The sequence below is a fragment of the Pontiella sulfatireligans genome, from assembly GCF_900890705.1.
Classification (GTDB): Bacteria; Verrucomicrobiota; Kiritimatiellia; order Kiritimatiellales; family Pontiellaceae; genus Pontiella; species Pontiella sulfatireligans.
In genome coordinates this window covers 2998914-3056584 of sequence record NZ_CAAHFH010000001.1, presented here as the reverse complement: position 1 = coordinate 3056584, position 57671 = coordinate 2998914, and the positions used below count along the sequence as shown (strand labels likewise).

The following is a 57671-nucleotide window of genomic DNA, read 5'->3' as shown; positions in this document are numbered from 1 at the left end:
GCCTCCAACATCCATGAAACGCTGGCGTTCGACGAGGCGGTGAAGACGGCGCTGGAGTTTTGTGAAAAGCACCCCAAGGAGTCGTTGCTTGTTGTGACGGCCGACCACGAAACGGGCGGGCTGCTGCTGAACGAAGGCCCGCCTCCGCAGGATATGGCTTCCGTCATCGATGTGCAAAAATTCCAGTCGGCGCATTATGCCAACGAAATCAAGAAATGGAAGAGGGGCGGGAGCGTGGCGACAGATGCCGCCTATAACCGGATGGTTGAGGTGTTTGGCTTTACTGCCCTGACGGAGGAAAGCGGCGCCCGCATTCGCGAGGCGGTTGAGGCGGTGTTTTCGGACGACGCCAAGGATCCTCGCAGTCTTGCGGTGCAGAAAATGTACGGGAAAAAGAATGCGGCGGTGGTGAGCTGCCTGCACGAGCTGGCCTCGCGCGCCGGAGCTCAATGGAGTAGTTTTGGGCATACGGATACCCGGGTCGCCACCACGTCCTATGGCGGTTGGGCGGAACGCTTTAGCGGTGATAACGACAATACCGACCTTGGAAGCACGCTGCGGCAGCTGCTCGGCTCTTTTTAATCGTTCAGGGCTAGAATTCTGCAGGGATGTAGATATTATTTTCCGAGTTTTTAAGCAGTAATCGAGGGTGAGGAGAGAATGATGAAAAAATTACACATGGCTGTTGCTGCCGGAATCGTACTGGTTGGGGCAGTTGTTTTGCTGCTCCGTTCAGGGGGGCCGGAACAGCCGGGACAACCGGAGCCGCAAAGCTTCGTTGCAAGCCAAGGCGTTGAATCGAGCGCGACGGAGGCGCCGTCGATTGCTCCCGGAACAAGCAGCTCCGAGGCGGAGGAAAAGGAATCGGATCTTAAAGAGGCTATTCTGTCTAGCGCGGGAATCGAGGAAATGACTCCGGAGGAGGTCGCGGATATTTCCGAGTCGTTTGAGGTTTCGGCTCCAATGACCGAGTTCCTCGATACTGGAGACGAGGCCAGCGCCTTAAAGGAAGCCCGCCGGTTGGCCTCGCATCCCAACCGCGAAGTGCGCATGGATGCGTTGGATGTCATGCGCTGGATCGGTGGGGCGGCGGCGATCGATATGGTCGCTTTTTTCGGCGACCAAGATCCGGAGATCAACGCATTGGCCGAAGAAGCCTTTTGGGAGGCGATTGATGAGATCGACGACCCGGTGCTGAGCATTCGGATGATGGAAACCGCACTCAACTCTCCCAGCGCCGCACTGCGGCTGGAGGCCGTCGACCGTTTGGTCTACTTGCCGGATCATCTATCCTTTCCCTCGATTGCGAGAATGATGAACGACGAGAACCAAGAGGTGCGGGATCTGGCGCAGGAAAACTTACGGTTTATTTCAGAAGAAGAGTTCAGCTCTGAAGCGGAAGCCCTTAGCTGGTTCAGTCAAAATGAAAAAGAGCTGATCGACCTCTTCTCCGAGTAGAGTCCGCCGGCTTTAAAGGAACACGTTATGAATGTGAAGCGGAATGTGTTGATGTTCATGGGCGTAATGCTCGGATCGGCGTGCTGGGCAATGGGGGCTGCACCCTCCCGCCCCAACATTGTTTTTATTTTTAGCGATGACCATGCAACGCAGGCGATCAGCGCTTATGGCGGCATGCTGGCCAATGTTGCGCCGACGCCGAACCTCGACCGCATCGCTGAAAAGGGCATGCTGTTCACGCGCTGTCTGGTGGGCAACTCGATTTGCGGCCCGAGCCGAGCCACCATCCTGACGGGTAAGCACAGCCATCTGAACGGCTTTATGGTCAACGAGGCAACGGTGTTCGACGGCTCGCAGCAAACGTTCCCGAAGCTGCTGCAGAAAGCGGGCTACCAAACGGCGATCATCGGCAAGTGGCATCTAGGAAGCGATCCGACCGGCTTCGACTATTGGGAAGTGCTTCCGGGCCAAGGATATTATTACAGTCCTGATTTTGACGCCCCGGAAGGGACGCATCGCGAAACGGGCTACGTTACGGACATTATCACCTGGAAAGCAAAGAAGTGGCTTGATGAGCAACGCGATCCCGCCAAGCCCTTCATTCTAATGGTGCAGCACAAGGCGCCGCATCGGGAGTGGTCGCCCGCGCCGAAATATCTGAACGCCTTTGACGGCACCACGATGCCTGAGCCCGATACGCTGTTCGACGACTATGCCGGTCGAGGCACTGCGGCGCGCGAGCAAGACATGAGCATTGAAAAAACCATGGAGCTGGGCAAGGACCTTAAAATTAAGGAAGACGATTTTAATGGCCAGTTGGCCGACCGCATCCAGAAGCGGATGACGCCGGAACAGCTCAAGGCTTGGAACGCGGCCTATCAGCCCAAAAACGAGGCGTTTCTGAAGGCCAACCTGAAGGGCAAGGATTTGGTGCGTTGGAAATACCAGCGCTACCTGAAGGATTATCTGCGCTGTATCAAGTCGGTCGACGACTCCGTCGGAGAAATATGGAACTATTTGGAGCAGAAGGGGATGCTGGAGAGCACGGTCTTTGTCTATTCGTCAGACCAGGGCTTCTACCTCGGCGAGCACGGTTGGTTCGATAAGCGCTTTATGTATGATGAATCCTACCGCACGCCGCTGCTCGTCAGTTGGCCGGGCGTCACCAAGCCGGGGGTGGTGAACTCCGATCTCGTCTCCAACCTCGACTTTGCCGAAACCTTTCTCGATATCGCCGGAGTTGAAGCCCCGGCCGATATGCAGGGTGCAAGCCTGGTTCCCATCCTGGGCGGCATGAAGCCGGACGATTGGCGCACGACGCACTATTACCACTATTATGAATATCCCGGCTGGCACATGGTTCAGCGCCACGAGGGCGTGTATGACGGCCGCTACAAGCTGATTAATTTCTACGATCTCGGCGAGTGGGAGCTCTACGACCTGCAGTCTGACCCGAAGGAAATGAAAAACCAGCACGGCAATCCCGAATATGCCGAAGTCGTCAAACGTATGCACAAGGAGCTGGATGCTTCACGCGCGCAGTACGAGGTTCCGGAAAATCAGAAGAAAGACCTCTCCAACGTGGATATGCACTATCACTCGGAGTTTGTCCGCAAGCAGGCGGAAAAGAAAAAGTGAGGATAAGGGGACGGGCGGGGCCCGTCCCTGGTCATTTCTACCTCGCGTAGAACTCTGAAACCTTGTCCCAGTTGACCACGTTGAAAAATGCGGCAATGTAGTCGGGGCGTCGGTTTTGGTAGTGCAGGTAATAGGCGTGCTCCCACACGTCCAGTCCGAGAATCGGGAGGCCGTCACAGGACACATCCTTCATCAGCGGATTGTCCTGGTTCGGGGTGGAGCAGACGCTCAACTTGCCGCCGTCGTGTTTGCAGAGCCAGGCCCAGCCCGAACCGAAGCGCGTGGCGGCCGCTTTGCTGAACTGATCCTTGAAGCCGGCCATGCCGCCGAACGAATCATTGATCGCGCCCGCAAGCTCCGCCGAAGGTTGGCTTCCGGCTGCTCCCATGATTTCCCAGAAGAAGGAATGGTTTGCATGTCCGCCGCCGTTGTTGCGCACCGCGGTGCGCTTGGCTTCGGGAACTTCGTCCAAGCGGGCGCACAGTTCGCAGGGCGACAATCCTTCGAGACCGGTGCCTTCCAGCGCGGCGTTCACGTTGTTGATGTAGGCTTGGTGGTGCTTCGTATGATGGATCTCCATCGTACGCGCATCGATGTAGGGCTCCAACGCATCGTAGGCGTAGGGCAGTGCCGGTAACTCATATGCCATGATAAACCTCCTGTGGAATTTTTATTTTAATTGGCGTCATATTGGAACGGCTCCGGGTGAAGTCAAATTATAATAGTACAAATATAGTATTATATAGAAGCCGTTTTGAACAGGGATGGGGGTTTTAGGTTGAATTAATTTCCAATCCTTGGAGAATGGCGCGACTTTTTCGACGATTGGAATGGATATGGATAAACCGCAGAACATAGCAATATTGGGATACGGCCTCATGGGGGCTTCGCTGGCGCTAGGTCTGAAAAAGCGGGGCTTTACCGGACGTATTCTCGGTTATGCCCGGCGCGAAGAAACCCGTCTCCAAGCGTTGGAATCCGGTGTGGCAGACGAGGTGTTCGCCGATCCGGCCGAGGCGGTGCGCGATGCGGACATTGTTGTGGTATGCGTACCGATCTGGACCATTGCCAAGCTGGCGGAGCAGATTGTCGGCGCTTTGAAACCCGGCGCGGTCGTCACCGACGTCGGCAGCACCAAGTCCGAGCTGCTCAAAACCATGGGGCCGCTCTTCGCCGCCTCCGAAGCTTGTTTTGTGGGCTCGCATCCCATTGCCGGTTCGGAAAAAACCGGCATCGAGGCGGGCGATCCTGATCTCTACGAAGGCCGCCTCACAGTGGTATGCCCATCGGCCGACACGCCGGCCGAGGCGGAGCAGGCGGTTTCCAGTCTTTGGAAAAGCGCCGGTTCCGAAGTGGTTGAAATGTCGCCCGAAGTGCACGACGCCATGCTGGCCTCGACCAGCCATCTGCCGCATATGGTGGCCGCCGCGCTGGCGCGTTCCGTCGCCGACGGCGATTCGGCGAACAAGGCCGACTTTTGCGGAACCGGCTTCAGGGATACCACCCGCGTCGCTTCCGGATCGGCCGACATGTGGGTCGACATCATCGACACCAATCGCGCGGCGCTCGAAGCCGAGCTGGACCGTTTTAACGAAGAGCTGCAGGGGCTCATTCAAATCCTGCGCAGCGGCAACGGCGACGATATCCGCAACTGGCTCGAAGGCGCCGCCGGCGACCGCAACGAAATCCTCAAACTGAACAGGTTCTTGAAAAAATAAATTCAACACGAAGGCACAAAGGACACGAAGCAGGGATTTCTTGGTGTTCTTAGAGTCTTCAGCGAAGCGAGTGTTTCAATAGATATGAGTAGCAAAAAAGTATTTCCAGCAGCATTCGGTGGCACCGTAAAGGTTCCGGGCGACAAGAGCATTTCGCAGCGTGTGGCCATGCTGGCCTCGCTGGCCGAGGGCACTTCGAAGGTGACCGGCTACCTCAACGGCGAGGATGCGCGCAGCACGCTAGCGGCGATGGAGCAAATGGGCGCCAAGGCGGAGTTCCGCGACGATGCGCTCTACATCACCGGCGTGGCCGGCGAGCTTCAGCAACCGGACGAGCCGCTCAGTATGGGCAACTCGGGAACCGGCACGCGCCTGCTGGCCGGTATTGTGGCCGGCGCGGGGATCGAAGCTTCAATGGTCGGCGACGACTCGCTGTCGTCGCGCCCGATGGGCCGGATTCGCCATCCGCTCGAACTGATGGGCGCACGCATTGGACTGACCGGCAAGCGGGGCACGCTGCCGATGATGATTTGCGGCGGCAACCTGAAGGGCACGGGCTATCTGCTGCCGATGGCCTCGGCGCAGGTCAAGTCGTGTGTTTTGCTGGCCGGTTTGTTTGCCGAGGGTAAAACGACGGTGGTGGAACCGCGGCCGACGCGCGACCATACTGAAAAACTTTTCCAGGCTTTGGATATTCCGATCGAAATCAACGGGCTTGAAATTTCCATCGAAGGCTATGGCCGGTCTGGGCCGCGCTTCAAGGCGCGCGACTTTGTGGTGCCGGGCGATTTTTCGTCGGCCGCCTTTTGGATCGTTGCCGCTGCCTGCCGTCCGGGGGCCGAACTGCTGATTGATAACGTCGGCCTCAATCCGCGGCGCACGGCGCTGCTGGATGTGATGAAGCGCATGGGCGCGGACATCGAAGTAACGGTGACGGAGGAGAAGGGCGACCCCTACGGCACCATCAAGGTCCGTGGCGCTAAACTGAAGGGCACGGTAATCGATGGCGACGAAATTCCGAACCTGATTGACGAGCTTCCGATTATTTCGGTGGCCGGGGCGCTGGCCGTAGGTCAAACAGAAATCCGCGATGCCGCCGAGCTGCGTGTAAAGGAGTCGGACCGCATTGCCGAGATGGTCAAGAACCTGCGCCTGTTCGGCGTCGAGGTGGAGGAAAAGGACGACGGCATGATTGTGACGGGCCCGGCAACGTTGAAAACGCCGAATGTCGTGATCGACAGCCACGGCGACCACCGCATTGCCATGTCGATGGCGGTGCTGAACAGCTTTAGCGACGGACCGCTCACCATCGACAATGTAGGGTGCGTGGACACCTCGTATCCCGAATTCTGGCAGCACATGGAGCAGCTCGGCGGACGGGTGGAATAATTTAAACACGAAGGCGCAAAGGACTCTAAGAAGGATTTCCTTTGTGGCCTTCGAGTCTTAAGCGAGCCCGCGAGCGGGTGTTTATAAATTTTTTGATTGGAGAGAGAGAATGGGAAAAGCAATTGCTATAGACGGGCCTTCGGCTTCGGGGAAGTCATCGGTGTCGAAGGGCGTGGCCGCTGAACTCGGATTCATGTATGTGGATTCCGGGGCGCTCTATCGCGGCGTGACTTGGCAGGCGATCCGCAAGGGCGTCGATGCAACGGATGCAGCGGCGGTGCTGGATGCGATGCACGCGGCCGATTGGGATTTTTTTGTGCAGGACGGCGCAGCAATCTTTTCGGTGGATGGCGACGTTCCTGTGCAAGAGCTCCGCGAAAAGGATGTGCGCGAATCGGTGGCCCATGTGGCGGCGATTCCCGAGGTCCGCAAGTTTGTGGTCGAAAGCCTCCAATCCTTGGAAAACTTTGGTTCGTTGGTGATGGAGGGGCGCGATATTGGAACTGTGGTGTTCCCGGACTCGCCTTATAAATTCTATCTCGACGCCGATCCGGAGGAGCGCGCGATGCGCCGCTATCGCGAGCTCGTTGCCGCTGGCGAAGACGAAAAGGCGCACGAAGTGATGGACAGCCTCAAGAAGCGCGATAAGATCGACTCAACCCGCAAGACCGATCCGCTGGTGGTTGCGCCGGGCGCACAGGTGATCGACAGCACGTTGATGACGCTTGAAGAAGTGATTCAAACCGTTGTGGATTCCGTTAGGGGAGAATAATGATCGATCCGATTAAACACGAAGTCATGGCCGATATGCGGGTGTACCAGGCGTCCACCCGCGTGTTTAAATTGTTTTTGCTGCTGTGGAACCGGCTCAGCATCCGGGGCGTGGAAAATATTCCCGCCAAGGGCGGCGTGCTGCTGGCCTCGAACCATGCGAGTTTTCTTGATCCGCCCGTGGCCGGCGTTGGATATCGCGGACGGCCGATTCATTTCATGGCACGCAACACGCTCTGGAATTCCAAGTTCGGCAAGTGGTGGATGGACAAGGTGGGCTGCATTCCCGTTTCGCGCGGCACCGGCGACATCAAGGCGCTGAAGTTGACCATCAAGGCGTTGAAGGAGGGGAAGGCGGTCTCCATGTTCCCAGAAGGAACGCGTACGGAGGACGGCGAGTTGCAGGAAGCCAAGGGCGGCATCGGATTCATTATTGAAAAATCCGGATGCGTCGTTGTTCCCGCATATATTGACGGCACCTACAAGGCGCATCCGAAGGGCACCAAATTCATCCGGCCGACCAAAGTGACCATTACTTACGGAAAGCCCATCACGCAGGAAGATTTTCAGGCGTTGGGTTCCGGACGCGAGGCCTACGATGCGCACGCCGCGCTGATCATGCAACGCATTGCGGATCTGAAGAACGGGAAGAAATAGTACTGCGTATTGCGTATTGCGTACTTCGTATTGACTCTCTGGAATGAGTCCCTGAAGATTGCACGCAATACGCAATACGCCATTGACTTGACCAACTTGACCAACCATTATGCTGTCGGAGGTTGGATATGAAGAAAAAAGTAAATATTTACGAAGCGAAGACGCATCTTTCAGAGCTGATCAAGCAGGTTCAGGAGACGGGCGAGCCCTACACCATTTGCAAAAACAACAAGCCGGTGGTCGACATTGTGGTGCACCGGAAGGCGGAGAAAAAAAAGAAGCTTCCAGATCCTTTGCCGGAATATGACGGCAAGGGTGGTTATCTGTGCGACCCGCTGGAGTCAACCGAAGATCTGTGGCCCGAGGAATACCGCTAATGCTCTTGCTGGATACGCACACTTTCATTTGGCTTTGCATGAGGCGCGATCTATTGCCGGTAAAACTTCTCCAATTGATGGACGACGAGTCTGACGGCTTGTTTATTTCGTCAATTACCGCCACTGAAATAGGGCTTCTTGTCAGCCGTGGAAAAGTTTCAATTCCGCGTTCGTGCAAAGAATTTCTGGATGAAAACCTAGCGTGTTTCGGGATCCACGAGGTTCCAATTGATGTCGAAATTGCCTTGGCCTCCACCCAGCTCCCGCCGATCCACCGCGACCCGTTCGACCGGATCATCATTGCCACCGCACAAAAGTTTGGCATGACCATTCTGACGAAGGACCGTACCATTCCAACCTATCCAAAAGTGAAGGCGGTGTGGGAATGAGCGAATCGATGCATGACGCGCTGCACCGGATATTCGGGTTCCGGGAATTCCGCCCGAACCAGGAGGAGATTGTTTCCGCGATTCTGCAGCAACGCGATGTCTTTGCGGTGATGCCGACGGGCGGGGGCAAGTCGCTTTGTTATCAGCTTCCGGCGTATATGCTCGACGGGCTGTGCGTGGTCATCAGTCCGCTCATTTCGCTGATGAAGGATCAGGTCGACGCCGCCAAGGCCAACGGTTTGGATGCGGAGTTTTTGAATAGCTCACTGGCGCCGAAAGACCGCTTCCGCGTTTTACAGGCCATGGAAAACCACCAGCTGGATCTGCTTTATGTCTCGCCCGAGCGCTTCGCCATGCCGGACTTTATCACCACGCTCAAGCGGGCGAAGGTGTCCTTTTTTGCGATCGACGAGGCGCACTGCATTTCGGAGTGGGGGCACGATTTCCGGCCGGACTATCTTTCGCTCGCCAACATTGTTAAGCATTTCCCGAAGTCGGCGGTGGCGGCGTTCACGGCCACGGCCACGCACCAGGTTTCGGACGACATCGTTAATAAGCTCGGCCTGCGCAACCCGCATTTGACTCGGGCTTCGTTCGACCGGCCCAACCTGTTTTATCAGGTGGTGCCCAAATCCGATCTCGACCTGCAGATCCTTCAGTTTTTGCGTGAGCATGAAGGCGAGTCGGGCATCATCTACCGCATCACGCGCAAGAGCGTCGAGTCCACCGCCGAGTTTTTGCAGGAGCAGGGCATTCAGGCGCTGGCCTACCACGCTGGGCTGACCCCGAAACAGCGCAAAGAAAACCAGGAATCCTTCAACCGCGATCAAGTCCAAGTGGTCGTCGCCACGATTGCGTTCGGCATGGGGATCGACAAGTCCAACGTGCGGTTTGTGCTGCACGGCGATCTTCCCAAAAACATGGAAGGCTATTATCAGGAAACCGGCCGGGCCGGGCGCGATGGCGAGCCGGCGCACTGCCGGCTTTACTTCAACCGCAGCGACATGGTCCGCATCCGCTATTTCATCGAGCAGACTGAAGACCCCAACGAGCGAAAGATTGCCGAGCAGCAGCTGTTTCAGATGGTTCGTTTCGCCGAGGCCAACGTTTGCCGGCGCAAAAGCATTCTCGGCTATTTCGGCGAGACCTACGAAAAAGAGAACTGCAAAACGTGCGACGTTTGCATGGGCGATGTGGAATGCGTCGATGCCACGGTGCCGGCGCAGAAAATCATGTCGGCCATCTACCGCTCGGGCCAAAAGTTCGGCGCGGTACACATTGCCGATATTGTGGTCGGCGCCAAAACACAGAAGATTCGCCAGCTAGGGCACGACCAGCTCAAGACCTACGGCGCCGGGAAGGATGAGGATAAAAAATACTGGAGGCGCGTGATCGACGATTTGCTGGCGCAGGACTGCATCGTCCAGAATGCGGAGCAGTATTCTGCGCTGGAGCTCACGCCTAAGGGGCAGCGGGTGCTGATGGGCAAAAAGAATTTTGAAGTGATCCGTCAGAAAGAAGGCAAGAAGAAGGCGATGGCCGGCATGTCTGGCGACTATTCGCAGAAGCTCTTTGAGCAGCTGCGCGCTGAACGGAAGCGTCTGGCGCAAGAAGAGGGCGTGCCGCCGTTTGTCATTTTCTCCGACCGCACGTTGCGCGAAATGGCGCTCTATTTCCCGGACACGCCCGAACAAATGGGAAGCATTTCCGGAGTTGGCGCCGCCAAACTCGAAAAATACGGCGACACGTTCATGACCATCATCGAGATGTTCAAGCACATGCATCCCGAAGAGGCGGAAAAACGGTCCCTGCTGAAGGTGCCGCTCACGGTCAAGAAGACGCGCAAAAAGAAGACCGGCCAGACCGTTAAAGAAACCCTGAAAATGGCTCAAGAGGGCTTTTCGATGGAGGCGATTTCCGAACTTCGAGGTCTTTCTGAGGGCACGGTCAGCATGCACATTGAAAGCCTGCTGGAGGAAGGGCAGGGCAAGGGCCTGGACATTGACCGCTTGATGGAACCCGACCAACGAATGCTGTGTGAGGAGCTGTTCAACCGCCTTTCCGGCGCCTCGATGCGCTCCATCATAGAAGCTTCCGGCAACAAAGTATCCTATGCCGATCTCCGGCTCGTCCGCGCCTTTATGCAAACAAAGAGTTAGGCAGACGCCGTTGCCTCCTTTTTTTGTAGAACTTCTGGGAAAATAAGCTTGTTGAGGTTGGACATCTGTCGTATACAAAAAGACATATGACAGGAGGCGGTTATGAAAGAAAAGCAATTCACCTATCCGTTGATTGAAGAGCAGGCGTTCGCCGACCTCATGGTTGAAGAACCAGTGGCCATCTTTGGCACTGTGGAAAACCGGGGAGAGGTTATTGCCCGGATCAAGGAGGGACTGCCCACAGCCAGCTTTGAAAAGCTGCGCAAAGAATTCGGCGTTAGCGCGGTAGAACTTGCCAAGACGCTGAATATCAATATGCGGACGCTTAGCAGGAGAAAGCAAAGCGGCCGGCTGGATATCGATGAGTCCGAGCGGGTGTACCGTCTGGCGCGCCTGTTCCAGATTGCCTTGAACCTGTTCGAGGATGCGGATCTGGTACGGCGCTGGTTTGCCGGCCCCAAGGAAATCTACGGCGGGCTTACTCCTCTCAATTATGCCGATACCGAGCCGGGGGCGCAGGAAGTTGAAAAGCTGCTGCGCCGCCTTGAGCACGGCGTCTTTTATTAGGGGGGAGGCTGATGCCCACGGCATGGAGGCTCGTTCATAAGAAATATATGCACAGCGCGTTTTCCGGGCAGGGTGCCCGTCTGGCAGGCGGGCGGTGGAATGCGGAAGGCCATGCCGTGGTCTACACGGCAGGATCGCTTTCCTTGGCGTTGCTTGAAATCATTGTCCATCTGGAATTCAAAGAGGCGCTGAAACTCTACAAAGCGATTCCCGTCGATATCCCGGACAGCCTTTTGCAATCCATCGACCCGGCTAAACTGCCGGACGGCTGGAGCGCAAGTCCGCCGCAACCCTGCACACAGTTCATTGGCAACTGCTGGATGGAGAGACTGTCTACTGTCGCGCTAAGAGTGCCCAGCGCCATCGTTCCCAACGAATCCAATTATCTGTTGAATCCAGCCCATCCTGAGTTCAGCCAGATTAAGGTTGGCGAGCCCATCGATCTTCCGGTTGATCCGAGGGTGCTGGAAAGGCTGGCCTGAGCTTCACTACGAAAAAGCCCCGCCGGTGAGAGCGGGGGTTTTTTTATTTCCACTGTCTGGACATCTTAATCGACGAGCATTTCGTTCATGCGGGCGGCGAAGCCGGCCGGATCGTCGAGCTTGGCACCGGAGGCGATGACCGCCTGGTCGTGCAGCAGCTTGGTCAACGTTTCGACCTTCGGATCCTTTTGGTCGGCGTCGTATAGGGCCTGCACTTTTTTGACGACGGCGTGTTCCGGGTTGAGCTCGAGCACGCTTTCCTTTTTCGGAACGTCTTGTCCCATGCGGCGCATCATTTCTTCGATGTGCGGGCTCATGGACATTTCATCGCCCACGAGCACGGCGGCGGAATCCTTGAGGCGGGTGGTCAGCTTGACTTCCTTGACGCCTTCGAGCAGCTCTTTGGCAAAGCCAATGTAGCCTTCGAACTGCTTTTCTTCGTCCTTGAGCTTTTCCTTGTCCTCTTCGATGTCGCCCTTGTTGACGGCCTTGAGCTTCTTGCCCTTGTATTCCATCAGCTGCGGAATGACAAAGTCGTCGATCGGATCGATCATCAGCAGGACTTCTTTCCCGTCGGCCTTGAAGGATTCGAGGTAGGGGGAGTTTTCAATGGAGCCGCGGTTTTCGCCGGCGAGGTAGAGGATCTCTTCCTGACCTTCGGCCATGTTTTCAACATAGTCGGCAAAGCAGGTTTTTTCACCGGCGTCCTTGCTGGTCGATTCGAACAGCAGCAAGTCGGCAATCTTTTCCTTGTTTTCCCAGTCGGACTGCAGGCCTTCCTTGAGGATGGTGCTGAAGTTTTCGTGGAAGATCAAAAATTCGGCGTAGTCCTTTTTCTTCATCTGCGCCAGCGTTTTGAGGATGCGTCCGACGAGGTTCTTGCGGATTTTATCCAGCATCGGGTTTTCCTGCAGAATTTCACGGGAAACGTTAAGCGGCAGGTCGGAGGAGTCGACCACGCCCTTCACGAAGCGGAGGTAGCCCGGCAGCAGGTTGTCGAACTCGTTGCTGATGAAGACGCGCTGGACGTAGAGGTGCAGGTGAGCCTTGGGGTCGTTGTTCATCATCATGTCGAACGGCTTGGCTTCGGGGATGAAGAGCAGGGCCTTGAACTCGATGGCGCCTTCGGCGTTGTAGTGGATGGTTTCAGCCGGGCTGTTCATATCGTGCGAAATGTGTTTGTAGAATTCGCCGTATTCTTCGTCGGTGATTTCGTTCTTGGGGCGCAGCCAGATCGCCTTTTGGGTGTTGATTTGCTCTTCCTTCTCTTCTTCGACTTCGGTTTCTTCATCCTTCACGGTGGTGAAGAGCACAACTGGATGTTCGAGGAAGTCGGAGAATTTTTTAACGGTGGAGCGGATGGTCCACTCGTCGAGGTATTCGGCGGCATCTTCTTTCAGGTGCAGGATGATTTCGGTGCCGCGCGTTTCTTTGTCGGAATCCGACAGGGTGAATTCGCCCGTTCCTTTTGACTCCCACTGAATTGCATCTTCGCCGTGGGCTTTGGTGATGACGGTCACATCATCGGCGACCATGAAGGAGGCGTAGAAGCCGACACCGAACTGGCCGATCAATTCCGGGTTGTTCTGCACGTCCATTTCTTTGGCTTTCGCCAGAAAGGCCTTGGTGCCGGAATGGGCAATGGTGCCAAGGTTTTCGATCACCTGATCGCGCGACATGCCGATGCCGTTGTCGGAAATGGTCAGCGTTTTGGCTTCCTTGTCGGCGCGCAACGAAATTTTCCAGTCGGAATTGCCGTCGAGCAGCTCGTCGTTATTAAGGCCTTCGAAGCGCACCTTGTCGATGGCGTCGCAGGCGTTGGAAATCAGCTCGCGCAGGAATACCTCGCGGTGGGAATACAGCGAATGAGTGATGAGGTGGAGCAACTGCGCCAGCTCGGTCTTAAATTCCATGGTTTGTTCGGACATTTTTCTCTCCTTGTTACTTCGTTAAGCAAAAACAGGCGATAGGATTACGGCAGCGGAGGTTGTAGTTCAAGCCTGAAAAAAGGTTTGTAGTCCCGCCTTTAGGCGGTCATTCCGCAGAAGCCGCCTAAAGGCGGGGCTGCGAACGCTTTTCTACAGAATCAGCATGCAGTCGCCATAGCTGAAGAAGCGGTATTTTTCCTGCACGGCGGTTTTGTAGGCTTTGAGCATCAGTTCGCGTCCGGCAAAGGCGGACATCATCATTAAAAGTGTCGATTTGGGCAGGTGGAAGTTGGTGAGGATCGCATCGACGTTTTGGAATTCGTAGGGCGGATAGATGAAAATGTTGGTGGACCCCTCGTCCTTTTCAATGCTTGGAAGCGATTCCAAGGTCCGCACGCTGGTGGAGCCGACGGCGACGACGCGCCCGCCGGCCTGTTTGGCGTTGCTGATGGTTTTGGCCGCTTCTTCCGAGACGGCATAGCGCTCGTAGTGCATTTTGTGGTCGGTGATGATTTCCGCCGAGACGGGGCGAAAGGTGCCAAGGCCGACGTGCAGGGTCAATTCGGCCTTGCTCACGCCCTGGTTTTCCAAGGTTTGGAAGATTCCCGAGGTAAAGTGTAGGCCAGCGGTGGGGGCGGCGGCAGCGCCGGGCTCGGAAGCGTAGACGGTTTGGTAGCGTTTTTTGTCTTCGTCAATTTGCTCGGCGGTCTGCTCCTTGCGGGAAATATAGGGGGGCAAGGGGGGCACGCCTTCTTCGTCGAGGATTTCCATTAGCGGGCGGTCGGAGTCGATTTTGAGCACGGCTTCGCCCTGTTCGCCGTCGTAGAGCATTGTGGCTTTGGCCTTGCCGGAGCAGAGCGTCAGCTCGTCGCCGACCTTGGGGCGCCGCGAGGTTTTCATTAGCACCTTCCATGTTTGAGTGTGGTGCGTGCTTCTCGAAGAGAGCGCGCTTTGCGACAGAGACGCGCTCTTTTCGAGAAGTTCGTGGCTACATCCTTCGGGTTCTGTAACTTCTTCGAGAAGCAGTAGTTCCACTTTTCCGCCGGAGGCGGACTTGTGGCCGAAAACGCGGGCGGGAATTACTTTGGTATTGTTGAGCACCAGCACGTCGGGGGCGTATAGGTAGTCGATGATGTCGGAGATCGTCTTGTGCTCAATTAATCCGGAATCGCGGTGGAGCACCATCATGCGCGCCAGCTCACGCCGTTCGGGCGGGTGCTGGGCGATCAGTTCCGGGGGCAGATCATAGTTGAATAAGTCGGTTTTCATTTGATAGCTTTTAAAGATCGCAGAAGGATACCCAGCTGCGGAGGGAAATAAAGATGAAACTGTCCATGACTTCGACCCGCAAACAGGCTTTCACGCTCATCGAGCTGATGGTGGTGATCGCCATAATCGGCATCCTTTTTACGCTCGTGTCTCCGCAAATCGGCAAAGCGCGGCTGAAAGGGAAGCTGACGCAGCAGGCCCACCACGCTAAATCGATCGTCGAAGCGATTACCGCAATGGAGAGCGGCGGGCGGTTTTCGTCCGGTTGGCCAAAGTCCGGGGATGAGAACGCCGCGTCCTCAACCGAGTTCTTGGACTACTTGGTGCAGAACGGCTATCTGGATGTGGACTATTCCTTTTTCGCCGGCCCGGGCATGCGCCCAGCCAAGGATCAGGATGATTTTCTTTCCAGCGGGGCGGAGTGCAACGCCTGGTGCATTCTGTTGAGCTTGAATGACGGCACCCCGGGGAATGTCCCTGCCGTATACATGAACAACATGAAGGTTTCCGATTATTCATTCTCCGACGACAACATTCCGATCGGAGAAAAGGGGTTTGTCTTTGCCACCAAGAACGGCGAGGCCGTTATCGTTGAACAGCGGGATATTGGGAGCGGGGACTTCAAGAGCATTTTTAATCTGGACGCTCTGGACAGTGTTGAGGTCATGGAGCCCTAAGGGAGACCAACCTTGCTCTCAAGGTAAGCCTTTTTGTTTTTCATGGTCTAGCATTGTTGGTGTGTCCAGTTTCGTCTAAATTGGGCGTTAGTTATGTTTATGCTCAAATCCATTTCCAACTCCATATTTAGCATGTGCCTGTTCGGGTTAGCGCTGTTTTCCGTCTCCTGCACGAAAATCGGCAACTATGCCCAGACGCGGGCGGACAAGGCCGCCTACGGCAACATCATGGCGTCGCAGCAACTGGGGCTGGGCGTTGCCGAACCGTTTACGATCAGCGACGAAGACCAGCACGAGCTTCGCGCACTGCTGGAGCTGGATCGGAATGCGCCGGAGCCGGAACTGCTGTCGCTCTCCGATGCGCTGGCGATTGCGCTCGCCAACAGCCGTTCCTATCAGTCGCGCAAGGAAACGCTCTTCCTCGTGGCGCTGGGCCTGACCGAGGTGCAGAAGGACTTCAATCTGAATTTTAACGGGGCGGCGTTTGCCGGCACCTCTTATACAACCTTCGACGACGGAACGGCGGAGTCGTTCGGCGATACGGGGGTGGATGCGGGCTACGCGGTGGGCGCGAAGAAGGTGCTGGCCACCGGCGCAAACGTCAGTCTGGGCTTCAGCCAGAACGTCTTTCGCTACTTCACCAGTCCGGACGCGGCCGATGAAACCAGCTCAGTGGGGTTCGGCATTGTACAGCCGCTGCTGCGGGGCTTCGGCCCGCTGGTCACCAAGGAGCCGCTCCGGCAAGCCGAGCGCGACATGATTTATGCCGTCCGCGACTTCAAGCGCTACCAGCAGGATTTTGTGATTGATACCACCGCGCAGTTCTATTCCGTGCTGCGCACGCGCGACCAGTTGATTAACGAACAGAAGAACTACGAAAGCACCATTGCCAACCGCGAACAGACCGAGTCGTATGCCAAGGCCGGGCGCATTGCCGACTTCCAGGCCGCCCAGGCGCTCCAGAGCGAGCTCAACGCCGCCGACCGCTGGGCCTTGTCGCGGTCGAGCTATCAGCAGGCGCTCGATGATTTGCGCTATGCGCTCGGGCTGCCGATCGAACTGAACGTGGAACCCGACCCCGCCGAGCTCACCAATTTGGTGCACCGCGGGCTGGTGGAGCTGGATATTACGTTGGCGGTGTCGCTGGAGTCGGCCGCATCGAATCGGCTGGACTTGATCAACCAGCGCGAAAAAGTGGAAGACAGGGAGCGCAAGCTGGAAATCCAGCGGCGCGATTTTTTGCCGGATCTGGATGTCAGCTATACCGTCGATAAGAATTTTTCCTCCGACACCGACGTCGAACAGAATCTCGGCGTTGGGCTGGATTTGCCGTTCGACTGGACCGAGCGGCGGAACGCATACCGGAGGGCGCAGATTTCGCTGGAGCGCCAAATTCGCAATGTCGAGGAGTCGGAAGACGACGTGACACGCACCGTGCGCGACCTGTGGCGCAAGCTTGAGCGCAACCGGTCGGTCTATAAAAACCGCCTGCTCAGCGTTAAGCTGGCCGGCCGGCAGGTGGAAAGCACGACCTTGCTGCTGCAGCAAGGCAAGGCGCTCACGCGCGACCTGCTCGATGCGCAGAACGAGCTGCTGAGTTCGGAAAACTCGGCGACCGTGACCTTGGTGGACTACACCATCAATCGCCTCCGTTTCTGGAACGCCATCGAACGTTTTAAAATCGACCCCAAAGGAATGTGGTATGAAGAAGATGATGAAGAGCCTGTGGCAACGCCGTAGCGGCAAAGTCGCCGTTGGCCTGGTTGTGCTTGCGGCGATTGCGCTGGCCGTTAAGCCGAACAAGGATGACAGCCGCATCGACTTGGACACCGCGCACCTGTGCCGCGTGCAGCGCGGCGATCTGGTGGTGAGCATCCTGCAGTCGGGCGAACTGAAGGCCAAGATCAGCCGGGACATTCTCAACGAGGCCTACCGCGATGCCAAGATTACGGAGATTGTCGAAGACGGCGCAAGCGTTACGAACGGGCAGCTGCTGTTCGAGCTGGAGTCGAGCGCGCTGATGGAGCGCTATCTTGACCAGCAGTCCGATGTGGCCGAGGCCGAGGCCGGCCTTAAACAGGCTCAGGAACAGCTGGAAATTGCCAAGCTCAAGAATGCCACCGATCTGGAAACGGCTAAGTTGAAGGTTGAACTCGCCAAGCTGGACCTCAAGAAATATGAGGAAGTGGAGTTCAATCAATTGCTGGACAAGGCCAAATCAGAAATCTATCTGGCGGAGCAGGAGCTGAAAAAGGCACGCAGCGACCTTGAAGGAACGCAGGAGCTGTTCGACAAGGGCTATTCCAACAAAAATGATCTGGAATCCGACGAGCTGGGCGTTGAGCGAAAAGAAATCGAGGTGCGCAACAAAACCAAGGATCTTGAGATCCTCGAAAAATACACCTCGGTGAAGCGGCGCAAGGAATTGGAGAACAGCGTGTCGAATGCCGTCTCGGCCTTGGAGCGCCTCGCAAAAACCATCGACTCGGATGTCACGGGCAAAGAGGCCTCGATCGAGTCGAAAAAGACCCGGCTGGAAATCGAAAAAAACCAGCTCGTTACCCGCGAGGAGCAGTTTGCCAACACCAAGGTCTATGCCGATTTCGAAGGCCAGGTGTTCTATCCCCAGGACCGCCGGTCCGCCAAAATCGAGAAAGGGGCAACCGTCAACGTTCGGCAGCGCATCCTTTCGTTTCCTGATTTAAGCGCGTGGGAACTGAAAGTCGGCATTCCCGAAGCGATGATCGACAAGGTGTCGATGGGGCAGGAGGCCGTCGCCGTGCTCGACGCCGTTCCGGGAATGGTGCTGAAAGGGTGCGTCGAAAAAATAAGCGCGGTGCCCGATTCGCAGGACTGGTTCAATTCGGGCGTAAAGACCTACACCATCATGGTGAATGTTTCTTCCACGATGAATACCCAGCTCAAGCCGGGCATGTCGGCGACCGTAGAGATCGTAACCGACCAGCTGCGCGACGTGCTCCATGTTCCCATCCAGGCCGTCGTCTCAAGCAAAGGGAAGCACTATGTCTATGTGGTGAAGCGTGGCCGCAAGGCGCTGCGGGAAGTCGGGATTGGAAAATACAACACGCAGCTGATCGAAGTGGTCGACGGTCTGGAAGTCGGCGAGGAGATGCTGCTTTACGCCGAGGTGGAGATGGACGCGGATTCCAAGCTGAAGAAAAGCCCGCTCAAGGAAGAAAACAAGACCGAAGAGCAGCAGGAACAGGGATGAGCGTTCCGATCGTCGAGCTGAAAAACGCCGCCAAGGAGTACGTCAACGGCGCGCTGCGCGTGACCGCTCTGCGCGACGTGAACCTGCGGATCGATCCCGGCGAATATGCCGTGATCATGGGCGCATCCGGTTCGGGCAAGTCGACCCTGCTGAATCTGCTGGGGTGCCTCGACCACCTTTCCGCCGGCGACTACCTGCTCGGCGGTGAAAGCGTGGCGAACCAGACCGACGACCAGCTCTCGGAAATACGCTCGACGCGGATCGGCTTCATTTTCCAGTCCTACAACCTTATCCCTCAGCTCAACGTGCTCGAAAACATCGAGGTGCCGCTGTTCTATCAAGGCGTGCCCGAGTCCGAGGCGCGCGTCAAGGCGGAGGCGCTGGCCGAGCGCATGGGGCTTTCGGATCGGCTCCGGCACAAGCCGATGGAACTTTCCGGCGGGCAGCAGCAGCGCGTGGCCATCGCCCGTTCGCTCGTGTGCGACCCCATCCTGATGCTCGCCGACGAGCCGACCGGCAACCTCGACTCCAAGACCGGCGAGGAAATTCTGGAATTGATCGATGAACTGCATGGCGAGGGAAAGACCATCGTTATGGTGACCCACGACGACGACATTGCCCACCGCGCGCAGCGGGTGATCCGCTTCCGCGACGGCACAATGATTTCCAACGACTGGCACGGAGCGCCCAAACCATGAACTCGATGCGCCCAGAGCGGATGGTTCGGCTGGCGGTCAAAAACCTCAGCCAGTACAAGTTGCGCGCCGGCCTGACGATGCTCGGCATTATTTTCGGCGTCTGCTCCGTGGTGGCCATGCTCAGCGTAGGCGAGGGCGCCAACCGCGAAATCCAGGAAAAGATCCAGAAGATGGGCAGCCAGAACATTCTCATCAAAAGCGTCAAGGTGCCCAACGACGAAAACGCGGGTCAGTCGAAGCGCAGCTTCATTGCCGCCTACGGGCTCACTTATGCCGATGCGGAAGAGTTGTCTCGTTTTGTTCCGAATCTGGTGGCCAGCACGCCGATCAAGCGGCTCCGTTTCGATGTGCAGTTCAAGGCGCGCCGGCTGCAGACCGACGTGGTGGCGACCGTCCCTTGGTTTCTTGGGGTGCAGAGCCACCGCATGATGCGCGGCCGCTTCCTCACCAGCGCCGACATGGAGTTCGGCACGCCCGTCTGCGTGATTGGCACCCGCTTGGCGCGCATCCTGTTCGCCGGCTACGACCCCATCGGGAAAACCCTCCAGCTCGACCGCGATGCCTACACCGTCGTCGGCATTGTCGGCGACATGGCCCAGGGCGAGGTGCCGGGAGAGGATCAGCTCTGGCTCGATGGCGAAAACCAAAGCGTATTCATTCCGTTGCGCACCTACCTTCAAAAGCGCGGCGACTTGTTCACCCAATGGTCAGAGGGGGGCGGGACGTTCGAGAAAATCGAACTCTATGAACTGATTCTAACGATTGATAAGCAGGAAAACGTGGTCACTGCCGTAGACGCCGTCCGCCGGGTTCTCAAAAAGAACCACAAGAAAGAGGACTACAGCATCATCGTGCCACTCGAGCTGATCCGGCAGGCGCGCGAAACAAGAAGGCTGTTCAACATTGTGCTCGGGTCGATTGCCGCCATTTCGCTGATTGTCGGGGGCATCGGCATCATGAACATTATGCTGGCCACGGTGAGCGAGCGCACGCGCGAGATCGGCATTCGCCGCGCACTCGGCGCGCGCCGGCGCGACATCGTCCTGCAGTTTTTAATGGAAACGCTGCTACTCTCCATTTCCGGCGGGGTCATCGGCCTCATCTTCGGCGCCTTGATCCCCATGGCCATCACGGCCGCCACTGGCGTTAAAACCGTGCTCACCTTCTCGGCGTTTGTCCTTGCCTTCTCGGTGTCAGTTACAGTGTCGGTGGTGTTCGGAATCTATCCAGCCCGTCGCGCTGCCATGATGGATCCGATCGAAGCGCTTCGCCACGAGTGATGCCGGTTCGAAAGCCGGTTTAGACGCTTAGGAGGACTGCTCTTGACCGTCTTCCGGCATCTTGCGGTAAAGCGTGGCCAGGCTGATGTCGAGTTCCTTGGCGGCTTTGACTTTGTCGCCGCCCATGGTGTCGATCACGGTCTTGAGGTATTCCTTCTCTTTGGCGCGTAGGAAGGCCTTGAGCGATTTTCCTTTGGAAAACTCTCCGGTCAGGGCGGCGTTTTGTGCGCCGGGATTTTCTTCGTAGGAGACAATCAGCTTGGAGGGCAGGGTTTCTTTGGTGATTTTGTTGTCGCGCAGGAAGGTTAGGCAGTGCTGGATTACGTTCTGGAGTTCGCGCACGTTGCCCGGCCAGCTGTAGTTTTGCAGGATGGAGAGCACGGCGTTGTCCATGGAGGGGAATTCAGCGCCGTCCATTTCCAAGGCAATAAAGTGCTGGGCAAGAGGCAGAATGTCTTCCGGTCGCTGCTTGAGCGGCGGGATGTCGATGCCAATGACGCTGAGGCGGTAGAAAAGGTCTTCGCGGAAGGAACCTTCTTTTACCATGGTTTCAAGGTTTCGGTTGGATGCGGCCAAAATGCGCACATCCACATCAAATTCCTCGGTGCCGCCTACTTTGCGGATCTTTTTGTTCTGAATGGCGCGAAGCAGCTTGGACTGCAGGGGGTGGGGGATGGAGTTGATTTCGTCGAGGAAGAGGGTGCCCTTATTGGCGGCCTCGAACAGGCCGACCTTATTCGTGCCGGCGCCGGTGAAGGCGCCTTTTACATGGCCGAAAAGTTCGGACTCGATCAGCGATTCCGGCAGTGCGGCGCAGTTGACCGGCAGGAAGGGGCCTTCGGAACGGGCGCTGAAGGCGTGGACGGCTTCCGCCACCAGCTCTTTGCCGGTGCCGCTTTCGCCGGTAATCATGATGGTGGTCTTGGTGGGGGCGACGCGCTTGATCATTTCGCAGACGTTAACCATCTGGTCGCTTTCGGCGACTATGTTGCCGAAATATTTTTTGGCTTCAATGTGGGAGTCGGCGCTGATCTGTTCGGAGATCGATTTTTGGTAGTCCAACGCGCGTTTGACGGTTTCAAGAAGCTCGTCGATCTTGAAGGGCTTGGGGATGTAGTCGAACGCACCTTCCTTCATGGCTTCAACCGCGGTGGTTACCGTGGCGTAGGCGGTGAGCATGATGGCGCCGACATGGGGGCGCAGCTTGCGCGTGTTGCGGAGCAGCTGCATGCCGTCGACGGGTTCCATCTTGATGTCGGAAATCAGCAGGTCGAATTGCTCGGACTTAAGTTTTTTTTCGGCGACGCTTCCGTTTTCCGCCAATTGTACCTCGTATCCTTTTGCAAGCAGTATTTTGTTGAGCAAACTAAGAATTGTCGGATCGTCATCCGCTATCAGAATTCTGGCCATTCGTATTACCTCTCCCTGTGGTATTCAGATGGCTTATATAACCCTGATTTTCGCCTATAGAGTCAAGCTTAATGATAGACAGAAGGTCTTGAGGAGAAAACTCAGCGAAGTCGATGAAATTTTGAATCACGGTGTTCATTTGGACGGAAGCGTCTTCGATATGGGCGAAGAGTTCCGAGCGTTCATGCCGGCGCGGACTGTTGGGGAGCCAGTCTGACGCCGTGGTCTTGTCTTCATAGTGCTTGAGGAGTTGGACCGATGCGGAGATGGCGGTGAGGGGCGTGCGGATTTCGTGCGCCATTTCGCCGGCGATGCGGGTGGCTTGCGTGATCCGTTCAACCTGCTTGAGTTGATGGTTGAGCGATACGGACTCGGAAATGTCGTTGAAGGAGAGCAGGGTTATATCCACTGCTTTGCTTTTGCGCCCCTTGTTGCCCAGCAATGCGGTTTCGAGGAGTTTGATGTCGGCGGTGCGGTAGGTCACCGGCAGAGATGGTTTGTTTTCGCGCGATAGATAGACGGACTTGCCGTGCACTTCCGCAATCGGTTGCTTTCCAGAGGTGCATAAATCGATGAATTTGATGGTGCAGAGCGCTTCTTGCGATCGGTTCAGCATTTCGCAGGCGGCTCCGTTTGCCCCAAGGATGGATCCCTCGGGATCTAGCATCAGAGTTGGGGCCGGGCTGCTGTTCAGGAAAAGGTGGGTGGTGCGTTGCAGATCATTTTCATGAGTGTGGATATAATCGCAGCGTTTGGCGACGTAGATGCTGACGGCGCCAAAGGCCGCGAAAAGAATCACCCGCAGGAATAGGGAGGCTTTACTGGCATCATGGGCCATGGTGCCGCCAATGGGCACATATTCCACAACCAAATTCTGTGAGAGAACCGTGGCCATGAGGACATAGATGATGATGCCTAAAACCGTAATCTCCGCCGCCTGCTTCGGCGGTGCAACAATGCCGGCGGTTAGAATTACTAGTGGGTACAGCAGCGTCAGATCGCTTTGGATGCCTCCGGTGAAGTAGACCAGCCCGGTGACGAGCACCAGATCGACGAGAAACTGCAGCGGTGCGAACTGCAGCGAGCGCAGCTTGCTGCGCAGCCAGAGCGAGTAGGGGATGGTGATGATGAACGCCACGCCCATGAAGGCATAGAACGATGCATCGTCGCTGGGCATCAGCATCGAGATCAGCACCAGCAGCCACAGGAAGCCCAGGCGAGCCAGCAGGATCGCCGTGAGTTCCGGCCAGGAGGTGGTTTTTTGTTCTGCAATCATTCACATGCTCCCTAAGGGCTACATTACAATTTCGCTCATTTTGAAGATCGGCAGGAACATGGCGACCACGATGGTGCCGATGATTGCGCCGATGATGACCATCAGCAGCGGCTCGATCATGGAGGTCAGGCCGGCGAGCATGGTTTCGACTTCGCTTTCGTAGAATTCGGCGACCTTGTCCATCATCTCCTCCACCTGACCGGTTTTTTCGCCGGCCGAAAGCATATGAATGAGCATGCGCGGATAGTAGGGATTCGTTTCAAGTGCCGTGGAAAGTGGCTGCCCCTCTTCAATGATTTTGCGCGCGGCGAACAGTGAATCGCCGATCACCCGGTTGCCGGTGGCCAGCCCGACGATTTCGAGCGATTCGATGATCTGCACGCCGCTGTGCATCAGCTGTGCAAAAGTGGATGCGAAGCGGCTGATGGCCACCTTGGTGACCAGCTCGCCAATAATGGGGAAGCGAAGCCGGAATTTGTCGATGTTGTATTCGCCCTTGTCGGTTTTGTTATAGTATTTGAGGGTGTAGATGATTGCGGCGACGATCGAACCAGCAATGTACCAGTATTGGGTGAGCAGGTGGCTGAAGTCGAGCAGGGCCTGGGTCAGGCCTGGCAGGTCCGCGCCAAAGTCGGCAAACATGCCGACAAACACCGGCAAGACGAACATGATCAATGCGGTCGACAGGACGAGCGAAACTACGATGACCACGGTTGGATACATCATGGCGGATTTTACTTTTGCGCGGAGTTTGTTGCTGGACTCCAAAAACATGGCTACGCGGGAGCAGGTGTCTGGGAGAATGCCGCCCACTTCGCCGGCGCGCATCATGCTGATGTACAAGCTGTCGAAAATAGTGGGGTAGGAGGCCAAGGCTTCGGAGTACATGGAGCCGCCTTCTACGCGGGTGCGGATGCCATTGATCACCGCCTTGAAGCTTTTTTCATCAGTTTGCTGCTCCATGGCGGTCAAGGTTTGTACCAGCGGCATGCCGGCCGAAAGCATGGCGGAGACCTGCCGGGTGAACATGGGAAGCTCTTTAAGCCTTATTTTCCGAGCGTTGCGGACAATTGGAATGCCTCCTTTGGATTTTACTTTTCTCTTAGCTTTTAAATTTTCTTTGGCCATGATCTGTTCCTAGTGTTCGCTGGTGACGCGCATGATTTCTTCAATGGTGGTGAGTCCGGACCGCACGCGGTCGAGTCCTGCTTCGCGCAGGGTCCGCATGCCGTTTTGGATGGCGACTTTCGAGATGGCATCGGCTTCCGGGGTGTTTAAAACCGTCTTGCGGATGGCTTCGTCGACGAGCAGGATTTCCATAATGCCGCCGCGTCCTTTGTAGCCGATTCCGTTGCATTTGGGGCAGCCGGCGGTTTTGTAGAACTGGGTGTTCTCCATGATCTCCGGGTCAACCCGGTTTTTCTTCAGGGTTTCCGTTGGGATGTCGATTTCCTTTTTGCAGACCGGGCAGAGCTTGCGGTAGAGGCGCTGCGCCTGAGTCAGCAGCAGCGAGGACGACAGCATGAAGGGTTCGATTCCCATATCGATCAGGCGGGCAATCGCGCCGGCGGCGTCGTTGGTGTGCAACGTGCTCAAAACCAAGTGGCCCGTCAGCGCCGCTTCCACGGCGATCGTAGCCGTTTCGGCGTCGCGGATTTCCCCAACCATCACGACGTCCGGGTCTTGGCGCAGGATCGAGCGCAATGCGGCGGCGAAGGTAAGCCCCACTTGCGGATTGATCTGCACCTGGTTAATGCCGTCAAGCTGGTATTCCACCGGGTTTTCGGTGGTGATGATGTTGGTGCCGACGACGTTGAGCTCCTGCAGCGCGGAATACAGCGTAGTGGTTTTTCCGCTTCCCGTCGGCCCCGTCACCAGAATCATGCCGTAGGGCTGTCCCAAGGCGTATGAAAAGTTGTCTAGCGAGAGCTGATCCAGGCCCAGTGCGCCTAAGTTGGGTGCGAGGGCGGTCTTGTCGAGAATACGCATTACCACCTTTTCGCCGTGGACGGTTGGCAGCATGCTCATGCGCACATCGACCTCTTTGCCGAGGGCCTTGATTTTAAAGCGGCCGTCTTGCGGGACGCGCCGTTCGGCAATATCGAGGCTCGACATGATTTTAAGGCGGGAGGTGATCGCATTCTGCAGGTTCTTGGGCGGACTGGGCGATTCATACAGAACACCGTCGATGCGGTTGCGCAGCCGGACGGTCTTTTCCATGGGTTCGATATGGATGTCGGAGGCATGCTTGCGCAACGCTTCAATCAGAATGGAGTTTACAATGCGAATTACCGGCGCTTCGCCGGCGGTTTCAAGCATTTGGTCCAAATCGGCATCTTCGATCTCTTCCTGTCCAACTTCTACATCGCCGTCTTCGGCCATGTCTTTGAGAATGTCTTCCAGCGCCTGGGCCGGTTCATTCGAGACCGATTCAATGGCCTCGGTAATTTCACTTTCCAGTGCGACCAGCGGAACCAGCTCGGAGTCGGTGCTTGATGCAATGGTGTCGCGTGCAACGATGTCGAACGGATCCGCCATGGCTACGGCCAGGCGTGTCCCCAGCCGGCTCACGGGCAGGGCTTTCAGCTCTTTCCATTTATCGCGGGGCATCAAATCAACCAGCGCCGTTTCTGGAGCGAAGGAGGCCAGTGAGATGGGGCGGATCTCCAGATAGTCGGCTGTCGCGAGCGCAAGATCCGAATCGGAGACCACGCCCTGTTGGATCAGCAGCTGCTCTAGAGGCACATTAGAGGTTTCCGCCTCTTTCTGCGCCTCTTCAAAGATTTCCGATTCAATCGGGCGGATCCGCTTTAGGCAATCCATCAGGCTGTTGCTGGTTTTGGTCATGTTGCTCCCTGTCGTTAAATTGAATTGATCTCATGTAAGCATTACCCGTGCCTACAGTCGGAAAATGCGGGCGGAGGCCAATGTTTATCTGGTTCCCTTCCACCGATGAGAATGCTCCTGCGGCAGGAGGGAGAGGCGATTTGATGGAATAAATGTTCCGCCGTTTTTGCGTTCGTTTGAATGGGGCTGTTCGAAGAGGGAGGGGGCTTGAGGCGGGCTTCGAGGCGGCCGCCATTCCTCTAAAACAGATGGATGTGGCCTGCAAAATGCTAATGTCTGGACGGTATATTAAAGGAGTCAGCACAATGGCAGAACCAAACCAACAGAATGAAGGCGCTTTAGCCGACAGCGTCGCAATGCTCGAACAGATACTTGAGGTTATGCCGCAAGACATGAGTTCGCTCCGGGCGCTCTACGGCGCCTATCAGCAAAGCGGGCAGACGGGAAAGGCATTTGATTTCATTAACCGCATGGTCGATGTGGCGATGATGGAAGAGGATGCCGACGGCATCGCCTTTGTGATGGCAGAATTAACGCGTTTCGAGGAGTCGCATCCCTCCGAGGCGGCCGCCCAGCAGGCGCGCTTGCGGGTGCTTTCCGCCACGAATGAATCCACCGCTTCCCTGGCACATGCATCGAGCGGCGATGTGGCGGAGCCGCCTTCCCGTGAAGCGGAGGTCGACATCAGTGAAGAACTGGCCTTAGCTTGGCGGCTTTATGAAGAGAATCAGCTGTCCCAAGAGGAATATTCCAGCGTGCTGCACGACCTGACCGAAATTTCCTCCAAGGAAGTCGATGTCCCCGTAAGCGTATTGCATGTTCTCAACGACCGCGGCTTCACGCAAATGAACCGGATCATGAACTATATGTCGAACCGTTCCGGCGCACCCTACCTGTCGCTGGCCAGTTTTGAGCTGACCGACCAGATTGTCGGAGTGCTGCCGCTGGAAGTGGCCGTTCATGATGGCGCCCTGCCGTTTGCGTTTTTTGGGAACGATCTGCTCGTGGCGGTGCTGAATCCGTTCAACAACATGCTGGTCGATCAAGTGGAGCGGTTAGGGGGGCATCGCTGCCACACCTATCTGGTTTCGCCGGAAGATTATGATTTGGCGCTGAACAAGCTGCGCTCCATGGCGGCCTAGTCCTTAGTCTGCCAATCTCTGCCCTATTTAACAGAAGGACGCAAAGGTCGCGAAGAACACCCTCCATCTAAATTTTGCGCCCTTTGCGCTCTTCTGTTCAAATTCGTCGTAGGGGACACTAATTTCCTGACATTAGTCCTGCTGCAGATCGACCGTCAGGTATTTTTGCTCGCCCATGTATTCAACCACAACGCCTTGGTTGCGGATCTCAACCAGCTTCACCTTGCCGGCATATTGGCCGGGAAGAATCTGGTCCCCATTGATGATGGCGAATCCGCCGTCGCCGTCGGTTGAACGTCCAAATCCAGCAAGCGCCATTCTGGGCCATTTTACCTTTTTTCCTGCGCTGCTGGAAAAAAGGGATACGGCTTTGGATGCCGCTGTCTGCGTTTTGGCTTCTTCCTGCTGGCTTTTTTGCTGAACCGCCCCTTTAAACTGGGAGGAATAGGCTTTGCCCTTGTCGAGCATGCCAGCGAGCTGTGCGCCGATGCTTTGGCCGTTGCCGTCTTGTTGTTGGATGGCGTAGTGAACCATCATGGTGCTGGTCAGTAAAAGGGCGGCGATCAGCAGCAGCAGGGTTACCAGCATCACGCCCGAAGACGTTTGCCGCTTTTCGGGGCTTTCAGTTTCTGAAATGGGGGCTTCGTTGCTCAAATTGCTCACAGCAGGCTCCTGGTCCTTCTAAATCGAATTCAAAATCGAGTGGCGCATATCATTGGTAGTGCAGTTGTTTTTGGCAAGTGGGAAATTGGCCGATCATCATGGTACGGATAGTGCTTATTTGGATGGTGCGTTTTCACTAATCCATTGCCGGGCCGGTCGACGCCCGCAAGAAAGCGACAAGGAAAACAGAACCAATGACGAAGAAAACTATGAAAATAAGTCGGTCGCAGAAGCGGTTTGCGGATCTCGTCGGCTTGGATTTTTCAACCACAGCCACGAAGGTGGTTCGCCTGAAAAAGACCAAAGACGCCATTACGCTGCTAGGAATGGATCTGCTTCCGGCTGTTGATTTTAATTCGGCATCGCGGCGGTTGGAGCTGCCACGGAATATTACTGCAAATTACGGATGCCTGGCCTACAGCGGACTGGCCTCGGTGGTGCGTATGGTGAATGCACCCCTATCTCCGGAGGAGGCCACCCTGCCCGAAGCGAAGCTTCGCGAATTGCTGAATGTCGAAGAGGGTTTCCGCGTCAGTTCCGTGCTGGTGAAGCGCGGCCGCGGCCGCCAGGATTCGAACTTCCTTTCGGCGGCCATCCCGCAAGAAGATGTCCGGTTTCTGCTGAACATGTTTCCCTCCGGTTCGCCGGCGGCGGCCTCTGTTGAAGTGGCCGGGCTTGCCTTTGTCGCCGCCTTCCAGCATGCCCGCGGCGCCTCCTGCGCCAACGAAGCGGTCTGTCTGCTGGAGGCGGGGGAATCCATAACTCATTTTGTCTTCCTCAACCAAGGGGTTGTGGTGCTGGTGGGCAAGCTGGGTTTCGGCGCCCGGGTCATTCGCGAAAAACTGGCCGCCGATCTCGGGGTGGACGATGACTTGGCGGCGACGATTCTTAATGACCGCTCCATCAACATATCGGCCTCGCTGGATTCGGTAATGGAGCCATACCTCAAACAGCTGTCGATCTCGAAGGACTTCATTGAGCGCCACCAAGGCTGCCGCATTTCCAAGGTGTTTGTCTCTGGCGGGCTGAGCTTGCTGCCGCACTGGAAGGAAGAAGCCGGGCGGATGCTTCATGCCGAGGTGGTGCAGTGGAGTCCGCTCGAAAACCTGCAATACGATTCAGAGGCCATTCCTGGAGGATTGGAGCAGCAGGCTCCCCGCTTCGCGGCGGCCATCGGTGCGGCAATAGGGGGGCTAGAACAGTCATGACATGTCCACGGGTTGATTTTTTAAAGAAAAACGAGCTGCGCTACCAGGGAGCCGTCAGTTTACGATTCATCTTTGTCGGCATCGTTGTAACTCCGGTGCTGTTCATCGCCATTCTGAGCGGCGTTAAGCTGATTCAGTACAGCGGCGTGCAGTCCGAACTCAAGGCCAGCCACGAGATCTGGGCGGATTTGGAGCCTCGGCTCAAGCTGTATCAGGACGAAAGCCACGGCGTGGCCGTCAACCAGCAGGCGCTGGATCTGTTCGACGGCTGGACCAATGCGCAAGTGTCGTTTGTCGGCTTGCTTTCCGGCATTCAGGACATTGTGCCGTCGGAGATCCAGTTCACGCGCTTGTCCATCCAGAGCGAAACCAAGACTTCGATCCATAAGAACGCGTCGAACCTCGGGCTCGATTATAAGCTTTTGATTGAGGGCGTTTCGCAGGGGCAGCAGGCCGAAAACGAGGTCATCGCCTTTCGCAAAAACCTGCTGGACCGCCAAGAGGTTGCCGATGTGTTCGATTCGATCATTCTCGCCTCCATGCGCAAGCGTTCCGCTGCGGCGGGAAGCGTTTTGCGCGAATTCCGGCTTGAAGGGATTAATCAGGAAGGGGGCCTTAAATGAGCCTCGCTGACTTAACAAAAGAGCAAAAGCAGTATGCCTTGATCGGCCTGCTTGTGGCTGCGGCCTTGATTGCCCTTATCGGGTTCGGCATCCGCTTGAGCCTGAAGTCCATTTCGGCGGCAAAGCTGGAGCTGCAGAACTTGGTGGGGAAAATCGAAAATGCTGATCGGGCTTTGGCGCACGAGGACATCGCCCAGGAATTGGAATCGAGCATCGAAGCGCTCAAGGGCTTTATGGTGAAGCTGCCGCCGAACCGGAACTATTATTCCTGGGCGAGCGAAGTCATTTATTCCATTGCCCGCGAGGCTTCGCTGGACATCGATGCGATTGACGAAGTGGGCTTGCACAACTCACTGGATGCCGAAGAAGGTATAAAGCTTGAATCCTACAGCTTGCGCATCACCGCCCGCGGCGGCTATGAAAACAGCAAGCAGTTTCTGCGCTTGGTTGAGGAACAGCACCCCTTTGCACGCTTTACTGGGATTGAAATCAACAAGGGGGCCAGCCCTGAGATGCATGAGATTCAACTCTTTCTCCAGTGGCCGTTCAGTCTAGGCGTTCTCGAGCAGCAGTGGGACGCGATTGCCGCAAGGAAACAGACGTTGGACAAGAGAGTTGCCAAGCCTTTGGCAGAGCGGGAGAAAATCCCCCCGCCACAACCGGAGACTCCCGTAGCCGTTGCCGCGTCCCAGCCGGCGGCCGCACCGGAAAGCATGCTTTCTGCTCCCTCGAAAAAAGAACCGGCTCCTGAACCAAAGGCTCCCGTGGCTGAAAAGGCTGCTCCGGTCCGACCGGTCATGCCGGAGAACGCCGTTGCCGAGCCGTCTCCCATCGTTGCGCAAACCCCGAAGCCGGCTGTAAAGCCAGTGGAGAAACCGGTTGCAAAGCCTGTCCTCGCACCGGCGCCTCAGCCGGTGGTCGTCCAGGCACCTGAACCTGCGCCGCAGCGAATCCCCGAGTCTGTTCCTGTGGAACCCGTCGTTTTGGCGGACTTGTCCAAGAGCAGCGAACCTGCTGTAGAAGATCCCGCCAAGCAAACCGCTCTGACGGATCCGCAGCTGGAAGAGCTGATTGGAGAGCCTGATGCCGTGGAGGATCTCCCGGAAGCGCCGGCGCCCATGCTCTCGGGCTTGGAAGGTTTGCTCGGATCGATTGTTCTGGACGTGGTGGAAGCTTCTGAATCGCTGCCTTCAACGGATTCAAGCCAGGAGGATTCTGGCGCCGTTGTGCAGGGCGATGGGAAAGGGGCTTCGGAGCTGGGCGGATTGATCGAGTCGCTTTCCCAAGAGATGGTGGGGCCGCATCTTCCCAAGGAAGATCCTATGATGGAGGAGTCGGTTGTTGAAGCCGTCGCCATGCCGCAGGTCGAGGCCGCTCCGGTTGCTGAAGAAGACGATTTGCTCGAATACATTGCTCAGTTGCCCGAAGAGCCTGCTGCGCCCGTCGTGAAAGAAGAGGACGCGCCTGCCGAACAATCTGTCGATAGTAGCATAAGTGCGAAAAAAATCGAAAGCCTGCTGAAAAAGCCAGTCTCGAAAAAGCAAACATCGCTTAGTGGATTTCTTGATTCAATTGTGGAGGGGAAAAATGAGAACTCGTAGCAATGCCATGATTTTGACGTTTGGCGGACTGCTGTTCGCCACCGTGTATCTTTCGGGCGGAACCACCTATGCCGAGCCTGCCGCAGGGAATGGCTTGAATAATGCTAATAAAAAGACCGCGCCGGTAAAGCGCGATCCGTTCTGGCCTTTGAATTACGTGCCCGAACGCATCAAGAACGAAACGCTGAGCAATGCGCAGAGCGTAAATGGAAAACAGGATTGGAATGCCGCAATGAAACAGGTCGTCATCAATGGAGTCAGCAGCCGCTCGGACAACGAGTGTTTTGCTGTGATCAACGGCCGGGTCAAGAGTATGGGTGAAACCGTTTCAGTTTCACTCGGAGGCTTGGACTACACATGGGTGGTGGACGACATCAACAAGGCGGGTTCCGTCAAGCTGCGTCAGTTATCGGTGAAATAGGCAACGATTTATCAAACAAGGGAACAGGAAAATGAAAAAAATAAAATCAAGTTGGAATGGTACTGTTGGCGGCGCTTTGGCCGTCGCGCTTTGTGCGGTCTCGTTTGCCGTCGCCCAGGAAAAGGTTGAGGACGATGCGTTGATGGAGCTGCTTGATATGGTCGACCAAGAGCAGGTGGCGGCCGAGACTCCGGTGGTGACCGAACTTTCCGCCCCTGTCATCGATGCTTCCGTTGTCGAACTGACCGTGTCCAACGGCCCGGCGGCCCAAGTGGAGGATGTGCTGGAAGCTTCCGTTGAACGCGTAGAAGAAACCGATGCGGTGTTTGATACGTTGGAGACTGAAGAAGAGGGGAAAGCTTCCTCCATTAACGATTTGGATATGAATACCTATGAGCCCGACGAGGCGTCGAGCGAGGGCAGCCTCATTTCCGTCCGCCTGAACAAGGTGGGGCTCGGGGAGGCCATCAGCCTGTTTGCCCAGCTTTCCGGCGCCAACATCATTGTTCCCGAGTTGGCGGAAGCCTCGCAGATTTCGGTGAACCTCAAGGATGTGGAATGGCGCCCTGCGCTGCAGGCGATTCTCGACACCTACAATTACGAGCTGTACCAGCGCGTTTCCGACTCCAATGTCTACAGCGTCCGCCGCCGTCCCGTCGGCACGCCCGAGCCGCAAATGGTTGAAACCTTTTTGCTGAAGTATGCCACCGTTCCTAATGTCGCTGAGCTGATCCGCGGCCTGCTTCCGCCGGACGCCAAGGTGTCTGAATTCGCTTCGCGGAACATGATCGTGGTCAAGAGCACCGAATCGAGCATTAGCGAGGTACGCTCGGTGCTGGAAGTCATCGATATAGTCCGCCAGCAAGTCTTCATTGAATCCAAATTCATGGAACTCAGCGATGATGCGCAGAAAGACCTCGGCGTCGACTGGAGCGTGCTGGAAGCCTACAGCGCCGGCACGCTAGGGGCCACCGAAAAGAGCTATGTGGATACCAAGACCGACGGCACGCAGCGGAATCGGTTTACAGATGCGGCCGGCAATAAATACGCCGAAGGCAGCGGGTTCTCTGTTCCCGGCAGCCTTGGCCCGCTCACGCCGGTGTATGAAGGTCTGACGCCCTCCGTCTTGAAGACCGACGATGACTCCTCGAGCAAGGTGTTCACCAGCGTGCTGAGCGCCGACGAATTCCGCGTGGCAGTCAGTGCACTCGAAAACTTGAAAGGGGTGAACACCGTTTCAAATCCGAAAATCATCGTTGCAAACGAAGAGATGGCCAACATATCCATTGTTCGGAAAGAGCCGAACCTCAAGCAGGAGCGGCAGCAGTCTATGAACGACACGGCCGATACCATCACTTTCTCGTTGGATCCGCTGGAGCCGTTCTTCAAATTCGGCATCGAGCTCGATGTGACTCCTTCGATCAACACGTCGAGCAACATCACCGTGAAAATCAATCCCTCGCTGACGCGCAAATATGACGACAAGCCGGCGGGCGACAACACCTATCCGATCATTGACGCGAAAACCATCAAGACTGTTTTCAACCTCGCCAGCGGTCAAACAGCGGCCATTGGCGGCCTGACTGAAGCGACCGATAGCGAAGAGGAACGCAAGGTACCGGTGCTTGGAAGCATTCCGTTCCTCGGCCGGTTGTTCTCTTGGAAGCAGACTATGAGCGGCCAGAGCGAAACCATCATCTTCGTTACGGTTGGCCTCGCCAATACGCAGGAGTTGACCACAGAGCTGGGACTGCCTGACGATTCCGAGCTGGCCCGTCGCCGAGTGATAAAAGACCGCAACGACAAGGTGCTGCGCGAGCAAGACCGCTCCTACTTCAGCGCTGAAGAAGAGGACCGGCTAGAGGATATGCTCAAGGGGATGAAAGAGAAGGAAGACAACCGCTTGGAGCTGCGCATCAGAGCTCTTGAGAAGGAACTGGAAAAGTCCGCCAAGCAAACCAAAGTCGTTTCAGCCAAGTAACGGAAAGAAAACCGCAGCATCCCTCCGCAGAGGCGGAGGGCGGCTGGATGGGAGTTGTCATGAAAAAGAAAATTTTAGGTTGGGGTATCGCCTGTGGATTAACCATCGGCCTGCTGCTGCTCGGAACCCTGTCTACGAAGCCGGAACGCAATGCGGCGCCAGGTCCGCTCCCGCCGGAAGTTGTAAAATCGGTCGTCGGCCCGGCTCCCGCCAATGTGCTGCTGGCCGCCGAAACACCGGTGCAGGAGCTTGTTCCCAGCACCGCTTTGCCGGAATCGACCATTTTGGACGAACGCCAAACCCTGCAGGTCGACGGCTCCATTCTGCATGAAGCGCTGATTGAAAAGAGCGGAAAACATCCGCTCCGCCTCGTAAAGGAAACGTTGCGCAAAGACCGCCAACAACGCAATTTCATCTCGGCCGGCCACATCGAAATGGTGGCTGACCATGTGTTGGTCAGCCTTCGCCCCGATGCCTCGGTTGACGCCCTCGAACGTCTGGCCAGCGAGCATGGCGCAACGATTCTCCGCGCCCTCTCAGACGAAAAAACATTTATCGTGCAGCTTGAAGCACCTTCATTGGACGGCGTCGAACAGGCCATCGCCTATTTCGAAACCGCCGCCGCCGAAGTCGCCTACGCCGAACCGAACTATATCCGCCGCATTTCCAAGCTGCCCAACGATGCCATGTATGGCGATCTGTGGGGGATGGGCAAGATCAAGGCGCCTCAGGCGTGGGATCTTTCCACCGGAAGCTCCAACGTGGTGGTTGCGGTCATCGATACGGGCATGGATATGGACCATCCCGATTTGCTGGCCAACCTGTGGGTCAACAAAAACGAAATTGCCAATGACGGGCTCGACAACGACGGCAACGGCTATGTGGATGATGTCAACGGCTGGGACTTTGGCAACGACGATAAAACCCCCGAGGATGGATACGGCCACGGCACCCACTGCGCCGGCACGATTGGTGCAGTCGGCAACAACAACAACCAGGTGGCCGGGGTGTGCTGGAGCGTCAGCCTCATGCCGGTCAAGGTCACGCTCGATAGCGGCGACTTCGATCAAGACTCCTATTCATCAGATATTTCGGACAGCATCCGCTATGCCGTGCGCAACGGCGCAAAGGTGCTCTCCAACTCCTATGGCGGCCCGGGCTTCAGCCAGACCGAACTCGATGCTGTCGAATATGCCAACGACCAAGAGGCCATTTTTGTGGCCGCGGCCGGCAATGACGCTTCGGACAATGATGCGCTTAAGCAGTATCCCGCCAGTTACGAAGTGGGTAACGTGATTGCCGTGGCCGCCACGGACGAGAACGACAATCTGGCCACCTTTTCCAACTATGGCGCCACCGAAGTCGATCTGGGCGCGCCGGGCGTAGGGATTATCAGCACATACCTCAACGGCGGCACCACCAGCATGGACGGAACATCGATGGCTTGTCCGCATGTGGCCGGCGCCATGGCGCTGCTGGCCGGCATCGACCCCTCCATTTCCGCGGCCGCGGCCAAGCAGCTCTTGCTTGAAAGCGTCGATCCAGTGGCCTCTCTGGCGCCCAAGACCGTTTCCGGCGGGCGGCTCAATGTGAACGCACTGTTTGCAAACGCCGACGATACCGACGGCGACCACATGCCTGATTCGTGGGAAGAACGCTATGGTCTGAATCCCAGCAGCGATGCCGATGCCGCACTGGATGGCGACGGCGACTTTTTGACCAACCTGGAAGAGTACCGCAATGGATGCGATCCGACCGATCCCGACACCGACGGCGACAGCCTCGTTGACGGCTGGGAAGTCCGCTATGGCTTTAACCCCAAGAACGTGGGGGGCGCATTGCCTTCGCTGCAGTTTATTGGCCAAAACGCCGCCTGCCTCGATGCCTATGATGTTGCCCTCCAAGGCAGCTATGCCTATGTGGCCGACGGCGCCGGCGGGCTGCGCATTCTGGATGTTAGCGATCCGCTGAACGTGCAGCTGATGAGCTCCTATGCATCGGGCGGCTCGGCGCGTGGCGTCGAAGTGTCGGGCAGCTATGTCTATCTTTCGGATATCAGCACCGGGCTGCATATCATCGATGTTTCCAACGCCAGCCAGCCGGTGCTCAAGGGCATCTACGCAACCACCGCATACAATGCGGCGGTGCAGGGCAGCTACGCCTATGTGGCCACCGGCGAGACCGGCCTTGAAGTGGTCAGCATCTCGAATCCGAGCGCGCCGACGCTCAAGGGCAGCTTCGACACGCAGTTTGTTTCGGCCTACGATGTGGCGGTTTCCGGAAGCACGGCCTATTTGACCGGCGCAGAATATGTCACAACGGTTGATGTTTCGAGCCCAACCAACCCTCAGTACGATAGCTTCTTCAAGCTTCTGACTCCAGACGGCTTGGCTTCTTCGAAAGCGATGTACTTTAACGGCAACCAGTTTTTTGTGACCTTGGAAAACTATGGCTTCTCCGTTTTAAATCCGGACCTCTCGCTCGTTTCCCGCAATGCCGGTTTCACTGCGCCGCTGGGCATTTGCGAAGACGACGGCCTGATCTACGTCGCTGACGGCTCAGATGGCCTGAAGGTGATGAACGGCAGCGATCTGGCCAGCATTTCTACGCACGCATCCTATCCCAATATTTTTGCCCAGAACGTGAGCTTCAACAACGGCTACGTCTACGTAGCCGGGCGCACCGGCGGCTTATACCTCTTCCGCGCTTCCACCGACTCCGATGCCGACGGCATGTACGACAAGTGGGAAATGGAGCATTTCAATTCCCTTGTTGAGACGGCGGATGGCGACTACGATAACGACGGCATCAGCAACTGGGGCGAATACCTGACCGGCCTCAATCCCGAAAGTTCGGACCAGGACGGCGATGGCTTGGTGGACGGCAATCAGGAAGTGAAGCAATACAACTCTGATCCCCGCAAATCCGACACCGACGGCGACGGCTTGACCGATTATGCAGAAGCCATCACCTATGGAACCGACCCTTATAAGACGGACACCGACGGCGACACCATGACCGACCGCTGGGAAGTGCTCAACAACCTGGATCCGCTCGATCCGGCAGATGGCGACGATGAAGCCGATTATGACGGCGATGGCGCGCTTAACCGCGACGAAGAGCCGGCAGGGTCTAATCCGAGAAAATACGACAGCGACAACGATGGGATGCCCGACGGCTGGGAAATTGAAATGGGGCTCAACCCGACCTATTACAACCCCAGCGATGATCCCGATGAAGACGGACTGTCCAACATAAGCGAATATGGTTTGGGCACGCACCCGAACAAGAGCGATACCGATGGCGACGGCTTGAGCGATTGGGATGAAACCATAACTCACAAAACGGATCCGCTTAAAGCTGATTCCGACGACGACGGCATGCCCGACAAGTGGGAGCTGGACAATAATTTGGATCCGAATGACGATGGAACCGATGATTTCGACAAAGGCCCCGACGGCGACCAAGACGTCGACGGCTTGACCAACTATCAGGAATATCTAAACGGAAGCGATCCGGACTCTGAGGATACCGATGAAGACGGCTTTAGGGACGAAGATGAATGGAACTGGGGCACCATCGCCACCAACGCCGCTGATCCGGTTTGGGTCGATGATGATGCGGTTTTGGACCAGCCTCTGGAGTGGGGCGGGGCCGGTGGCATGCCGCAGGATCCGCAGTCCAGCGATCCCGACGAAGACGGTTCTCTTGAACATCCGTTCGATGCGATTCAGGAAGCCATCAGCAATGCAGTAGCGGGCACGACCATTATCGTCAAGGAAGGTTTCTATTACGGCGAAGGCAACCGGAACATCCAATCCAGAGGCAAAGATCTTCGCATCCTGGCCGAAGAGCAGGGCGATCCATCCCTGACCGTCGTGCGCAGCCATGGCTTGTCGCCGGTGTTTGTGTTCGATGGAGGCGAGACTGCCAGCACCGTGCTGGCCGGATTCACCATCCAGAGCTCGATGCAGGGGCTGGACTGCTCCAACGGCGACTGCGGCGAAATGAACGGGATTGTTTGCAAAGACGCCTCCAGCCCGCTCATCACCAACTGCGTGGTTGAACTTTGCCGCGAAGATGCCGTCTATTGTGAATTTGCCTCCGATCCGGTTATTTCCAACGTGACCATTCGCACTATCTACGAAGGCCACGGCATCCGGGTCAAAGACTCGACGCCTAAGATCTTCGACTGCGTTATCTACGACATCTTTGTGGGTTGCGGCATCTACGCTTCCGACAGCGACGGACTGGAAGTCGTCAACTCCGCGATCACGAACTGCGAAAACTATGCAGGAACCGGTCGAGGCATCTGGCTGGTGAACGATCAAAACGCGCAGATCATCAATACGGTGGTGGCGAATTCCCAAGGGGGCATCCGTTGCGACAACAGTTCGCCGCTGATTGACCAGTGCACCATTTCCGGCAACGCCGCCCCCGACTACTTCGAAGGCGACTTCTACGGCTATGAAAGCAGGAATATTGCGGTTTATGCCCACGAAACCGACGGGGTTGACGATGCGCGCAACGACGAAGAAAACGGCGGCGGCATTCTACTGATGTCCGGCAGCTTCCCAACCGTTCAAAACTGCGTGATCGTCAACAACCGCACAACAGCCATCGATCCAGAGTTTCCGGAAAATGTTTTGAAGCCGTACTACGGCTTGGGCGGCGGCCTTTTTGCCGGCCCCAACTGCAAGGTGAATCTGATCAACTGCACCGTGGCCGACAACGAAGCCATGACGCTCGGCGGCGGCTTCACCACCTACGGAAACTTTGTTGAATATATGCGCAACGACATCCTCTGGAGCAACTCCTGCAACAATGCCCAACTCGACACCGAAGCGGATCCGGTCGTGTTGTTGATTCCGGGAAGTCCGTCCTTCAACGCGCTGCACTGCAACCAGGGCTCGGGGCATTTTGATCCGTGGTATTGCGACATCAGCGACGGCGGCGGATTTGTATACGACCGTTACAACTTTTCGACCGATCCGCAGTTCGAGAAGGGCTATGAGCTGGGTGCCGGTTCACCATGCATTGACAACGGCACATCGGCTTCCGCTCCAGCCTACGACCGCAAGGGCGTTCAGCGCCCGCTCGATGGCGACAACAACGGTTATGTCCGTATGGACATCGGCGCTTATGAATACGTCAATGTCGCGGCGGATTCCGATGGTGACGGCTTCTTAGATGGATCTGAAGTTGCCAACGGCACCGATCCGACCATGGTGTCCAGCGCCCTTGTGGAGTTTCTGTCCGTCTACGGCCTCGATTCCGTCAGCGCAGACTCCGACTCCGACGGCCTGTCGAACGCCGCCGAATACGGCGCCGGAACGAATCCCACCAACGCTGATTCCGACGGCGACAAGAGCCCCGATGGCGACGAGCAAATTGCCGGCACCGATCCGCTCGACATCACGTCGTATTTCTACGTGACGGACATCCGTCCGCTGGCTGGCGGAGGCTGCGATGTGGTCTTCGATACGGTTTCTGGCCGCACCTACACCGTCTACTGCTGCGCTTCAATCGGCGGGGGCTGGACTCCGCTCGCAAACGGCGTTGTGGCCGGAACGAACGGCTCGGTTGCTGTGCCGGATGCGGATGCCGCCGACAGCGGCTTCTACAAGGTAGAGGTGAGCAACTAAAACATTCTCCCAAAATACAGACATTGGAAAAAGGATCCTCCCGCCGATTTCCTCTGTCTGGCAAAACTGAAAGGCTCCGGAGCAATCCGGAGCCTTTCCCTTTCTGCGGCCGCTTCCATTTCAGATGTTCCTAAGTTCTTGCCAAAGATTGTTCAGCTTTTATAGTTACGGGGTATTGCAGAGCAGTTTAACCCGCAACAGGAGGTAGAAATGGAAACAAGCAACATTACATCTGTGGTTGAGTCCACAACCGAAATGGTCTCGTCGGCAGCAGAAACGGCGGCAACTTGGATGGAAACCTTGCAGGAACTGGTTGTTCAATACGGCTTGCAGGTGCTCGGCGCGCTGGCCATCCTGATTATTGGAATGTGGTTTGCCAAGCAGCTCAAGAAGGTGCTTTGCAAGGTGATGGAAAAGGGCAAGGTGGACCCCACCCTGATTTCCTTCGTCGCCAGTTTGGCCTATGTGTTCATGCAGGTGTTCGTGGTGGTGGCCGCGCTTGAAAAGCTGAACGTGAAGACCACGTCGTTCGTCGCCATTCTCGGTGCGGCCGGTTTGGCCATTGGTTTGGCGCTGCAGGGCTCGCTCTCGAATTTTGCGTCCGGCGTGCTGATGATCATCTTCAAGCCGTTCAAGGTGAATGATCTGATCGAGGCCGGCGGCGTGCTGGGTACGGTCCGCGAAATCGGCATCTTCACGACCCACGTCGATACGCTCGACAACAAGAAGACGATTGTTCCGAACTCCAAGCTGATGTCCGACAACATCACCAACTATTCGGCCAACAAAACGCGTCGTGTCGACATTACGGCTGGCATCAGCTATGGAGACGACATCGACAAGGCGCGCGCTTCCATTCAGGCCGTGCTCAAAGAGGTTCCGGGCATTCTCGAATCTCCTGCGCCGGACATCTTCGTTTCGGAGATGGCCGACAGCAGCGTAAACTTCAAGGTGCGCCCGTGGTGCCATCCGAACGACTATTGGGGCGTCTATTTCGGAATGATCGAAGGCATCAAGAAAAAGTTCGATGCGGAAGACATCACCATCCCGTTCCCGCAGCGCGATGTTCATATGTACGAGCACAAAGAAGACTGATTTTCCTGCCACAGGAAACTTGTTTGAAGCTGCCGCGCACGGCACACTGCGCGGCAGTTTTTTATTAGGGAGCCGCTGGATGTATAAAACCGTAGACGATGTTAATTGGGAAAACTGGGATCCGGTGGTGACCGCGACGCTGATGTTTGTGATCCGCGACGGGCGCATTCTGCTCATCCACAAAAAGCGCGGCTTCGGCAAGGGCAAGATCAACGGCCCCGGAGGAAAGCTGGAGTCCGGCGAAACGCCGCTCGAATGCGCGATCCGCGAAACCCAGGAGGAGCTCTGCATCACCCCGACGGGCGTGGAGTTTGCCGGCGAGCTTCATTTCCAGTTCACCGACAACAACTCAATTCACGGCTACGTCTACACCGCCACCGGCTACGAAGGCGAACCGACCGAAACCGACGAGGCCGACCCCATCTGGTGCTCGATTGACGAACTGCCCTTCGACCGCATGTGGGAGGACGACCACATTTGGTTTCCGCACATGCTCGAAGGACGGCATTTCTCCGGGCGCTTCATCTTCGACAACGACCGCATGCTTGATGCCGTCATCGAGCTTGATTGAGCCGTATCACGAGCCAAGAATTCCGAGCGGATAGGATGTGCCCAGTGGATCGAAAAAATTCCCGGCATTAGGGAAGATCGTGCTCAATGCGTCACCAGGCACACCAAACCATGATGCCATCTCAGCGCAGTATTCATCGACCGAGGTGGTTGGCAGAAGGCGCCCGCGCCCAATATCCCAATGGCTGCCTGATGCAAGCTCCGGGAAATCGCCGTAGATTTTCCCGCCGTTGACGTCGCCGCCAAGAATGAAGGCGTTTCCGCCCCATGCATGGTCGGATCCTCTGCCGTTGGAGGTTAGCGTGCGACCGAAATCGGAGGCCGTAAATAACACGACATCGTTTTGCATCCCCAAGGTTTCGAGCTTGTTCCAAAAGGATTCAATGGCATCGTTGATTTCAGTATACAGGTTTTCTTGGGAATTGATGACTTCGTTATGGTGGTCCCATCCGCCACGGCTAACGAGGAATATTTGACGGTTCATGTTAAGCCCCGTAGGGCCTCTGGCGGACAGTATCTCGGTTACATTCCTCAGCTTTTTGCCTGTTTGCGTAGTCGGAAAGTCCGCGCTGTAATCGAAGGGGTTTAGGGCATCGGCGAAAGCTACGGCAGTGTCTATAGCGAACCGGTCGCTGCCGGCAAAGCTCTTTTGATAGAGGTTGCCATACTGCTGTGCCAATATGCTGTCGATTGCACTTTTGTAGGCCGTGCCCTCATAGTCATTCAGTGTTACGACGCCGGCTGGATCTGTGATGTATGGAACCGAAGCAGGACCGGACTGGAATACATTGTTGCCGGAAATAGAAATATTCATTCCTACTGATGCCCCGGAATTGGCTTCGGCCATTAAATCGGCTACGCGCCCCGCCCAGCCTTTTGGCCCCGCACCGCGAACCTGTGGAACAACGGTCTGCCAGTGCATTTGTTCATCAGCATGCGAGAAAAGGCCTACCGGCAATGAGGTGCTCTTTGCTTCGTATTGTGCTTTTGTCGTGGGCTCGATCAGCGTGCCGACATTACTGACAAAGGCAAGGTTCCCGTTGCCGTAGAGCTCTTGAAGGAAGGGGAGCTTGTGGTGGATTCCAAAGTTCTGGGAGTAGGTTTGTCCTAGATCGGAAATCGGCAGCAATTGGCCAGTGTCTTTATCGAGCGCTAGGCCGGTTGGATTGTCGATGGGATGGTGCAACCCACCTCGGACTGCGGTGTAGTCGCCGTATGCTGTTGCATCCGTCGGGACAAGCGTATTGAACGAATCGTTTCCTCCCAAAAAGAAAAGGCAAACAAGCGCCTTTTGGCCAACCAAGGTGTCGCCGTAGGCCGCGCCTTCCATCATTTTTAGAGAGAACAAGGTGGAAGCCATCGAGGCGGTGCCAACGGCTGCGCAGTTGGCCTGTTTGAAAAATTGTCTGCGAGTATTCATGGTTGATCCTCAGTAAAGCACATTAAATTCGGGGGTAAGAGAAATGAGCCACATCGCTCGTTGTGCGCGGGCTTCGAGTTCGCCGTCAGAGCCACTGGGCATGGCATCGATCACTCCAGCGATTGTGGTTCGGTTTGCCGCTGTCAGACGGCCGGCCGTCAGCATGGTATCCAGATGGGCAAGCAAGACGCCTGAATCCGTTGCGAGTGTTTTTTCGTAGGAGAGATCGAGATCGCCTTGGCTATACCACCGCTGCCCGATTCCTGTTGTTCCATCCTGTTGGATGCCTTCGAAGACCAGCCACCAGATAGCATTGGGGAGGCTGAGCGCGGTGATGTCGTTGTGGATCTGAAGCTCGGGCGAAAAGAGGTTTCTGTCGAGAATCTCGCCGAGGGGCTGATAGTCCGGCAGATAGAAGCTGAAGACCGAGGGATAGTCGTAGGGCGACTGCGCAAAAACCTCATCGAGCTTATAGAAGGGGAAGAATCCGTAGGTTTGGAGAGAAGTGATTTCGAATGCACGGGCATAGCTAAGGAGGCGGATGAGCGGTTCGCGCAGGCGACCGTGGGCGGGATCGTAGGCCAATGCGGTTTCTCTTGCTTCGGGATGGAGCAGGAGCGCCTTAACAACCGCTGCTAAATCTCCGCGAACGCCGCTTCCGTTGTCAATGAATGCTCCAGCCACATCATAGATGTATTGGGGCGACGGATTGGAGACCGTGAAGCGCTGTATCAGTTTGCGGGCGACAAACGGCGCCGCGCTGGGATGGTTGAAGAGATGGTCGAGCAGACCGTCGATATCAGCGCGCACCCCGGCTTCGGTTTCCGGGAAAGGCCCTTGAGTGCTTCCATCCAGCAGCGTCTTTTCCGTCAAGTCGTGCCAGTCTGCCCGGATCAGCGAGGAATCCATATAGTTGTTGGAAGTCTCAACATTGTAGCGTTTGGGGTGCCGCTTTAGCCCAGTAAACACCTTGGCGAATTCCGTAATGTTCGAGTTGTTGTAGGTCGGGATGAGCTCTCCGTTTGGATCCAATATCGGAGTTCCATCTTGATTCAACTCCCACAGCCCGATGGTAAAGAGCTGCATGACTTCGCGGGCATAGTTTTCGTCGGGGAAGGTTCCCTTGGTGGGATCGGCTTTCTTGTTGCTGTCGAAGGTGAGGTAGCGGCCCATGTGCGGGCTGTAGGTGACTTCCCCGAGGATGTCGCGGAAGTTCCCGAAGGCATGGCGCACGAAAATATCGTAGTAGGTCAGCCAGCGTTCTGCATAGTTGGCTTGGTTGGAACCGTTTTCCCCAACGACAAAGATTTGGCTCAACGCCCACGCCATTCTCTGGCGCAGGGGGTCGTCAGCTTTCAGGGCCATCTGGTACCAGACGATCTTTTTGGTTTCTTCGGTGTTGAACAGAACGTCGTTGTATTTACGGTCGACGGCAATGGCGTCATTGGTGTTCGCTTTATACGCCGTGTTATCGATGTAATAGGATAACTGGTGCCCATACGCTGGGTTATGGCTCACTTCGTAAAGATGTGCATTGGCTGGGTTGTCAGTATAGGTGGGGTTGCTGCGCTCGCGCCAGAAGGCGCGGTGGGAATTGGTGGGGCCGGCAAGCTGTGCATCGATCCACGTTGCGTAGTTTGTGTAGGGAGCATCATTCAAGTCAGCACTGTCCAGCCCAGGAAAATTATTGATCAAATCCCGCGTCGGGCCAAACGTCGCCTGCTGCAGAAAGCGCGCAATCGAGTTGGAGTTGTTCAGGCTGCTGGTGGTTGTGGAAACCACGCGATAGAAGCGTTTGTCGGAATCGTTCGGATCCGAAAGCACTTGGTTCTCGCCTCCGGTGGAAACCGGCAATGCAAAGGGGAATGTGTTCTCCCAGTCTGTTCCGTAGTCACGCGCCACCGGTTCCCAGTTCACCATATCGGTTGACCATTCAAGCATCCGAAACTGGTTTGTCGGCGCCGAGTCAGGAAGGATTACCTCGAATTGGCCATTGGATACGCTGGATGTCAATGTGTCAGACGCATGGCTTGTTTGAGCCAAAAGGCCGCTAAAGGCTATGCCAACCGTAGCGACCATTATTTTTCGAGCGAGAGCATTCATATAAACCTCGTTAAGTAACTGCGCAACAAGTACCTAAAATAGGTATCACAATACCTAATAGGGGTCAAATCCGTAGTGCTGTAGATGCGTTTTATGAGAAAGCGTTCAAAAAAGATGCGGAAGGAAAGCAGAGGCCATGGTTGCATTCTTGTTTAGAATGGCTCTGCGCTGGGCCTTAGCGGGGCGCTGGACAGCCCGCCGTGTTGTGTGCGGGCAAAAAAAAACCAACGCCCTGAACCGTGCGGTTCAAGGATTGGTTGGAAATATTCCCTACGGATGGAAAGCGGGCTTTCCTCCCCTTGGAAACTATTGGGGGGTAACGTTAGTGGCTTGCGGGCCTTTCTGGCCATTTTCCACTTCGAAGCTTACACCTTGTCCTTCTTGCAGGGAGCGGCGTCCTTCTGCGTTGATGGCGGTAAAGTGTACGAATACATCGTCGCCGCTTTCGCGGGAAATGAACCCATAGCCTTTTTCATCATTGAACCATTTGACGGTACCGGTTTCCAACTGATCTGACATGACTTTCTATACTCCTAAACGGGCCGTTGCCGGCCATTTTCTTGACTTGGCCAAATCCCCCTTATAGAAACCGGCCTCTCATTTCAACCCCCTAGGGGTTGATTGTTTCCAATCACGAGAAAGGCTAGGGATGCTAAAACGGAATTGCGAGCCCGTTTTAATATTAATTTTTCTTTTTCGAGGGTTTGAAAGCCTTGCTGTTCCGGGTTTTCGAGCGACCATTATGCTTCTGCTAGGTTTTGTGGTTGCTGATGGGGCGAGGGTGGCATTGTACTTGCAAAACTGCGCATGAATCCACAATCTATACTAAAGTAACTTGAGCATTTATATGTTTTAGATAGTGATGGAGTTGTAGGAATGCTGGCATCCAAAAAAATAATCATGTGGAAGCTGGCTGTTTTCCTGTTGGGAGCAACGGTGGGATTTGCCGATAAGGGAAGCGAAGCCGTTGCCGTGGATCCGCCGAAGGTTGATGCCAACCTTGTGACTACAGTCGAGGACGTTAAGGAGGCTACTCAGCTTGCGGAAGCTATTGATTCCAATGATACGAATCTTGTGGCGGTCGCGATTGCCCAAAACAAAACAAACATTGTTGAAGCCGCTCGTGCCATCAGCGAGACCAATTTTGTCGCCTCCGTCAAAGCGGATGAAGATGCGGGAAGCTGGGAGTCGATCTTTTCGAAGGAGAACCGCTCCCGAATGCAGGTTAATTTTTATCTCAAGGACGGTCTCTATTATGAATTAAAGCGGGACAACCCATCTGATAAAAATGTTCTTAAATCGATCTTTTCAGAAAAACGCCGCATCACCGGGCGCGTAGGGGCAAAGGTGCACATTGATGCCGGCGGCTTTCATAGCGGTGGCGACATGCCTGACGTCAACCACAACTCGACTACCCGGCGTATTCGGCTGAGCACCTACGGCCGAACCTATCTTTTCCGTCCGCTGACCTATGGAGTGGAGTACGGGGTCTCCAACGGGGACTATTCCTTCAGCAACGGCTACCTCTGGTTTCATGAAATTCCTTATGTGAACAGTTTAAAGGTTGGATTGTTCAAGGCTCCAATGTCGCTGGAATATATGCAGAGCAGCTCCAGCACATTGCTTATGGAACGGGCCGCTCCGGTCGGTGCGTTCGTCCCCGGCGAGCGGCTTGGCTTTCAAATCGGAGGCCAGCTTTACGAGGGAAAAGGAACGTTGCTGGGCGGTTTTTTCGGCCAGACTGCGGATGACAAAGACGGGGATACGTCGGACAGCTATTCGCGCTTTGTCAGCCGGGGAACATGGTTGGTGATGGATCGCCCCGAGTCGAAAGAGCTCGTTCATCTTGGGATTTCCAGCGGTTTTCAGTTTTCGCAGGGCGATGGCACCCGCTACCGGGCGAGGCCGGGAAGCTATTTGGCGCCCCACCTCGTTGATACCGGAGAACTTGGTGGAGACCAAGCGTTCACCTATGCATTGGAAGCCGCTTGGGCGAAGGGGCCCTTCACCGTGCAGGGTGAATTCTTTAATGCCTTTGCCGACGATGAGGCCGACGATACACACGACTTCTTCGGCGGCTACATAATGGGCAGCGTATTTTTAACCGGTGATTCGCGCCCCTATAACCGAAGCAACGGAACATTTGGACGTGTGAAGCTCAAGCGCAAGTTTTCCTTTAAGGACCGCCATCTGGGCGCTCTGGAGTTAACGGCGAGGGCGTCTTATATCGATCTGACAGACGGGGCGGTTCAAGGCGGAAAGATGTCGGTTCTCAGCACCGGCTTTAACTGCTATCTGACCCAACAAAACCGGCTTATGCTGGTGCTTGGCGGGGCCAATGTCGACAAGCCGGATTCCAATGGCGAACTCTACTTCGTTCAAACCCGTTTTCAGGTCGAGTTTTAGCGAGCGAAAGGCGTCTTACTCGGCCGGCTGGTGGCGGACGATTTCCGCTTCGACCATGTAGATTACATCTTCAGCAATGTTGGAGGCATGGTCGCCAATGCGCTCGAGGCGGTGGGTGATGGCCAGCAGCGTGATGAGCGATTCTGCATGTGCGGGTTCGCGTTGAAGCGCCTGCACGATTTCATCTTTCATTTCAGCCTTCATCGCATTGATTTCAGCATCGTCCTTGATGACCTCGCGGGCGAGATAGGGATCGATGTTTACTAGGGCATCGAGGCTTTTGCGGACGATAGCCTTCACGAGGTAGCTCATCTGATGAAGGTCGAGAGGGATCTTCGGTTTAGGGGCCTTGTTGATGGCGATGCCGTTTTTGGCAATGTCGGCGGCGAGGTCGCCGATGCGCTCGAGGTCGCTGGTCATTTTCATGACGGCGGTGATGAAGCGGAGGTCGATGGCCACCGGCTGGTATAGGGCCAGCGCCTTGAGGCATTCCTCTTCCACCTCGACTTCCATGTCGTCGATGATCTTGTCGTCGGCGATGACTTTTTGCGCCAGGTCGAGATCGTTTTCCTGAAACGATTTAACCGACAACTCAAGGTTTTCATCCACTCGTGCGCTGAGCGTGTAGATCAGCTTTTTCAAGCGCTCGAGTTCTTTTTCCAAATGCTTTGCCATGGGGTTTCTCCGTAATCCGTAATCCGTAATCCGTAATGCGTGCTATTCTCGGTTACGCATTACTCGTTACGCATTACTAACCAAATCGTCCAGTAATATAGTTTTCCGTCTGCGGATTGTCCGGGTTGGTGAACAATTGCTTTGTCTTTCCAAACTCTACCAGCACGCCTTCATACATGAAAGCGGTAAGGTCGGAGACGCGCGCGGCTTGCTGCATGTTGTGGGTCACGATAATGATGGTGTAGTTGTTGCGCAGCTCGCCGATGAGATCCTCGATCTTGGCGGTGGCTTTGGGGTCGAGCGCGGACGTTGGCTCATCCATCAGCAGGATTTCCGGTTTGATGGCCAGGGCGCGGGCAATGCAAAGGCGTTGCTGCTGCCCGCCCGACATGCCGAGGGCGTTGGCGGTGAGGCGGTCCTTCACCTCGTCCCAGATGGCGGCGTTGCGCAGGCTCTGCTCAACGATTTCGCTGAGTTCCTGCTTGTTCTTGGTGCCCTGCAGGCGCGGGCCGTAGGCGACGTTGTCGAAAATCGACTTGGGGAAGACGTTGGGTTTCTGAAACACCATGCCGACCCGGGCGCGCAGGGTAACGACGTCGATGTTTTTGTTGTAAATGTTGTGTCCGTCGAAAATCATTTCCCCCGTCGCGCTGGTGGAGGGAATGAGGTCGTTCATGCGGTTAATGGAGCGCAGCAGGGTGCTCTTGCCGCAACCGCTTGGGCCGATCATGGCCGTAACCTTTTGCTTGGGGATTTCCATGCTGACTTTGCGCACGGCTTCGAAGTCGCCGTAAAACAGGGAAAAGTCCTTGGCTTCGATATGCGTTTCGTTCGTCGCGCCGTCGTCGCCGTGTTCGGCGAACGTGTCGATTTTCTTCATGGTGATTTCTTCGGTCATATCAGCCTCGCAATTTTTTGGAAATTCGTGCGCGCATCAGGATGGCGAACAGGTTTAGGAGCAGCACAATGGCCACTAGGGTGAAAACCATGCCGTATTGAACGTGCCGGATTTCGTCCACCGCTTCGTGTTCGGTGCAAAGGTTGTAAATGTTCCACGGCAGGGCGGGCGTCGGTTGACTCAGCGTTTCCCAAATCTTGAGCGGCGCGCCGACGCTGACCGCGGCGGTAAAGATGATAGGAGCCGTTTCGCCGGCGGCGCGGCCCATGCTGATGACGATGCCGGTCAGGATGCCGGGCAGGGATGCGGGCAGGATAACGCTCATCACCGTGTGCCAGCGTCCGGCGCCGAGGCCGAGCGCGGCTTCTTTATAGGCGCGCGGCACGGCGAGAATCGCCTCTTCCGAGGAGCGGATGATGGTCGGGAGGATCAGCAGCGAAAGCGTCAGCGATCCAGCCAGCACGCTTTTGGAGTTGGACACGTGAATGGTGTTCAAAAAGAAGGCGAGGCCGAAGAGGCCGAAGACAATGCTGGGCACGCCGGCGAGCGTGCTGATGCAGATGCGCAGGAAGCTGACCACGCGCCCTTCCTTGGCATATTCGCAAAGGTAGATGGCGGCAATCACGCCCATGGGGATGGCGAAAATCATCGCGCCGAGCGTGAGGTAGAGGGTGCCGAGCACCTCCGGCCAGATGCCTCCAAAAATGTGCGAGTCTTTTGATTTATCGGTGATGAAGCGCCAGTAGAACGTGGTTTTGGGCAACATCATATCGCTGATATGCTCCTCCAGATAGGGGAACATCGGTTCAAGTTTGGTGCCTATAAACTGCTCCACACGTGGTTTTTCAACCAGCAAGCCCATGGCGTCGGCATTGGAATAGTCCCATTCTTCAGAGTAGAGCGCTTCGTGCAGTTTGACCAAGGTGCGCTCCCAGCGGGTCTGGCCGTATTGCTGACGGAGCAGCACGGGCTTGCGCTCGCCGGGGATCGGTCCGAGCAGCGTCTCGATGCTTTTTTCAACCTCTTTGAAGGCAGCCTTGTATTCGCGGCGCTCGGAGCTTTTCATCGCCTTCATCTCGGCTTCGAACTCCTCCATCATGAGGTAGACGGGCGCGCGGGCGGCGGCCGTGCTGGCCGCTTCTTGGTTGAATTTATCGGGGTCGCCGCGATCGAACTGCTCCAGCATCATCCGGCGGAATTCGATCGTTCCCTTAAAAACAAACGCCTTCGATCCCCGGACGACAATGGGCGTCAGGATGAGCAGCAACGCCATGGCCATGACGCCGATGGCAATGATGCCGAGGCCGGAAAAGGCTTTGTCCAAAAGTTTTCTAGTTTCTAGTCTCATGTTTTTTCAACCACGGAAGACACTGAATGCACGGAAGAATCCAAGTTTGTATTTTCAGGTTTCACGTTTCAGTTTATTTTCCCAGCTTCTTGCGCGAGCGCTTGACGATGAGCTCGCTGGCGAGATTCATGATGAAGGAGAAGGCGAGCAGGCAGAAGGCCATGGCGAACAGGACGTGAAAGCGGGAGGAGCCGGTGACGTGGTCGGCCTCGCCCATGTCGCCGGCAATGGTGGCGGTGAGGGTGCGGACGGGCTGGAGCATGTTGTACCACGGGTCCGGCAGGCGCGCCGCGTTGCCGGACGCCATCCAGACCACCATCGTTTCGCCGATGGCGCGCATGACGCCGAGAATGACCGCCGCCAGAATGCCGCTGATCGAGGCGGGGATGACGGTTTTGATGATGGTTTCCGCGCGGGTGGCGCCGAGGGCGTAGGAGCCTTCGCGCAACTCGCGTCCGGCGGCTTGGAGCGCATCTTCCGAAACGCTCACCACCGTGGGCAATGCCATGATGCCGAGGATGACCGCCACGTTCAGCGCGTTGGTGCCGCTGCTGATTTCAACGCCGCTCAGATGGCTGGCCAGACGGTAGATGAAGGTGAAGGCCAGAATGCCAAGGATTGGAAAAACAATCGCTCCGGCCAGCTTGGGATTTTTCACCTTGTTGCGCAGCTTGTCGATGGTGAGGTCGCCCATAACAATCACCAGCAGGGCAAAGATCGGACCGAGAATCATCCAGGTTCCTGCGGAGAGGATCGCGCCTCCATGGTTTTGCAGCATCGGGGCAAAAACCACCAACGCAAAGAAACCATAGGCGACCGAGGGGATGGCCGCCAGAATTTCAATGATGGGCTTAACAATCTGCCTAATGTGAAAGGGGAGCAGGTCGCTCAAGCAAACCGAGGCGGCGATGCCCAGCGGAACGGCCACCACCACGGCGCCGAGCGTGACTAGGCCGGTGCCCATGAAGATTGGCAACGCACCAAATTCAGCCGGCGAGCCGGAAGGATACCACCGTGCGCTGGTGAAGAACTCCTTGAAACCTTCGAGTTTGAAGAAAGGGATCGCGTCTTTCAGAATAAAATAGAAAATGAAAAACACCGTTAAGGTGGATAGCGAGGTAATCAGGAAAAGAATGGACTGGCCAAACAGAGTCGCCATCCGATGCCGTCGGCTGGCGGCATCGCTCATGATTAGGCTTTGATTAGATTTTGCGCTCATAGACTCCTGAATTTCTTAAAGACGCGGCGATAGTGGGGGTGAATTGTTAGCGAAAGATTAGGGGTGGGTTAGAAGGGTATGTTGAAAAGGCGCGACCCGCAGGTCGCGCCTCAATCGTCACGAATCATGCTGCATTAGTATGCAGTAACCGGAACGAAGCCGATTTCTTCAACCATTTCCTGTCCGTCTTCGGTGAGGTGGATGGTAACGAAGCGGTAGAGGGGGGAGCCTAGCTTCGGATAAGCGTTTGTGTACATGAAGAGCGGGCGGGCGATCGGGTATTCACCGGTCTGCACGGTTTCTGCGGACGGGTAGATGCCGTTGATTTTAAGGGCTTTCACGGTTTTGTCGACGAAGCCGAGGCCGGCGTAGCCAATGGCGGCCGGGGTGCTCTGCACGCGCTGGCGGATAGCGCCGTTGGAGCCGACGTATTCGCAGTTTTTGTGGATCTTCTGCTTGCTCATTACGAGCTTGGCGAAGGTTTCGTAGGTGCCGGAGTTGGTGTCGCGCGAAATGCTGACAATGGCTTTATCCGGTCCGCCGACCTGCTTCCAGTTGGTGATTTCTCCAAGGTAAATCTTGCGGACCTGTTCAACCGTCAGGGCCTGAACGGGATTGGACGGGTGGACGAGAATCGGCAGGCCGTCGAGGGCGACGACGTGGGCGACCGGCTGGATGCCTTTGTCGGCGGCGGCTTTGAACTCGGTATCCTTCATCGGGCGGGACATGGCGGCTACGTCGCAGGTGTTGTTGACGAGGCTCTTGGCGCCGTTGCCGCTGCCGGACTCGGAAACGGTAATGTTCACGTCGGGGTTGGCCGACATGAAGTATTCAGCGAAAGCCTTGGCGATGGGGCCTACAGTAGTAGAGCCGTCGATGGCGATTTTGTTTTGTGCCTGCGTGCTGAGCGCCGCGCAAATTGCAAACGTGGTGATAACTGTTTTTTTCATATCGTATTCTCCTGTTGGTTTAGCCGTTTCTTAATTAACGACGGCCAAAGGATGAGCACGAAATGTTAGGAGCGGATTAGAAGGGTATTAGCGGAGCATGAAAAAGCAGTAAGTTCCAACGCCTTCCATCCATTGGAACTCCGGCCGCTTATTCTTTCGGGGCGGAAAGGCCCTTGCCGGTGGCGGAGACCAGCCGCAGCTGCGACATGTTGTATTTCGTGGCCACAGCCAGATAGAGCGATTCGGCCTCGGCTAGCGCTTTAACCGACTGCAGTGCTTCGAGCGGCAGTCCGCTGTTTTCAAAGATGCGTTCGTTGTTGAGCTCATAGGATTTCCGCGCGCTGTCCACGGCGCGCTTCGCGAGGCCGAGCTGGCGCTGCGCGCCTGAAAACTGGGCATAGGCCATCCGTACTTCGGCCGCAATATCTACCAGCGCCTGTTCCTCCATGGCCTTGGCTTTGCTCATCAGGGCGCGCTGTTTCTTTATGTTGTTGCGGTTGCGCAGGCCGAGGCTGTCGAACTGCCAGTAGAGCATTCCATAGACGTCGTGGCGCTCATCGTCGCCGCTGTTTCCGGAACCTTGTCCGCCGCCATAGCTGCCATAGCTGTAGCCGACCTCGACCTTGGGCAGGAAAATGCCGTAGCGCTCCTGATCAAGCTGGGCCTTTCCGGCGGCGCGGATCGCGCGGTTCTGCCCGACTTCGGGGCGGTTCATCAGTGCCCGCGAGACCAGATCGGCGAGATCGGCCTCGGCCTCCATCAGTGCGAGCGGCGTAATCATGGAATCCGCTGGAGTGAGCTGCGCTGCATCGTCGAGCCGAAGCAGGCGTGCCATTTGGACCGCAGCGCCTTCTTTACGCTCCCGTGCCAGCTCCACCCGCTGCTGTTGAATGAGCGATTCCACCTCGGCCCGTTCGGCATCGGCCTGGAGGCCTTCGCCGCTGGCGGCAAAGTCGGCGGTCTGCTTGGCCAGCGCTCCCGAATTTTCGGCGGACAGTTCGGCAATCTCTAGTTCGCGGAAGGCCCGCACCAATTCATAGTAGGCCGAGGCCACATCAAGCATCACTCGAAGGCGAACCGACTCTTCGCCCAGCATGGCCGCCTGAAACTGCTGCTTGGCGGCTAGCGGCCCAAAAATAGCGGCGGAAAGATCGACGCCGGCTGAAAGGCCGGGGCGCAGCGGCATGCCGGAACCGGAAGCACCGGCGCCCAGCCCGCCGTAGCGCGAGTTGCGCTCGACGTCAGTCATGGTGCCGTCGGTTTCCTGCAACTGGCCCTTCTGCCAGCCGTAGCTCGCGCCGACGCGCACTGTCGGAAGCCACTGGTACCACGCCGCGGCCTTGTCGAATTCGGCCAGCTCCACTTGCTGCACCTGGATGGCGAGGTCGGTGTTCTTTTCGTCGGCGAGCCGCAAGGCGGTCGGCAGGTCGATCAGCAGCGGTTCCGCATGGGCGGCCGCCGCGAGAACAAGAGTGAAGGTAATAAGATGGGTTTTCATTTTACAATCTCCGGAACTTAAATGCGTTTGGGCTGATGTTTCTTGGCCAGCGTGTAGACGCAGGGCACGAGGAACAGGGTCAGGATGGTGGAGGCCGCCATGCCTCCGATCATCGCGCGGGCCAGCGGGACCATCGCTTCGTTGCCGATCGAAAAGTTAAAGGCGAACGGCGCCATCGAGGCAACCATCGTCAACGACGTCATCAGGATCGGGCGCAGACGAACACACGCCGCCTCATAGGCCGCTTCGAATGGGCTGTGCCCCTTATCCATCTGCTTGTTGGCAAATTCCACCAGCAGGATCGAGTTGTTCACCACCACGCCGACGAGCATCAGCGAGCCCATTAGCGACTGAATGTTAATGTAGGTTCCGGTGATGAACAGCGCCGCCGCCACGCCCGAAAGCGCCAGCGGGACGGCCAGCATGATGATCAGCGGTTCAGAGAACGAGCGGAACTGCGCCATCAGCACCAGGAAGACCAGTACAATCGCCGTAAGCAATCCGAAGCCCAGCGACGACGCGCCATCGCGCATCGACTGCACCGGGCCGCGCAGGTTGACCGTCACGCCGTTGGGCAGCTCGATGCCGGCCAGCACCTTTTCGACATCCTTCACCACCGAGCCCAGATCGCGCCCTTCGACGTTCACATAGACGTCGTTCACCCGCGACATGTTGTAGTGGGCAATCTCGCCGGGAATGTTCACGCGGCGGATGGTGGCAACGCTTGAGAGCGGAACCGAGGCATGTCTGCCGTCGATCTCAACCGGCAGCGGAATATTCTTCAGCTCTTCGATCGACTCGATTTCGTTGTCCTCGTACTGGATGCCGATAAAGAAATCGACGCCGCCCTTGTCGATCCAGATCATGCGGCTAAGGCCGATGCTCGATCCATAGGCGGTCACGACATTGCGGGCCACATCATCCTGCGTAAGGCCGTAGAGCGCTGCTTTGGCACGGTCGACGTCGATGTCGAGCTGCGGATAGTCCAGCGCCTGTGCAATCTGCACGTCCGCAGCGCCGGGAACATCCTTGACGGCCCGTTCGATCTTTTCGGCGGTGGCGCGGCAAGCTTCGAGCGTGCCCGCGGCAATCTGGATATCGATCGGAGCGGCAACGCCTTCGTTGAGTGTGGCATTAATGATGCCGCCGGTTACGAAGAGGAACTTTTCGTGCGGGAAGGCTTCGGCAAGCCCTTCCCGCAGTTCACTGACATAGTCCATCACACTCTTCTTCCGGCCTTTGTCCTGAAGGTTGACGATCAGGAAGGAGGTATCGGGGCCGGAGTTTGAACTGAGCACGGTGGAAAAGCCCGCGCCTTTGCCGACCGGCATGCCGATGTTTGAAATGATCGACTTAATGTCGTCCTTCAGAATGGTTTTCTGTATATGCTCCTCAATTCTGGCAACGAGGGCTTCGGTGTTTTCCAGCCGGGTGCCCGGCGCGGTCTTGACCCGGATCTCGAACGACCCGGCATCCACTGCAGGGAAGAGTTCGCTTCCAACCATTGGAAGCAGGAGGAAGCAGGCCAGGGAAACGCCGCCGATCACGGCGATGGTGAGCCAGCGCGACTTCATCGCTTTGGAGAGCAGCTTTTGGTAGAAGGTGGCGGGCTCGGACATGCGCTCTTCCAGATTGTGTTCAACGCGGGTTTCGCTGCCGTTCTTTCCAAGGAAGCGCGCGCAAAAGGCGGGCGCGACCGTCATGGCGATGACATAGGACGCGGCAATGGTCAGCACGGCGGCCGCCGCCAGCGGGAGGAAGAGAAACTTGATCATGCCGGACAGGAAGAGGGCGGGGATGAAGACCGCCAGAGTGGTGACGATGCCGGCGAGGACCGGCATGGAAACCTCTTCGGCTCCGTCGCGTGCCGCATCGACGGCGTTTTTGCCCATGGAGCGGTGGCGCATGATGTTTTCCACCACCACGATGCCGGCGTCGACCACGGTGCCGACCGCGAGGGCCAGACCGCCGATGGTCATCACATTGAGTGTTTCGCCGGTGAAGTAGAAGCCGAGGATGCCCGAAAGCAGCGAGAGCGGGAGCATGAGCAATACAGCGATCGACGGGCGCAGCTTGCGCAGGAACAGCACAACAATCACGACCACGAGCAGTGCGCCGAGCAGAATCTGCTTCTGAAGGCCGGACATCGCTTGGCGGATGTAGGTGGACTGGTCGCTCACGAGCGTGATTTCGGTCGATTCCGGAATGTCGCCGCGGGCCTTCATGTTGGGCACTTCGGCGGCGATGCCTTCGCGGATGCGGTCGACGACCTGCACGGTGTTTTCGCCGGGTTCGCGCAGGAGCGGGCAGTAGACCGAGCGGAGGCCGTTCACGCGGACAATGTTGTATTGCAGCGCGGCGTCGTCTTTGGTGTAGCCGATGTCCTTGATGTAGATCGTTTGGCCGTTGCGCACGGCGACGGGAACGTTGTCGATGTCGGCCGTGGTCAGCAGGGTGTTGACGGGATGCACCTGGTAGTCGAGCGCGCCCATCTTGACGGTTCCGCCGGCCATCACGAGGTTGGCCTTTTCCATCGCCTTAACGACGTCGTCGGCGGAGAGGTGGTGGGAGGCGAGCTTGTCGGGATCAACATAAATCATCATCTGGCGGAACTTGCCGCCGAACGGATGGGGGATCTGTACGCCCTTGAGTCCGCCCATTTTGTTGCGCACGGCATAGTAGCCGATTTTGTAGAGCTCGGTTTCGCTCAGCCCTTCGCCGCTGATGGCGGCAAGCAGCACCGGCATGTTGCCGGGCTCGGAACGCATCGTGAACGGAACCTCGATGCCGGGCGGCAGGTGGAAGAGGTCGCTCATTTCATAGTTGATGATGTCGTTCATGGCCTGCCCCGGATCGGCGCCGGCCTGGAAGGTAACCTTGATGAGCGCCGCGCCCGGCAGGATGCGCGCTTCGATGGATTCGCGCTTGCCGGCGAGGGTCAGGGCGCGCTCGACGCGGGAGGAGACCGACTTTTCCATTTCGCCGGTAGGGAGGCCGGGATAGGAATAGTAGCTCATCACCACCGGTTTATTGAAATTGGGCAGGATGTCCGTCGGAATCTTTGGGTAGACCGCAAAGCCGAGGAAGGCGAGCGCCAGCACCGCCGCCAGAACGGCATAGGAGTTTTTAAGAGAAAATTTTACAAGCATTGGAAATTCCCGGTTAGTTGCGGCTCTTGACGGTTACGGCGTCGCCATCGCGCAGGCGGCCAATGCTGTTGGCCACGATCTGTTCGCTGCCCGAAAGCCCGGAAATGATTTCAATCTGTGTGCCCGTATCGGTTCCCGTTGCAACGGGCAGGCGTTTGACGGTGCCGTTTTCAACGGCGTAGACGTGCGGTGCGCCGTCGTTCAGCCGAACGGATCCGGCCGGCAGGACGAGGGCGTCGCGCCGGTATTCGAGTTCAACGGTTACTTTTCCATACATGCCGGGGAAGAGCAGGCCTTGTGCATTGTCGAGGTCGATTTCGGTGCGCATGCGACGGGTTGTGCTGTCGAGCACGCCGGCGGAACGCGAAATTTTGGCTGAAAACGTCTGGCCGGGGTAGGCATCGAAGCTCAGCGATACGCGGTCGCCGTTGTTGAGCCAGACGGCTTCGCGCTCGGGGATGTAGGTGACGACGCGCAAGGAGGAGAGCTGTGCGACCTCGATGAGTACGGCGCCGGAGTCGGCGGCAACGAGATCGCCGGGGTCGACGCTGCGGATGGATACAACGCCGTCAAACGGGGCGGGAATGCTGGAATAGGCCAGCATTTGCTCGGCTTCTGCGAGCTTGGCCTCGGAGACGCTTTTTGCCGCCGCGGCTTGCTGAAGGCGAAGATCGGCCTCTTGAGCCGCCTTTTCCGTGATGGAGCCTTTGTCGGCCAGTGCTTTCACCCGCTTTTGTTCGGACTGCGCGGCGGCGAGGGCGGCTTCGCGATCTTTGATCTCGGCTTGCAGCACGTTCACGGCGGCGACGAGCTCGGGGGCGTCGATCGCCACCA

46 protein-coding genes (2 of these 46 cut by a window edge) are annotated in these 57671 nt (G+C 56.6%); 27 read left to right on the top strand and 19 right to left on the bottom strand.

Annotated features, from left to right (window positions below):
• The 3 genes from SCARR_RS10545 to SCARR_RS10535 all read left to right on the top strand — a co-directional run.
• A protein-coding gene (locus SCARR_RS10545; protein WP_136061545.1) for an alkaline phosphatase crosses the window boundary here: on the top strand, nt 1-582 show its 3' end. The gene continues 795 nt to the left of window position 1, outside the view; the window shows 582 of its 1377 coding nt (coding positions 796-1377); its start codon lies off the left edge, out of view; its stop codon occupies nt 580-582.
• Between the two features lie 78 nt (nt 583-660).
• The gene (locus SCARR_RS10540; RefSeq protein WP_136061544.1) at nt 661-1458 is read left to right on the top strand and encodes a HEAT repeat domain-containing protein; all 798 of its coding nucleotides are present in this window, start codon (nt 661-663) and stop codon (nt 1456-1458) included.
• A gap of 27 nt (nt 1459-1485) precedes the next feature.
• Nucleotides 1486-3096, top strand: coding sequence for a sulfatase family protein (locus SCARR_RS10535; RefSeq protein WP_222846261.1), 1611 nt, complete (start codon nt 1486-1488; stop codon nt 3094-3096).
• A 37-nt stretch (nt 3097-3133) separates the two neighbouring features.
• Here SCARR_RS10535 and SCARR_RS10530 read toward each other — a convergent pair whose 3' ends face one another.
• The gene (locus SCARR_RS10530; protein WP_136061543.1) at nt 3134-3745 is read right to left on the bottom strand and encodes a superoxide dismutase; all 612 of its coding nucleotides are present in this window, start codon (nt 3743-3745) and stop codon (nt 3134-3136) included.
• A gap of 187 nt (nt 3746-3932) precedes the next feature.
• Between SCARR_RS10530 and SCARR_RS10525 the strand changes: the two genes are divergently transcribed.
• From SCARR_RS10525 to SCARR_RS10485, 9 genes are all read left to right on the top strand, one after another.
• A complete protein-coding gene (locus SCARR_RS10525; protein WP_168433225.1) occupies nt 3933-4814 on the top strand; it encodes a prephenate dehydrogenase in 882 nt (293 codons plus the stop codon).
• Nucleotides 4815-4898: 84 nt separating this feature from the next.
• Nucleotides 4899-6203 (top strand): 3-phosphoshikimate 1-carboxyvinyltransferase, encoded by a 1305-nt coding sequence (gene aroA, locus SCARR_RS10520; RefSeq protein ID WP_222846260.1) that lies wholly within the window; start codon nt 4899-4901, stop codon nt 6201-6203.
• 109 nt (nt 6204-6312) lie between these two features.
• Nucleotides 6313-6975 carry a (d)CMP kinase gene (gene cmk, locus SCARR_RS10515; protein WP_136061540.1) on the top strand — a complete coding sequence of 221 codons (663 nt, stop codon included), beginning with the start codon at nt 6313-6315 and terminating at the stop codon, nt 6973-6975.
• Nucleotides 6975-7631, top strand: a complete 657-nt coding sequence (locus SCARR_RS10510) for a lysophospholipid acyltransferase family protein (protein ID WP_136061539.1) — start codon at nt 6975-6977, stop codon at nt 7629-7631. Before cmk ends, SCARR_RS10510 begins: the two co-directional genes overlap by 1 nt.
• A gap of 128 nt (nt 7632-7759) precedes the next feature.
• Entirely contained in the window at nt 7760-8008 is a 249-nt protein-coding gene (locus SCARR_RS10505; RefSeq protein ID WP_136061538.1) for a type II toxin-antitoxin system Phd/YefM family antitoxin, read from the top strand.
• Entirely contained in the window at nt 8008-8397 is a 390-nt protein-coding gene (locus tag SCARR_RS10500; protein WP_136061537.1) for a type II toxin-antitoxin system VapC family toxin, read from the top strand. The genes SCARR_RS10505 and SCARR_RS10500 overlap by 1 nt, the downstream gene beginning before the upstream one ends.
• A complete protein-coding gene (recQ, locus tag SCARR_RS10495) occupies nt 8394-10556 on the top strand; it encodes a DNA helicase RecQ (RefSeq protein ID WP_136061536.1) in 2163 nt (720 codons plus the stop codon). The genes SCARR_RS10500 and recQ overlap by 4 nt, the downstream gene beginning before the upstream one ends.
• A 102-nt stretch (nt 10557-10658) precedes the next feature.
• Nucleotides 10659-11123, top strand: a complete 465-nt coding sequence (gene parS, locus SCARR_RS10490; protein ID WP_136061535.1) for a type II RES/Xre toxin-antitoxin system antitoxin — start codon at nt 10659-10661, stop codon at nt 11121-11123.
• Nucleotides 11124-11134: 11 nt separating this feature from the next.
• Nucleotides 11135-11605, top strand: coding sequence for an RES family NAD+ phosphorylase (locus tag SCARR_RS10485; protein WP_136061534.1), 471 nt, complete (start codon nt 11135-11137; stop codon nt 11603-11605).
• Between the two features lie 65 nt (nt 11606-11670).
• On the opposite strand, the gene htpG is transcribed toward SCARR_RS10485, so the two are convergent.
• Both htpG and queA read right to left on the bottom strand, forming a co-directional pair.
• Nucleotides 11671-13533: a molecular chaperone HtpG gene (gene htpG / locus SCARR_RS10480; protein WP_136061533.1), complete on the bottom strand. Its 1863-nt coding sequence runs from the start codon at nt 13531-13533 to the stop codon at nt 11671-11673.
• A 150-nt stretch (nt 13534-13683) separates the two neighbouring features.
• A complete protein-coding gene (queA, locus tag SCARR_RS10475) occupies nt 13684-14802 on the bottom strand; it encodes a tRNA preQ1(34) S-adenosylmethionine ribosyltransferase-isomerase QueA (RefSeq protein ID WP_136061532.1) in 1119 nt (372 codons plus the stop codon).
• A gap of 53 nt (nt 14803-14855) precedes the next feature.
• Here queA and SCARR_RS10470 point away from each other — a divergent pair, with 53 nt between their 5' ends.
• The 5 genes from SCARR_RS10470 (at nt 14856) to SCARR_RS10450 (ending at nt 20689) form a co-directional block, all read left to right on the top strand.
• Entirely contained in the window at nt 14856-15479 is a 624-nt protein-coding gene (locus SCARR_RS10470; RefSeq protein ID WP_222846259.1) for a type II secretion system protein, read from the top strand.
• Between the two features lie 93 nt (nt 15480-15572).
• Entirely contained in the window at nt 15573-17219 is a 1647-nt protein-coding gene (locus SCARR_RS10465; RefSeq protein ID WP_136061531.1) for a TolC family protein, read from the top strand.
• Complete coding sequence (locus tag SCARR_RS10460) at nt 17182-18711, top strand: HlyD family efflux transporter periplasmic adaptor subunit (RefSeq protein WP_136061530.1); 1530 nt, start codon at nt 17182-17184, stop codon at nt 18709-18711. The genes SCARR_RS10465 and SCARR_RS10460 overlap by 38 nt, the downstream gene beginning before the upstream one ends.
• On the top strand, nt 18708-19409 hold the full coding sequence (locus tag SCARR_RS10455; RefSeq protein ID WP_136061529.1) for an ABC transporter ATP-binding protein: 702 nt from the start codon (nt 18708-18710) through the stop codon (nt 19407-19409). The genes SCARR_RS10460 and SCARR_RS10455 overlap by 4 nt, the downstream gene beginning before the upstream one ends.
• Entirely contained in the window at nt 19406-20689 is a 1284-nt protein-coding gene (locus tag SCARR_RS10450) for an ABC transporter permease (protein ID WP_136061528.1), read from the top strand. Before SCARR_RS10455 ends, SCARR_RS10450 begins: the two co-directional genes overlap by 4 nt.
• 27 nt (nt 20690-20716) lie before the next feature.
• On the opposite strand, the gene SCARR_RS10445 is transcribed toward SCARR_RS10450, so the two are convergent.
• From SCARR_RS10445 to SCARR_RS10430, 4 genes are read right to left on the bottom strand one after another with little or no spacing between them, the layout of a single operon-like run.
• Nucleotides 20717-22099 (bottom strand): sigma-54-dependent transcriptional regulator, encoded by a 1383-nt coding sequence (locus tag SCARR_RS10445; protein WP_136061527.1) that lies wholly within the window; start codon nt 22097-22099, stop codon nt 20717-20719.
• Nucleotides 22074-23375, bottom strand: a complete 1302-nt coding sequence (locus SCARR_RS10440) for a histidine kinase dimerization/phospho-acceptor domain-containing protein (protein WP_136061526.1) — start codon at nt 23373-23375, stop codon at nt 22074-22076. Before SCARR_RS10440 ends, SCARR_RS10445 begins: the two co-directional genes overlap by 26 nt.
• Nucleotides 23376-23393: 18 nt before the next feature.
• Nucleotides 23394-24503 (bottom strand): type II secretion system F family protein, encoded by a 1110-nt coding sequence (locus SCARR_RS10435; protein ID WP_136061525.1) that lies wholly within the window; start codon nt 24501-24503, stop codon nt 23394-23396.
• Nucleotides 24504-24512: 9 nt separating this feature from the next.
• Entirely contained in the window at nt 24513-26222 is a 1710-nt protein-coding gene (locus tag SCARR_RS10430; RefSeq protein ID WP_136061524.1) for a GspE/PulE family protein, read from the bottom strand.
• Between the two features lie 305 nt (nt 26223-26527).
• Here SCARR_RS10430 and SCARR_RS10425 point away from each other — a divergent pair, with 305 nt between their 5' ends.
• Nucleotides 26528-27364 (top strand): GspE/PulE/PilB domain-containing protein, encoded by an 837-nt coding sequence (locus SCARR_RS10425; RefSeq protein WP_168433223.1) that lies wholly within the window; start codon nt 26528-26530, stop codon nt 27362-27364.
• A 132-nt stretch (nt 27365-27496) separates the two neighbouring features.
• Here the strand turns inward: SCARR_RS10425 and SCARR_RS10420 are convergent, their stop codons facing one another.
• The gene (locus SCARR_RS10420; protein WP_136061522.1) at nt 27497-28027 is read right to left on the bottom strand and encodes a hypothetical protein; all 531 of its coding nucleotides are present in this window, start codon (nt 28025-28027) and stop codon (nt 27497-27499) included.
• 194 nt (nt 28028-28221) lie between these two features.
• On the opposite strand from SCARR_RS10420, the gene pilM reads away from it, so the two are divergent.
• The 8 genes from pilM (at nt 28222) to SCARR_RS10380 (ending at nt 41172) form a co-directional block, all read left to right on the top strand.
• A complete protein-coding gene (gene pilM / locus SCARR_RS10415) occupies nt 28222-29235 on the top strand; it encodes a pilus assembly protein PilM (protein ID WP_136061521.1) in 1014 nt (337 codons plus the stop codon).
• A complete protein-coding gene (locus tag SCARR_RS10410) occupies nt 29232-29858 on the top strand; it encodes a hypothetical protein (RefSeq protein ID WP_136061520.1) in 627 nt (208 codons plus the stop codon). The genes pilM and SCARR_RS10410 overlap by 4 nt, the downstream gene beginning before the upstream one ends.
• Entirely contained in the window at nt 29855-31459 is a 1605-nt protein-coding gene (locus SCARR_RS10405) for a hypothetical protein (protein ID WP_136061519.1), read from the top strand. The genes SCARR_RS10410 and SCARR_RS10405 overlap by 4 nt, the downstream gene beginning before the upstream one ends.
• On the top strand, nt 31446-31880 hold the full coding sequence (locus SCARR_RS10400; RefSeq protein ID WP_136061518.1) for a hypothetical protein: 435 nt from the start codon (nt 31446-31448) through the stop codon (nt 31878-31880). Before SCARR_RS10405 ends, SCARR_RS10400 begins: the two co-directional genes overlap by 14 nt.
• Nucleotides 31881-31911: 31 nt before the next feature.
• A complete protein-coding gene (locus SCARR_RS10395; protein ID WP_136061517.1) occupies nt 31912-33861 on the top strand; it encodes a type II secretion system protein GspD in 1950 nt (649 codons plus the stop codon).
• A 59-nt stretch (nt 33862-33920) separates the two neighbouring features.
• Nucleotides 33921-39506, top strand: a complete 5586-nt coding sequence (locus SCARR_RS10390; protein WP_168433222.1) for a S8 family serine peptidase — start codon at nt 33921-33923, stop codon at nt 39504-39506.
• 210 nt (nt 39507-39716) lie between these two features.
• Nucleotides 39717-40601, top strand: coding sequence for a mechanosensitive ion channel family protein (locus tag SCARR_RS10385; RefSeq protein WP_222846258.1), 885 nt, complete (start codon nt 39717-39719; stop codon nt 40599-40601).
• A gap of 79 nt (nt 40602-40680) precedes the next feature.
• Nucleotides 40681-41172 (top strand): 8-oxo-dGTP diphosphatase, encoded by a 492-nt coding sequence (locus SCARR_RS10380; protein WP_136061515.1) that lies wholly within the window; start codon nt 40681-40683, stop codon nt 41170-41172.
• Nucleotides 41173-41178: 6 nt separating this feature from the next.
• Here the strand turns inward: SCARR_RS10380 and SCARR_RS10375 are convergent, their stop codons facing one another.
• The 3 genes from SCARR_RS10375 to SCARR_RS10365 form a co-directional block, all read right to left on the bottom strand.
• Nucleotides 41179-42591 carry a DUF1501 domain-containing protein gene (locus SCARR_RS10375; protein ID WP_136061514.1) on the bottom strand — a complete coding sequence of 471 codons (1413 nt, stop codon included), beginning with the start codon at nt 42589-42591 and terminating at the stop codon, nt 41179-41181.
• Nucleotides 42592-42600: 9 nt separating this feature from the next.
• Nucleotides 42601-44532: a DUF1800 domain-containing protein gene (locus SCARR_RS10370; RefSeq protein ID WP_168433221.1), complete on the bottom strand. Its 1932-nt coding sequence runs from the start codon at nt 44530-44532 to the stop codon at nt 42601-42603.
• Nucleotides 44533-45000: 468 nt separating this feature from the next.
• Nucleotides 45001-45213 (bottom strand): cold-shock protein, encoded by a 213-nt coding sequence (locus SCARR_RS10365; RefSeq protein WP_136061512.1) that lies wholly within the window; start codon nt 45211-45213, stop codon nt 45001-45003.
• Nucleotides 45214-45570: 357 nt separating this feature from the next.
• On the opposite strand from SCARR_RS10365, the gene SCARR_RS10360 reads away from it, so the two are divergent.
• Nucleotides 45571-47100 carry an OprO/OprP family phosphate-selective porin gene (locus SCARR_RS10360; protein ID WP_136061511.1) on the top strand — a complete coding sequence of 510 codons (1530 nt, stop codon included), beginning with the start codon at nt 45571-45573 and terminating at the stop codon, nt 47098-47100.
• A gap of 15 nt (nt 47101-47115) precedes the next feature.
• Here SCARR_RS10360 and phoU read toward each other — a convergent pair whose 3' ends face one another.
• The 8 genes from phoU to SCARR_RS10320 all read right to left on the bottom strand — a co-directional run.
• On the bottom strand, nt 47116-47775 hold the full coding sequence (gene phoU, locus SCARR_RS10355; RefSeq protein ID WP_136061510.1) for a phosphate signaling complex protein PhoU: 660 nt from the start codon (nt 47773-47775) through the stop codon (nt 47116-47118).
• A gap of 76 nt (nt 47776-47851) precedes the next feature.
• Nucleotides 47852-48655, bottom strand: coding sequence for a phosphate ABC transporter ATP-binding protein PstB (gene pstB, locus SCARR_RS10350; protein WP_222846299.1), 804 nt, complete (start codon nt 48653-48655; stop codon nt 47852-47854).
• Between the two features lie 19 nt (nt 48656-48674).
• On the bottom strand, nt 48675-50021 hold the full coding sequence (gene pstA, locus SCARR_RS10345; protein ID WP_136061508.1) for a phosphate ABC transporter permease PstA: 1347 nt from the start codon (nt 50019-50021) through the stop codon (nt 48675-48677).
• Nucleotides 50022-50094: 73 nt separating this feature from the next.
• On the bottom strand, nt 50095-51240 hold the full coding sequence (locus tag SCARR_RS10340) for a PstC family ABC transporter permease (RefSeq protein WP_136061507.1): 1146 nt from the start codon (nt 51238-51240) through the stop codon (nt 50095-50097).
• Between the two features lie 134 nt (nt 51241-51374).
• Nucleotides 51375-52190 (bottom strand): phosphate ABC transporter substrate-binding protein, encoded by an 816-nt coding sequence (locus tag SCARR_RS10335; RefSeq protein WP_136061506.1) that lies wholly within the window; start codon nt 52188-52190, stop codon nt 51375-51377.
• A gap of 148 nt (nt 52191-52338) precedes the next feature.
• Entirely contained in the window at nt 52339-53688 is a 1350-nt protein-coding gene (locus SCARR_RS10330) for a TolC family protein (RefSeq protein ID WP_136061505.1), read from the bottom strand.
• Between the two features lie 17 nt (nt 53689-53705).
• Complete coding sequence (locus SCARR_RS10325; protein ID WP_136061504.1) at nt 53706-56837, bottom strand: efflux RND transporter permease subunit; 3132 nt, start codon at nt 56835-56837, stop codon at nt 53706-53708.
• Between the two features lie 13 nt (nt 56838-56850).
• On the bottom strand, nt 56851-57671 hold the 3' portion of the coding sequence (locus tag SCARR_RS10320) for an efflux RND transporter periplasmic adaptor subunit (protein ID WP_168433219.1). The gene runs 226 nt beyond the window's last position; only the last 821 of its 1047 coding nucleotides appear in the window; its start codon lies off the right edge, out of view; the stop codon is at nt 56851-56853.

Coding starts and splice junctions, on each gene's coding strand:
- SCARR_RS10540 (WP_136061544.1), top strand. CDS start 661: ATGATGAAAAAATTACACATGGCTGTTGCTGCCGGAATCGTACTGGTT.
- SCARR_RS10535 (WP_222846261.1), top strand. CDS start 1,486: ATGAATGTGAAGCGGAATGTGTTGATGTTCATGGGCGTAATGCTCGGA.
- SCARR_RS10530 (WP_136061543.1), bottom strand. CDS start 3,745: ATGGCATATGAGTTACCGGCACTGCCCTACGCCTACGATGCGTTGGAG.
- SCARR_RS10525 (WP_168433225.1), top strand. CDS start 3,933: ATGGATAAACCGCAGAACATAGCAATATTGGGATACGGCCTCATGGGG.
- aroA (WP_222846260.1), top strand. CDS start 4,899: ATGAGTAGCAAAAAAGTATTTCCAGCAGCATTCGGTGGCACCGTAAAG.
- cmk (WP_136061540.1), top strand. CDS start 6,313: ATGGGAAAAGCAATTGCTATAGACGGGCCTTCGGCTTCGGGGAAGTCA.
- SCARR_RS10510 (WP_136061539.1), top strand. CDS start 6,975: ATGATCGATCCGATTAAACACGAAGTCATGGCCGATATGCGGGTGTAC.
- SCARR_RS10505 (WP_136061538.1), top strand. CDS start 7,760: ATGAAGAAAAAAGTAAATATTTACGAAGCGAAGACGCATCTTTCAGAG.
- SCARR_RS10500 (WP_136061537.1), top strand. CDS start 8,008: ATGCTCTTGCTGGATACGCACACTTTCATTTGGCTTTGCATGAGGCGC.
- recQ (WP_136061536.1), top strand. CDS start 8,394: ATGAGCGAATCGATGCATGACGCGCTGCACCGGATATTCGGGTTCCGG.
- parS (WP_136061535.1), top strand. CDS start 10,659: ATGAAAGAAAAGCAATTCACCTATCCGTTGATTGAAGAGCAGGCGTTC.
- SCARR_RS10485 (WP_136061534.1), top strand. CDS start 11,135: ATGCCCACGGCATGGAGGCTCGTTCATAAGAAATATATGCACAGCGCG.
- htpG (WP_136061533.1), bottom strand. CDS start 13,533: ATGTCCGAACAAACCATGGAATTTAAGACCGAGCTGGCGCAGTTGCTC.
- queA (WP_136061532.1), bottom strand. CDS start 14,802: ATGAAAACCGACTTATTCAACTATGATCTGCCCCCGGAACTGATCGCC.
- SCARR_RS10470 (WP_222846259.1), top strand. CDS start 14,856: ATGAAACTGTCCATGACTTCGACCCGCAAACAGGCTTTCACGCTCATC.
- SCARR_RS10465 (WP_136061531.1), top strand. CDS start 15,573: ATGTTTATGCTCAAATCCATTTCCAACTCCATATTTAGCATGTGCCTG.
- SCARR_RS10460 (WP_136061530.1), top strand. CDS start 17,182: ATGAAGAAGATGATGAAGAGCCTGTGGCAACGCCGTAGCGGCAAAGTC.
- SCARR_RS10455 (WP_136061529.1), top strand. CDS start 18,708: ATGAGCGTTCCGATCGTCGAGCTGAAAAACGCCGCCAAGGAGTACGTC.
- SCARR_RS10450 (WP_136061528.1), top strand. CDS start 19,406: ATGAACTCGATGCGCCCAGAGCGGATGGTTCGGCTGGCGGTCAAAAAC.
- SCARR_RS10445 (WP_136061527.1), bottom strand. CDS start 22,099: ATGGCCAGAATTCTGATAGCGGATGACGATCCGACAATTCTTAGTTTG.
- SCARR_RS10440 (WP_136061526.1), bottom strand. CDS start 23,375: ATGATTGCAGAACAAAAAACCACCTCCTGGCCGGAACTCACGGCGATC.
- SCARR_RS10435 (WP_136061525.1), bottom strand. CDS start 24,503: ATGGCCAAAGAAAATTTAAAAGCTAAGAGAAAAGTAAAATCCAAAGGA.
- SCARR_RS10430 (WP_136061524.1), bottom strand. CDS start 26,222: ATGACCAAAACCAGCAACAGCCTGATGGATTGCCTAAAGCGGATCCGC.
- SCARR_RS10425 (WP_168433223.1), top strand. CDS start 26,528: ATGGCAGAACCAAACCAACAGAATGAAGGCGCTTTAGCCGACAGCGTC.
- pilM (WP_136061521.1), top strand. CDS start 28,222: ATGACGAAGAAAACTATGAAAATAAGTCGGTCGCAGAAGCGGTTTGCG.
- SCARR_RS10410 (WP_136061520.1), top strand. CDS start 29,232: ATGACATGTCCACGGGTTGATTTTTTAAAGAAAAACGAGCTGCGCTAC.
- SCARR_RS10405 (WP_136061519.1), top strand. CDS start 29,855: ATGAGCCTCGCTGACTTAACAAAAGAGCAAAAGCAGTATGCCTTGATC.
- SCARR_RS10400 (WP_136061518.1), top strand. CDS start 31,446: ATGAGAACTCGTAGCAATGCCATGATTTTGACGTTTGGCGGACTGCTG.
- SCARR_RS10395 (WP_136061517.1), top strand. CDS start 31,912: ATGAAAAAAATAAAATCAAGTTGGAATGGTACTGTTGGCGGCGCTTTG.
- SCARR_RS10390 (WP_168433222.1), top strand. CDS start 33,921: ATGAAAAAGAAAATTTTAGGTTGGGGTATCGCCTGTGGATTAACCATC.
- SCARR_RS10385 (WP_222846258.1), top strand. CDS start 39,717: ATGGAAACAAGCAACATTACATCTGTGGTTGAGTCCACAACCGAAATG.
- SCARR_RS10380 (WP_136061515.1), top strand. CDS start 40,681: ATGTATAAAACCGTAGACGATGTTAATTGGGAAAACTGGGATCCGGTG.
- SCARR_RS10375 (WP_136061514.1), bottom strand. CDS start 42,591: ATGAATACTCGCAGACAATTTTTCAAACAGGCCAACTGCGCAGCCGTT.
- SCARR_RS10370 (WP_168433221.1), bottom strand. CDS start 44,532: ATGCTTGAATGGTCAACCGATATGGTGAACTGGGAACCGGTGGCGCGT.
- SCARR_RS10365 (WP_136061512.1), bottom strand. CDS start 45,213: ATGTCAGATCAGTTGGAAACCGGTACCGTCAAATGGTTCAATGATGAA.
- SCARR_RS10360 (WP_136061511.1), top strand. CDS start 45,571: ATGCTGGCATCCAAAAAAATAATCATGTGGAAGCTGGCTGTTTTCCTG.
- phoU (WP_136061510.1), bottom strand. CDS start 47,775: ATGGCAAAGCATTTGGAAAAAGAACTCGAGCGCTTGAAAAAGCTGATC.
- pstB (WP_222846299.1), bottom strand. CDS start 48,655: ATGAAGAAAATCGACACGTTCGCCGAACACGGCGACGACGGCGCGACG.
- pstA (WP_136061508.1), bottom strand. CDS start 50,021: ATGAGACTAGAAACTAGAAAACTTTTGGACAAAGCCTTTTCCGGCCTC.
- SCARR_RS10340 (WP_136061507.1), bottom strand. CDS start 51,240: ATGAGCGCAAAATCTAATCAAAGCCTAATCATGAGCGATGCCGCCAGC.
- SCARR_RS10335 (WP_136061506.1), bottom strand. CDS start 52,190: ATGAAAAAAACAGTTATCACCACGTTTGCAATTTGCGCGGCGCTCAGC.
- SCARR_RS10330 (WP_136061505.1), bottom strand. CDS start 53,688: ATGAAAACCCATCTTATTACCTTCACTCTTGTTCTCGCGGCGGCCGCC.
- SCARR_RS10325 (WP_136061504.1), bottom strand. CDS start 56,837: ATGCTTGTAAAATTTTCTCTTAAAAACTCCTATGCCGTTCTGGCGGCG.